This is a genomic window from Geomicrobium sediminis (assembly GCF_016908595.1).
Taxonomy (GTDB): Bacteria; Bacillota; Bacilli; order Bacillales; family Marinococcaceae; genus Geomicrobium_A; species Geomicrobium_A sediminis.
Genome location: NZ_JAFBEC010000003.1, coordinates 1 through 57,671, shown reverse-complemented (window position 1 = coordinate 57,671; position 57,671 = coordinate 1). Strand labels below are relative to the sequence as shown.

60 protein-coding genes and 1 riboswitch (1 of these 61 running past the window's edge) are annotated in these 57,671 nt (G+C 42.7%); of the genes, 17 read left to right on the top strand and 43 right to left on the bottom strand.

Annotated elements, in window-relative coordinates:
- The 3 genes from JOD17_RS05770 to JOD17_RS05760 all read left to right on the top strand — a co-directional run.
- A protein-coding gene (locus JOD17_RS05770) for a response regulator transcription factor (RefSeq protein WP_476702224.1) crosses the window boundary here: on the top strand, positions 1-283 show its 3' portion. Its footprint begins 395 nt before the window's first position; only the last 283 of its 678 coding nucleotides appear in the window; its start codon lies beyond the left edge, outside the window; the stop codon is at positions 281-283.
- Between the two features lie 83 nt (positions 284-366).
- Positions 367-1,698 carry an ATP-binding protein gene (locus JOD17_RS21270; protein WP_204696180.1) on the top strand — a complete coding sequence of 444 codons (1,332 nt, stop codon included), beginning with the start codon at positions 367-369 and terminating at the stop codon, positions 1,696-1,698.
- Positions 1,699-1,724: 26 nt separating this feature from the next.
- Positions 1,725-2,339: an SCO family protein gene (locus JOD17_RS05760; RefSeq protein WP_204696179.1), complete on the top strand. Its 615-nt coding sequence runs from the start codon at positions 1,725-1,727 to the stop codon at positions 2,337-2,339.
- Positions 2,340-2,425: 86 nt separating this feature from the next.
- On the opposite strand, the gene JOD17_RS05755 is transcribed toward JOD17_RS05760, so the two are convergent.
- Positions 2,426-2,638, bottom strand: coding sequence for a hypothetical protein (locus JOD17_RS05755; protein WP_204696177.1), 213 nt, complete (start codon positions 2,636-2,638; stop codon positions 2,426-2,428).
- A 185-nt stretch (positions 2,639-2,823) separates the two neighbouring features.
- On the opposite strand from JOD17_RS05755, the gene JOD17_RS05750 reads away from it, so the two are divergent.
- A complete protein-coding gene (locus tag JOD17_RS05750) occupies positions 2,824-3,003 on the top strand; it encodes a hypothetical protein (protein ID WP_204696175.1) in 180 nt (59 codons plus the stop codon).
- On the opposite strand, the gene JOD17_RS05745 is transcribed toward JOD17_RS05750, so the two are convergent.
- Positions 3,000-4,712 (bottom strand): adenine deaminase C-terminal domain-containing protein, encoded by a 1,713-nt coding sequence (locus JOD17_RS05745; protein ID WP_204696173.1) that lies wholly within the window; start codon positions 4,710-4,712, stop codon positions 3,000-3,002. The two genes, JOD17_RS05750 and JOD17_RS05745, sit on opposite strands and share 4 nt — an antisense overlap.
- 162 nt (positions 4,713-4,874) lie before the next feature.
- Between JOD17_RS05745 and JOD17_RS05740 the strand changes: the two genes are divergently transcribed.
- Positions 4,875-5,195: a YxeA family protein gene (locus JOD17_RS05740; protein WP_204696171.1), complete on the top strand. Its 321-nt coding sequence runs from the start codon at positions 4,875-4,877 to the stop codon at positions 5,193-5,195.
- 220 nt (positions 5,196-5,415) lie between these two features.
- Here the strand turns inward: JOD17_RS05740 and JOD17_RS05735 are convergent, their stop codons facing one another.
- The 6 genes from JOD17_RS05735 to JOD17_RS05710 form a co-directional block, all read right to left on the bottom strand.
- On the bottom strand, positions 5,416-5,589 hold the full coding sequence (locus tag JOD17_RS05735; protein ID WP_193745118.1) for a hypothetical protein: 174 nt from the start codon (positions 5,587-5,589) through the stop codon (positions 5,416-5,418).
- Between the two features lie 184 nt (positions 5,590-5,773).
- Positions 5,774-6,526 carry a VOC family protein gene (locus JOD17_RS05730; protein WP_204696168.1) on the bottom strand — a complete coding sequence of 251 codons (753 nt, stop codon included), beginning with the start codon at positions 6,524-6,526 and terminating at the stop codon, positions 5,774-5,776.
- Positions 6,527-6,670: 144 nt separating this feature from the next.
- Positions 6,671-6,946, bottom strand: a complete 276-nt coding sequence (locus tag JOD17_RS05725) for a hypothetical protein (protein WP_204696167.1) — start codon at positions 6,944-6,946, stop codon at positions 6,671-6,673.
- Positions 6,947-7,000: 54 nt separating this feature from the next.
- A complete protein-coding gene (locus tag JOD17_RS05720; RefSeq protein WP_204696165.1) occupies positions 7,001-7,552 on the bottom strand; it encodes a DUF1572 family protein in 552 nt (183 codons plus the stop codon).
- Complete coding sequence (locus JOD17_RS05715) at positions 7,552-8,070, bottom strand: GrpB family protein (RefSeq protein WP_204696163.1); 519 nt, start codon at positions 8,068-8,070, stop codon at positions 7,552-7,554. Before JOD17_RS05715 ends, JOD17_RS05720 begins: the two co-directional genes overlap by 1 nt.
- 11 nt (positions 8,071-8,081) lie before the next feature.
- A complete protein-coding gene (locus JOD17_RS05710; protein WP_204696162.1) occupies positions 8,082-8,690 on the bottom strand; it encodes an FMN-binding negative transcriptional regulator in 609 nt (202 codons plus the stop codon).
- 133 nt (positions 8,691-8,823) lie between these two features.
- Between JOD17_RS05710 and pdxR the strand changes: the two genes are divergently transcribed.
- The gene (gene pdxR / locus JOD17_RS05705) at positions 8,824-10,224 is read left to right on the top strand and encodes a MocR-like pyridoxine biosynthesis transcription factor PdxR (RefSeq protein WP_204696160.1); all 1,401 of its coding nucleotides are present in this window, start codon (positions 8,824-8,826) and stop codon (positions 10,222-10,224) included.
- A gap of 44 nt (positions 10,225-10,268) precedes the next feature.
- Here pdxR and JOD17_RS05700 read toward each other — a convergent pair whose 3' ends face one another.
- The 3 genes from JOD17_RS05700 to JOD17_RS05690 form a co-directional block, all read right to left on the bottom strand.
- Positions 10,269-11,783, bottom strand: a complete 1,515-nt coding sequence (locus JOD17_RS05700) for an acetyl-CoA hydrolase/transferase family protein (protein ID WP_204696155.1) — start codon at positions 11,781-11,783, stop codon at positions 10,269-10,271.
- 166 nt (positions 11,784-11,949) lie between these two features.
- A complete protein-coding gene (locus tag JOD17_RS05695; RefSeq protein ID WP_042418307.1) occupies positions 11,950-12,600 on the bottom strand; it encodes a LytTR family DNA-binding domain-containing protein in 651 nt (216 codons plus the stop codon).
- A gap of 74 nt (positions 12,601-12,674) precedes the next feature.
- A complete protein-coding gene (locus tag JOD17_RS05690) occupies positions 12,675-13,064 on the bottom strand; it encodes a hypothetical protein (RefSeq protein ID WP_204696154.1) in 390 nt (129 codons plus the stop codon).
- Positions 13,065-13,180: 116 nt separating this feature from the next.
- Here JOD17_RS05690 and JOD17_RS05685 point away from each other — a divergent pair, with 116 nt between their 5' ends.
- Positions 13,181-14,035, top strand: coding sequence for a LysR family transcriptional regulator (locus tag JOD17_RS05685; protein WP_204696153.1), 855 nt, complete (start codon positions 13,181-13,183; stop codon positions 14,033-14,035).
- An 86-nt stretch (positions 14,036-14,121) separates the two neighbouring features.
- Here JOD17_RS05685 and htpX read toward each other — a convergent pair whose 3' ends face one another.
- Together htpX and JOD17_RS05675 are read right to left on the bottom strand one after the other, a co-directional pair.
- Entirely contained in the window at positions 14,122-15,024 is a 903-nt protein-coding gene (gene htpX / locus JOD17_RS05680; RefSeq protein WP_204696152.1) for a protease HtpX, read from the bottom strand.
- A 69-nt stretch (positions 15,025-15,093) separates the two neighbouring features.
- Positions 15,094-16,224: an ArgE/DapE family deacylase gene (locus tag JOD17_RS05675; protein ID WP_204696150.1), complete on the bottom strand. Its 1,131-nt coding sequence runs from the start codon at positions 16,222-16,224 to the stop codon at positions 15,094-15,096.
- A gap of 174 nt (positions 16,225-16,398) precedes the next feature.
- On the opposite strand from JOD17_RS05675, the gene JOD17_RS05670 reads away from it, so the two are divergent.
- Entirely contained in the window at positions 16,399-17,661 is a 1,263-nt protein-coding gene (locus tag JOD17_RS05670) for an ATP-binding protein (protein ID WP_204696148.1), read from the top strand.
- Positions 17,662-17,970: 309 nt separating this feature from the next.
- Here the strand turns inward: JOD17_RS05670 and JOD17_RS05665 are convergent, their stop codons facing one another.
- The 6 genes from JOD17_RS05665 to JOD17_RS05640 form a co-directional block, all read right to left on the bottom strand.
- Positions 17,971-19,737, bottom strand: a complete 1,767-nt coding sequence (locus tag JOD17_RS05665) for a M4 family metallopeptidase (RefSeq protein ID WP_338028759.1) — start codon at positions 19,735-19,737, stop codon at positions 17,971-17,973.
- 137 nt (positions 19,738-19,874) lie between these two features.
- Positions 19,875-21,389 carry a BCCT family transporter gene (locus JOD17_RS05660; protein ID WP_338028758.1) on the bottom strand — a complete coding sequence of 505 codons (1,515 nt, stop codon included), beginning with the start codon at positions 21,387-21,389 and terminating at the stop codon, positions 19,875-19,877.
- 87 nt (positions 21,390-21,476) lie between these two features.
- Positions 21,477-22,115 carry an MOSC domain-containing protein gene (locus tag JOD17_RS05655; RefSeq protein ID WP_204696143.1) on the bottom strand — a complete coding sequence of 213 codons (639 nt, stop codon included), beginning with the start codon at positions 22,113-22,115 and terminating at the stop codon, positions 21,477-21,479.
- Between the two features lie 87 nt (positions 22,116-22,202).
- On the bottom strand, positions 22,203-23,651 hold the full coding sequence (gene abc-f / locus JOD17_RS05650) for a ribosomal protection-like ABC-F family protein (protein ID WP_204696142.1): 1,449 nt from the start codon (positions 23,649-23,651) through the stop codon (positions 22,203-22,205).
- Between the two features lie 256 nt (positions 23,652-23,907).
- On the bottom strand, positions 23,908-24,852 hold the full coding sequence (locus tag JOD17_RS05645; protein ID WP_204696138.1) for a pseudouridine-5'-phosphate glycosidase: 945 nt from the start codon (positions 24,850-24,852) through the stop codon (positions 23,908-23,910).
- Complete coding sequence (locus tag JOD17_RS05640) at positions 24,849-25,952, bottom strand: PfkB family carbohydrate kinase (protein ID WP_204696136.1); 1,104 nt, start codon at positions 25,950-25,952, stop codon at positions 24,849-24,851. Before JOD17_RS05640 ends, JOD17_RS05645 begins: the two co-directional genes overlap by 4 nt.
- A 131-nt stretch (positions 25,953-26,083) precedes the next feature.
- Here JOD17_RS05640 and JOD17_RS21505 point away from each other — a divergent pair, with 131 nt between their 5' ends.
- The gene (locus tag JOD17_RS21505) at positions 26,084-29,614 is read left to right on the top strand and encodes a beta strand repeat-containing protein (protein ID WP_204696135.1); all 3,531 of its coding nucleotides are present in this window, start codon (positions 26,084-26,086) and stop codon (positions 29,612-29,614) included.
- Positions 29,615-29,623: 9 nt separating this feature from the next.
- On the opposite strand, the gene JOD17_RS05630 is transcribed toward JOD17_RS21505, so the two are convergent.
- The 3 genes from JOD17_RS05630 to JOD17_RS05620 all read right to left on the bottom strand — a co-directional run bounded on the left by JOD17_RS05630 (position 29,624) and on the right by JOD17_RS05620 (position 32,545).
- Positions 29,624-30,850 (bottom strand): MFS transporter, encoded by a 1,227-nt coding sequence (locus tag JOD17_RS05630; protein WP_338028757.1) that lies wholly within the window; start codon positions 30,848-30,850, stop codon positions 29,624-29,626.
- Positions 30,851-30,978: 128 nt separating this feature from the next.
- The gene (locus JOD17_RS05625; protein ID WP_204696134.1) at positions 30,979-31,446 is read right to left on the bottom strand and encodes a GNAT family N-acetyltransferase; all 468 of its coding nucleotides are present in this window, start codon (positions 31,444-31,446) and stop codon (positions 30,979-30,981) included.
- Positions 31,447-31,456: 10 nt separating this feature from the next.
- On the bottom strand, positions 31,457-32,545 hold the full coding sequence (locus JOD17_RS05620; RefSeq protein ID WP_204696133.1) for an alanine racemase: 1,089 nt from the start codon (positions 32,543-32,545) through the stop codon (positions 31,457-31,459).
- A gap of 169 nt (positions 32,546-32,714) precedes the next feature.
- Between JOD17_RS05620 and JOD17_RS05615 the strand changes: the two genes are divergently transcribed.
- On the top strand, positions 32,715-33,404 hold the full coding sequence (locus tag JOD17_RS05615) for a GPP34 family phosphoprotein (protein ID WP_204696132.1): 690 nt from the start codon (positions 32,715-32,717) through the stop codon (positions 33,402-33,404).
- A gap of 43 nt (positions 33,405-33,447) precedes the next feature.
- Here JOD17_RS05615 and JOD17_RS05610 read toward each other — a convergent pair whose 3' ends face one another.
- Positions 33,448-33,873 (bottom strand): GlcG/HbpS family heme-binding protein, encoded by a 426-nt coding sequence (locus JOD17_RS05610; RefSeq protein ID WP_204696131.1) that lies wholly within the window; start codon positions 33,871-33,873, stop codon positions 33,448-33,450.
- A 280-nt stretch (positions 33,874-34,153) separates the two neighbouring features.
- Between JOD17_RS05610 and JOD17_RS05605 the strand changes: the two genes are divergently transcribed.
- Complete coding sequence (locus JOD17_RS05605) at positions 34,154-35,059, top strand: DMT family transporter (protein ID WP_204696129.1); 906 nt, start codon at positions 34,154-34,156, stop codon at positions 35,057-35,059.
- Between the two features lie 113 nt (positions 35,060-35,172).
- Here JOD17_RS05605 and hxlA read toward each other — a convergent pair whose 3' ends face one another.
- The 10 genes from hxlA to JOD17_RS05555 form a co-directional block, all read right to left on the bottom strand.
- Positions 35,173-35,793 (bottom strand): 3-hexulose-6-phosphate synthase, encoded by a 621-nt coding sequence (gene hxlA, locus JOD17_RS05600; RefSeq protein ID WP_204696127.1) that lies wholly within the window; start codon positions 35,791-35,793, stop codon positions 35,173-35,175.
- Positions 35,794-35,805: 12 nt separating this feature from the next.
- Positions 35,806-36,756 carry a sugar kinase gene (locus tag JOD17_RS05595; RefSeq protein ID WP_204696126.1) on the bottom strand — a complete coding sequence of 317 codons (951 nt, stop codon included), beginning with the start codon at positions 36,754-36,756 and terminating at the stop codon, positions 35,806-35,808.
- A gap of 10 nt (positions 36,757-36,766) precedes the next feature.
- Positions 36,767-37,312, bottom strand: a complete 546-nt coding sequence (gene hxlB, locus JOD17_RS05590; protein WP_204696125.1) for a 6-phospho-3-hexuloisomerase — start codon at positions 37,310-37,312, stop codon at positions 36,767-36,769.
- 14 nt (positions 37,313-37,326) lie between these two features.
- Positions 37,327-38,604, bottom strand: a complete 1,278-nt coding sequence (locus tag JOD17_RS05585) for a TRAP transporter large permease (protein ID WP_204696123.1) — start codon at positions 38,602-38,604, stop codon at positions 37,327-37,329.
- Positions 38,601-39,092, bottom strand: coding sequence for a TRAP transporter small permease (locus JOD17_RS05580; protein WP_204696121.1), 492 nt, complete (start codon positions 39,090-39,092; stop codon positions 38,601-38,603). Before JOD17_RS05580 ends, JOD17_RS05585 begins: the two co-directional genes overlap by 4 nt.
- Before the next feature lie 11 nt (positions 39,093-39,103).
- Positions 39,104-40,114, bottom strand: coding sequence for a TRAP transporter substrate-binding protein (locus JOD17_RS05575; protein WP_204696120.1), 1,011 nt, complete (start codon positions 40,112-40,114; stop codon positions 39,104-39,106).
- Positions 40,115-40,133: 19 nt separating this feature from the next.
- Complete coding sequence (locus tag JOD17_RS05570; protein ID WP_204696119.1) at positions 40,134-41,135, bottom strand: LacI family DNA-binding transcriptional regulator; 1,002 nt, start codon at positions 41,133-41,135, stop codon at positions 40,134-40,136.
- Positions 41,136-41,337: 202 nt separating this feature from the next.
- Positions 41,338-42,678: a TrkH family potassium uptake protein gene (locus JOD17_RS05565; protein ID WP_338028756.1), complete on the bottom strand. Its 1,341-nt coding sequence runs from the start codon at positions 42,676-42,678 to the stop codon at positions 41,338-41,340.
- Positions 42,679-42,711: 33 nt separating this feature from the next.
- Complete coding sequence (locus JOD17_RS05560) at positions 42,712-43,377, bottom strand: potassium channel family protein (protein WP_204696117.1); 666 nt, start codon at positions 43,375-43,377, stop codon at positions 42,712-42,714.
- Between the two features lie 131 nt (positions 43,378-43,508).
- Complete coding sequence (locus JOD17_RS05555) at positions 43,509-44,228, bottom strand: sulfite exporter TauE/SafE family protein (protein WP_204696115.1); 720 nt, start codon at positions 44,226-44,228, stop codon at positions 43,509-43,511.
- A 94-nt stretch (positions 44,229-44,322) separates the two neighbouring features.
- Here JOD17_RS05555 and JOD17_RS05550 point away from each other — a divergent pair, with 94 nt between their 5' ends.
- The gene (locus tag JOD17_RS05550) at positions 44,323-44,502 is read left to right on the top strand and encodes a YfhD family protein (protein WP_204696114.1); all 180 of its coding nucleotides are present in this window, start codon (positions 44,323-44,325) and stop codon (positions 44,500-44,502) included.
- A 97-nt stretch (positions 44,503-44,599) separates the two neighbouring features.
- Here JOD17_RS05550 and JOD17_RS05545 read toward each other — a convergent pair whose 3' ends face one another.
- The 6 genes from JOD17_RS05545 to groES form a co-directional block, all read right to left on the bottom strand.
- Positions 44,600-44,959, bottom strand: a complete 360-nt coding sequence (locus JOD17_RS05545; RefSeq protein WP_204696113.1) for a hypothetical protein — start codon at positions 44,957-44,959, stop codon at positions 44,600-44,602.
- A gap of 70 nt (positions 44,960-45,029) precedes the next feature.
- Positions 45,030-45,185: a hypothetical protein gene (locus tag JOD17_RS05540; RefSeq protein ID WP_169966713.1), complete on the bottom strand. Its 156-nt coding sequence runs from the start codon at positions 45,183-45,185 to the stop codon at positions 45,030-45,032.
- Positions 45,186-45,329: 144 nt separating this feature from the next.
- Positions 45,330-46,826 carry an LVIVD repeat-containing protein gene (locus tag JOD17_RS05535; RefSeq protein ID WP_204696112.1) on the bottom strand — a complete coding sequence of 499 codons (1,497 nt, stop codon included), beginning with the start codon at positions 46,824-46,826 and terminating at the stop codon, positions 45,330-45,332.
- 156 nt (positions 46,827-46,982) lie between these two features.
- Positions 46,983-47,588 (bottom strand): poly-gamma-glutamate hydrolase family protein, encoded by a 606-nt coding sequence (locus JOD17_RS05530; RefSeq protein ID WP_204696111.1) that lies wholly within the window; start codon positions 47,586-47,588, stop codon positions 46,983-46,985.
- A gap of 114 nt (positions 47,589-47,702) precedes the next feature.
- Positions 47,703-49,334, bottom strand: a complete 1,632-nt coding sequence (groL, locus tag JOD17_RS05525) for a chaperonin GroEL (RefSeq protein WP_042360912.1) — start codon at positions 49,332-49,334, stop codon at positions 47,703-47,705.
- A 57-nt stretch (positions 49,335-49,391) separates the two neighbouring features.
- Complete coding sequence (gene groES, locus JOD17_RS05520; protein WP_042360911.1) at positions 49,392-49,676, bottom strand: co-chaperone GroES; 285 nt, start codon at positions 49,674-49,676, stop codon at positions 49,392-49,394.
- Between the two features lie 267 nt (positions 49,677-49,943).
- Here groES and JOD17_RS05515 point away from each other — a divergent pair, with 267 nt between their 5' ends.
- Both JOD17_RS05515 and JOD17_RS05510 read left to right on the top strand, forming a co-directional pair.
- Positions 49,944-50,681, top strand: coding sequence for a CPBP family intramembrane glutamic endopeptidase (locus tag JOD17_RS05515; protein WP_042420781.1), 738 nt, complete (start codon positions 49,944-49,946; stop codon positions 50,679-50,681).
- The gene (locus tag JOD17_RS05510; protein ID WP_042360910.1) at positions 50,678-50,872 is read left to right on the top strand and encodes a DUF4305 domain-containing protein; all 195 of its coding nucleotides are present in this window, start codon (positions 50,678-50,680) and stop codon (positions 50,870-50,872) included. Before JOD17_RS05515 ends, JOD17_RS05510 begins: the two co-directional genes overlap by 4 nt.
- Before the next feature lie 149 nt (positions 50,873-51,021).
- Here the strand turns inward: JOD17_RS05510 and tatC are convergent, their stop codons facing one another.
- From tatC to JOD17_RS05495, 3 genes are read right to left on the bottom strand one after another with little or no spacing between them, the layout of a single operon-like run.
- On the bottom strand, positions 51,022-51,789 hold the full coding sequence (tatC, locus tag JOD17_RS05505; RefSeq protein ID WP_204696110.1) for a twin-arginine translocase subunit TatC: 768 nt from the start codon (positions 51,787-51,789) through the stop codon (positions 51,022-51,024).
- Between the two features lie 36 nt (positions 51,790-51,825).
- Positions 51,826-51,990, bottom strand: a complete 165-nt coding sequence (locus JOD17_RS05500; RefSeq protein ID WP_081831901.1) for a twin-arginine translocase TatA/TatE family subunit — start codon at positions 51,988-51,990, stop codon at positions 51,826-51,828.
- Positions 51,991-52,008: 18 nt separating this feature from the next.
- A complete protein-coding gene (locus JOD17_RS05495; RefSeq protein ID WP_204696710.1) occupies positions 52,009-52,644 on the bottom strand; it encodes a redox-sensing transcriptional repressor Rex in 636 nt (211 codons plus the stop codon).
- Between the two features lie 145 nt (positions 52,645-52,789).
- Here JOD17_RS05495 and JOD17_RS05490 point away from each other — a divergent pair, with 145 nt between their 5' ends.
- Positions 52,790-54,730 carry an ABC-F family ATP-binding cassette domain-containing protein gene (locus JOD17_RS05490; protein ID WP_204696108.1) on the top strand — a complete coding sequence of 647 codons (1,941 nt, stop codon included), beginning with the start codon at positions 52,790-52,792 and terminating at the stop codon, positions 54,728-54,730.
- A 6-nt stretch (positions 54,731-54,736) separates the two neighbouring features.
- Positions 54,737-54,836: riboswitch (purine riboswitch) on the top strand.
- A gap of 81 nt (positions 54,837-54,917) precedes the next feature.
- Positions 54,918-56,078 (top strand): MFS transporter, encoded by a 1,161-nt coding sequence (locus tag JOD17_RS05485; protein ID WP_204696107.1) that lies wholly within the window; start codon positions 54,918-54,920, stop codon positions 56,076-56,078.
- An 82-nt stretch (positions 56,079-56,160) separates the two neighbouring features.
- Here the strand turns inward: JOD17_RS05485 and JOD17_RS05480 are convergent, their stop codons facing one another.
- Positions 56,161-57,183 (bottom strand): serine hydrolase domain-containing protein, encoded by a 1,023-nt coding sequence (locus JOD17_RS05480; protein ID WP_204696105.1) that lies wholly within the window; start codon positions 57,181-57,183, stop codon positions 56,161-56,163.
- Positions 57,184-57,338: 155 nt separating this feature from the next.
- On the opposite strand from JOD17_RS05480, the gene JOD17_RS05475 reads away from it, so the two are divergent.
- Positions 57,339-57,533: an alpha/beta-type small acid-soluble spore protein gene (locus JOD17_RS05475; RefSeq protein WP_042360907.1), complete on the top strand. Its 195-nt coding sequence runs from the start codon at positions 57,339-57,341 to the stop codon at positions 57,531-57,533.
- Positions 57,534-57,671: the final 138 nt, after the last annotated feature.

The following is a 57,671-nucleotide window of genomic DNA, read 5'->3' as shown; positions in this document are numbered from 1 at the left end:
TTTTGAGAATTTGAAGATCCATGTTGATTCTAGAACTGTGACAGTCGATGAAGAGCGACTTTCTTTGTCAAAAAAAGAATTCGACTTATTGCTTTTTCTTTGTGAGCATTCTTCTCACGTTTTTTCTAGAGAGCATTTGCATGAGATTTTATGGGACAAGGATGGTTCACCATCGACACTAAGAACGGTCGATACACACGTTAAAACACTTCGGGTAAAACTGAAATCTGCGAAACATATGATTTCTACAGTTTGGGGAGTTGGCTATAAATTTCAAAGTTAATGGAACGATTTAAATCACTACATGTTCGCATTTGGTTGGCGTTAGGAATACTTTTTATAACCATTGTTTTTGTAGGTATGTATGTGATTTCGTTTTTATATGAACGACTGTATGTCGATGAACAAATTAACTCTTTGATGACTTCTGGTGAAGAGTTGCAAAGTGTCTATCATAATTATGACTCAGAGAGTGCGTTTTTATGGCGAGTACAATGGACCGACCAAAGCTTAGGTGCTGATGTTGCTTTTCTTACAGACGAGCACCCTCTTATTTCAGAAGGCAATTCGGACAACGGTGGCATTCACCTTGATTTCGTTGATGCAACGGAGAGACAAGCGCTTGAATCGGGTGAAACAGTCGTGATGTTACGTAATCACCCTAGTTACGATCAAGAGATTCTCGGTGTAGCGGTTCCGCTCATTGAAAGTCAAGAACTCACTGGTGTGATTCTTCTCTCTCAACCGTTAGCTAGTGTGTACGAACCGCTAGGTGAATTGCGTGCACTTGCGTTACTCTTACTCGCGATCATCATTGCACTGTTAATTGTGACAGGGAGAGTAATCTCCTTAGAAGCTATTAAGCCGATTCAACAAATGCAGCATACAGCTCTAAAGATGGCCGAAGGAAAATTCCAGGAACGTGTACATCATCAGCCGCGTTCAATTGAGTTGAAACGCTTAGGTGAATCATTAAATTATTTAGCACAAACATTGGAAGAAGAAGAGAAAACTCGTAGAACCTTTATCGGTAACGTGTCTCACGAGCTTCGAACGCCTCTTAGCTATATTAAAGGCTATGCAGAAGCTATTGAGAAAAATGTCGTTGATCAAAAGACGGGAATTACGATTATCCAATCAGAAGCTGAGTCAATGTTACACCTCACTAATGATCTTCTTGATTTAACGAAGCTTCAAAGTGTTACGTATACGATTGAGCAAGAACCTGTCGTTTTTGCTGAGATCGTTCATGACCTTATTACACGTATGGAAATCACAGCAAACCATCATAACATTCAAATTCAGCGGAGCTTAGATGATGCAGCAATCATTACTGGTGATGCCAAGCGTCTGGAACAAGTCGTTCGTAACTTACTGGATAATGCCATTCACTATTCTAACCCTGCTACGACGATTCACGTATCATTGATCCCCTGGAAAGACCAACACTATCGCCTCACGATTCACGACGAAGGCATAGGCATTCCAAAAGATCAATTGGCGTATATTAAAGATCGTTTTTATCGGGTGAACGACGCAAGAACACGGACTGATGGGGGCACGGGATTAGGACTTGCCATTGTCGAAGAAATTATCAAGAAACATCACGGAGTATTGACCATTGAATCTACTCTACAGGTCGGTACGACCGTTCATATTGACTTACCTGAGTATATTTTTGATGAGGTAAGTTCTTAACTCCCCTCACGAAAGGCATGAGTTTAATGATTAAACGACTCGTATACATGCTAAGTGTATGTACACTATTTGCGATGATCAGTGGTTGTAACTGGTTGTATCAATCGTCAGATGAATCGGATCTAATTGGTCGTGATTTAACGAATCAGAACTTAACCGTTGAACCATTTTCTTATATCAATCAATCTGAAGATGTTATTTCTAGCGAGAATTATGAAGGTTCCTACTGGATCGCCAATGTCATCTTTACGAGTTGCCCTACCATTTGCAATCTCATGACCCCACATTTAGTGGAAATTCAAGAGAAAGCTGAATCTCGTAATCTTGATCTCCAGTTCGTCTCTTTTACCGTTGATCCCAATCACGATACTCCTGACGTACTCACTGATTATATGAATCGTTACGGTGTTGATGAAACGAATTGGCAATTCTTGACCGGATATTCCGAGAAAGAAATTGAAAACTTGATGCTAGACTCTTTTCAATCTACGGTCTTAAATGATCCAGAAGATCCTGATATTCTCCACACGACGAATTTTTTTCTAATTGATGAGCAAGGCCAAGTCGTTCGCAGTTATGATGGCCTTGGCAACGAAGACATGGAATTACTAATGGACGATATCGAGCAGAGTATCACGTAAATAGACCCCCAGCCTCTTAAAACGGTTGGGGGTTTAAAAGATCATAAAAAAAGAACTGCACTTATTGATAAGAACAGTTCCTACTATTAAAAAAATGTGATGACGAGTCCCACGACCGACAACACGACGATCGGAATCCATAAAAATACTTTCTTTGTATTACGAACTGAGAGTGCTGAAGCCCCTGAAAAAACAAAGATGGATAGTGCCCAGGTGGAGTAAAATGCATCGCTATCATAGACCATTGCCATCACTGCAGATAAAGCCATAATGAGCATCATATAATTTGGATACTTCATTACCCTTACCTCCGTTCCCGTTCATACATTACTATGCGTGTCTTAATTATAGCATATGAAGTGATCGGGACTGCTCTTTTACTTTTAGAAATCGACAAATAGCGACAAATCTCTCAATCTTTCCAACAAAGAGCCTTACATTTGTTATACTATACCTTTATTTGTTTTAGGAGGTTCGATAGCCCATGCTAGTGCTCATTTTTCTAGCCTTTTGCATTATATTCTATGTACAAAATTATCGTATTCAGAATCAAAACAAACGAATTATTGAGCAAAATGATAAGATTATTATTGAACAGAATAAGGACTTAATGATGCAAAATGACGAATTAAAACAGCAAATCCAGCAATTACATCATCGCTAGAATCCTTTTCTTTTTACAGGGGAAATCATGATTTCTTGATTCTTCACGTCGATTAACCCTTTTTGTGTAAGGCGCACGAAAGGTAAATGGGTTGCTGTTAAGAAAAGCAACGTAAACGCAGGGTCTTCAAATGCATATCCTGCGTTTTTCAGCGTTTGAATGATTTCTCGTTCCTCTGCAATGACTTGTTCAAAAGGTTTTTGACTCATGCTGCCGAAGATTGGCAACTGAATCTCTGCACGAATCTCCCCTTCTTGAACGAGAACAATCCCACCCGCTAGTTCTTTCACCCGATTAAACGCTCGAATCATACTTTTTCGACATTTACCAATGAGAAGTACATCTCCAGTTCCAGAATAGGAACTAGCAAGTCCATCAACCTGTGCAAATCCTTTTACGACCGTATTTAAACGCCAACTCCCATCTCTTGCAACCATCATGAGAAAGCATTCATCTTGTTCTTGTAATAGTTGATCTACTGATAAATCTTGCTCTGATCGATAAGGCTTCGCGATGACGTTGTTCACGAGATGCATTCCCATTTGACTCGCAAATTGAAAGTCGTCTTCTGATAGTTGCCAATCTAATTTAAGACTTGGCAACTGCGGTAGATTGCTGTCTTCTTCGTTGTTACTGACGACTGTTCCTTTTGCGATTACATGCATAGGAGTCGGTTCTGTTTTGCTAGATAATAGATTGATGTTCGCAACGCGGCCGGTTGCGATGTTCCCATACGAATGATCCATACCATAATAACGAGCAATATTGTCACTCGCCATGTGGTACGCATCAATGATTGGGACTCCTAAATCAATGGCTTTTTTGATGAGGACGTTTGAAATTCCACGTTCATAATAGAATGGATGTGAACCATCCGTCGTCATGAATAACCGATCGAATCGAGTGATCCCTTTCTTTACTAATTGTTCAAGAATCGTTTCAAGATCTGGACGAATCGAGGAATCTCGTATCGTCACATAGTAACCTTGAGAAAGCCGAGTGATTACTTCGTCGGCTGTCATCGCCTCGTGATCACTTTCAGCGCCTAACAACATCAGTTTCGCCAATGTTTTTTCTGATGCACCAGGAAAGTGTCCTTCCATTCGCTTTTTGTTTTCTTTTGCATAACGTACCCACGCATGCATGTTTTCATCACCTTGAAGCAGTCTAGGCCAGCCTGTTAATTCTCCGCCTTGTACGACAAGAGGATGATCAAGCCAGGCTTTCACGGACTCACCCGTAAACATTGAAGCTTCATCGTTTAACAACGATTGTGCATCGAATCGACTCCACCAAAATAACGTGCTCGGCAAGGAACGAAGTTCGTCTAACAGACGATGAGCTTCTTCAGTCGATAATCCGAGTAAAAATGAAAGATTATCACAAATTAGCGTCGTCGTCCCAAATCGAGCGGCATGATGAGCAAGAGAAACAGGATTATACAATTGGAATGGATGAACATGAGGTTCAATGTAACCAGGAACAGCAACCATGTCTGAGCAATCCATAACATTCGGAGCATCCTCTGGCATTTCTTTACCTACGTACACAATGCGCTCCCCGTAAATCCAGATGTTGCCTTTCATCCATGTATGTAAATAAGAATGCAAATACGTAACATTTTTTAATAATAGTGTTGGTGGTTCTTTTAAATCCACCACATTTACTTGTTGTTGCAAGACTTCTTTGGAGTATGTTTGGTTTGCCATAAAATCACCTTTCACTAACACTTCGTCTATGTAAAAACTTCGATAGTTTGTCGAATTTCCCTGCTAACGATATGGATTCGTACAACTTTGTAAGAGTCATGAAAGGAAAAGCAATGGTTCCATTATCGCCCGCGCATTAGACTGATCACAGAGGTGATAAAGATGCGTAAAGTACTGATCATAATCTTAACGACCGTAACATCAGCCGTAGGACTTATCTTCTTATTTACGATGCTCGTTCAACATGAATTTGCCGATCAACTCAATCCTTTTGTACCAGAAGAAGATGTGTACGTGATCGTGGAAGGTGAAGGTGAAGAACTTGGAAGCGGCCGAGTGGAATACACGTTGACAGGGATCACCGAAGACGGAGAAGAGCGTGAAGTCACGTTCACAGCCAGTGCACCATTACGAGAAGGTGCCACTCTTCGCTTAGAAACAAAACGCACGTATGTAAAGAGCTGGGAAGAAGTTGATCTCTAAATGCTCAACCTAAGTAGAGCTTTGAGGCAAAATAAAAAGGCAATGCCAAAGCATTGCCTACATAGCACTGGCCCCACCTACGCCAAGTGCCGAAACAACCACGATTGTTGTTCTACCCAACTCCATTGTAAATGATAGCGCTTTCATAAGTCTAGCATTTTTTGGAATTTAAATTGTTTCTCTAATTTCTCGACATCTTTCTACCCTAAACACAGTAGACCTAGCGGCTTTTAGACGCTTTAGATTGTTGCTTCCGATAATCGAAAAAATGAAAAAGCTGCAATCCAGCTAAAAATAGAAAACCAACCGCTACAAACCACGGGGCACCAAATGCAACTAATAAGATAACGATGAGCAAGTATACGAAAAACGAACTAAGATAAAAACGTACCATATGAATCCTCCCATTATTCCTCTCCACACTATATCTCTTTTTCGATAGGGAGACAATGCAAGGTCATACTACATACTAAATGCACTTTTCATTTACAAAAGAATTAGTGATCCGCGTAAATAAAAAATACATTTTTGTGTACGTATCCAGAAGAAAAGACACCTGAACCTAGATGTCTTCTTGCCTATTCTTGTTGCTCCAACTCTCTCAATCGCTCATACGTTGCTTGAAGCGCAACCTGTTCTTGTTCTGACACAACGATCGCTTTTGCCAATGTAGCGGCTTCTTTCGCTCGACCGTGTTGATTCAGAGAATCAAAAACTTCTGCTTGCAACACTCTCGCTTTTACGACATACTCGTTCGACGCATCCGTCACAAACTTATTAAACGCAACTTCTAACGTATTGCGGGCGGCCAGATAATCTTCTTTGGAGTATGCAAAACGGTACGCAGAAGCGTAGAGCTTCTCGAACTTCGACTGTAAGGCTTTTACACGGGCCTCTTCTCGTTGCATTAATGTTGTTGAATCGCCTAAGCTCTCACCGATGATGATCGTATTCTCATTAAGATCTGTAATGTTTACACGCCAATCTTCGGCTGTTTTGTTCAGTCGAGAAATTCGAGGCGTTCCTTTAACTGGAATTCGTCTGTAATAGGCTTTTAGATTGGCGCGTAATTGATTATAGACTTCCCGCACATTCGATACTTCAACATAACACCCACCACGGTTAATGCCTTCACGATCGTTCCGCGCACCATAGAAACCGATCTCCGTAAGACCATCCATCTTCACTGACGCATACCGATACGGAGCCTTTTGATAATACACAATATCAAAACCAAGTGCGGTATAAAATTCTAAGTGCTCATCAAACTTATGATAATCACAATCAAACAGCGCGATTGTACGACTCGTAGTGCTACTTGAATCACTCATTCACTCACCCTCCTTATCTCGACTACCCTTTCATTTTATAAGATGAATGCAAATGAGAAGGTTATGAACTAAGAAGTCTTTAAAAGAAGCAATACATCCGTCATATGCTTTAAATATTTACTTGAAAGTCTTGTATCCAGTTCCCTACGTTCTTACACGATCCATGATTTCTAAAACTACGCCTCCCAACATACAGACACTACCAAATGCAAATAACACGATTGATCCAGTCATCAAATTCCCAAATTGATTCCATGTCGAATCGATGATTTGCTGTGCTCCGACTGCATCAACAGAATTACTAATGAAAATTGCATTAATTAAAATAAGACCAATGTGTAAAACAATTGAAGCGAGCAATACAATTGATCCGCCAATAAAGAAATGATTGGCTAACCACCTCGTTTTAAAGACATACATTCATACCTTTCTTTACCCAATTTTTGCTAATTTAAAAAAGATAGCTACTATGAGCTATCTTTTACTTTCTAATCCATGCTTATTTTGCATTTCTTCTAAGTAATTGATGGACTGACCCTTCGGTATACTTAAACTGTTCCATTGTTCACGTTTGATCATTTTTCCTATGTAAACGATTTGTCCGACATGGTAAGAATAGTGGGCCACTTGGCGTTCAATCGCTTCCATTACGAGGTGTTCTTCACTTCGAATTGTTACGCTTTGCTCGACATTCTCTGGTTGAAGCTCCTCAAGTGTTTGAAATAACACGCGCCAGCCTCTTTCCCACCGCTGTTGCAATGCTGCTTTCGTCTCGCGCTTCCTTTCGAATTCCTCGTCCCGGTTTCGCGTTTGTTTTTCACCATCGGTCGTTAGAAAATCCGTCCATCTCGACAACATGTTCCCGCTCATATGTTGTACGATCGTTGCCATACTATTTGAGTTTTTATCCATTGACCAATGTAAATCTTCCTCTGTACATTGGTTAAACGTTCTATCACCGAGCTCCTTCACACTTAGGAACCTCTCTTTAACTATGCGTAAATAGATCGTTGCAACATCTGCCATTACAAACTCTCCTCATAAGCTATTTTAGCCATAATCTCTTGAATAAATGGTTCCTTGGCATTTGTATAAGAAACAACATCATCACGATAACGCTCAGCTAATGAACGTTTTATCGTTTCGTAGGCCCTTCTCCCTTCTTTATGAGCGATCAGGTAGTCTCTGAATTGTTGTCTTTCAATCCATTCAGTACCGTTGTATGTGTAAACATGAAGATGGTGTGTGCCTTTACGCCATTCCCCTTTTCTAAAGAAACGACGGTTTGGAAACTCTTGATGATAAACGTGTGTATAGCCGATTGCAGCAAGCGGCTCATTCATTTTATGAACTTCCTCTAAATCGTCGACACCAATCATCATATCAATGATTGGCTTAGCTCCAAGACCTGGAATTGCTGTACTGCCGATATGTTCAATCGCTTTAAAATGTCCTTTTATGTTTTGTTCAATTTTTATTTTTTCAACGATATACTCATGTGCCCAAGCTTTATGGTTCTTCTCAATTGTTATCGCTCTTCCCATAAATGACTCCTTTAAAGATCGTTATGCTGACGCATGTACGTGGCAATTTGTCGTTCATCATCACTCGGTTGTTTTTCTAACTGATCAATAACAAGGCGCTTTCGTTCTTCAGGATGATTTTGAGATAGCTTTGCCTTACCAACAAGCTGATCAATCTTTATTTGAAAACCTACAACGCCTTTGGACATGTTATTCAAAAACTCAGGATCTTGTTTTTCATACAAATAAGGACTCTCTTTGTCTTCATAATTCGCAACAAGTTCTGTGAGTGATTGATGCAACATTTCGTCTGAAACAAATTCAACCGTACCTGTCACATGTGCCGCCATATAATTCCACGTTGGAACGGCTTGGCTAGTTTCATACCATGTGGGAGAAATGTAACAGTGGGGACCTTGAAAAATTGCTAATACTCGCTGTCCTTCTAACCCTTGCCACTGCGGATTTTTTCGTGCAAAATGACCGAGTAAATACTGTTGATCATCTGACAAAGATAGCGGTAAATGTGTCGCAAACGGTACTTCATCATTTGTTGAAACGAGCGTTGCAAAGCTATGTTTAGTGATGAGTTCATACACGTCTTCTTGGTCGACCATTTGAAAATGTTTCGGTACGTACATAACAACGTTCTCCCTTCACACTGTTCTCAATTGATCGTTTTTTCTGTAAGCTTAGTGTACAAAAGGTTTTCACCTGTTTAAAGACCCAACCTTCATCTTTTTAAAGGTGCCACATTAGAAATGGGGAACAATCATGATCGAATTTACACCGAATGTCCAAAAGGGAAGTGATCCCCTCTACATCCAGCTGTACAAAAGCATTCGCTTAGAAATCCAAAAAGGTCACTTACCTGCCCATACGAAATTACCATCACAACGACAACTCGCAAAGCATTTAAATGTGAGTCGCAATACCGTCGACATTGCCTATCAACAATTAAGTGCTGAAGGTTATGTCAAAGGCGTTGAAAGAAAAGGATTATTTGTCGTTCCATTAAACCAAGATTTGTTTTTTCCAGAACAAAAGCAAGGCCACTTCCCAACCGAGGAAACATCGGCTAACGTAACTCCGACTCGTTTTAACTTTCGATACGGAGAAGTTGACCTTGAACATTTCCCTTATAAACAGTGGCGCAAGTACACACTAGAGAGCATTCATCGTGAAAATCGAGATCTTTTTCTATATGGTTATCACCAAGGAGAACTTGGCTTACGTAAAGAAATTGCTCATTACATTTATCAATCTCGAGGGGTGAGGTGTCTCCCCGAACAGATTGTTGTGGGCGCAGGCACCCAATATTTGGTTGATTTGCTATGTAAACTAATTGGCACCAAAGATTCTTATGCGATGGAGGAACCCGGCTATAATCGAATTCGTGAAACGTTTCAACATTCAGGGGTCTCCTTATCTCCCATTCCCCTTGACGACCAAGGGATTCGGGTGGACAAGTTGTATGAATCCAATGCAAACGTCGTCTATGTGACACCATCCCATCAATTTCCCACTGGCGTGTTAATGCCATTATCTCGAAGGAATGAATTGTTAGAGTGGGCGAAGAATGTAGACGGATATATCATTGAAGATGATTATGATGGTGAGTTCCGCTATGTCGGACTGCCGATCCCTGCGCTGCAAGGCATTGATCACCATGAACACGTCATCTACCTTGGAACGTTTGCTAAATCATTGACACCTGCTGCTCGAATTTCGTATGCTGTCTTGCCACAAAGATTGCTCAACCATTATTCAGAGAACTTTACTCATTTACAACAAACCGTCTCTAGGTTCCATCAATACACGCTCGAGCGCTTTATGGAAAGTGGCGATTGGTGGCGCCATCTAAATCGTACGAAAACACGCTACAAATCAAGGCAACAGACATTACTTCGCGCACTTAAAACGCACATGCCAGATCTTAACGTTTCCGGTAATGACTCGGGTCTTCATGTGATCGTGGAGCCAAACCTCCCGCTAAGTGAAGAAGAACTGATTCGTCGAGCAGAGACACTCGGGGTAGCGGTGTACCCAACTTCAATTTATTATGCGAATGAAAAACCAGTTACCTCACAAGTATTGCTCGGGTTTGCTGGCTTATCGGAAGAAACGATTGAAGAAGGCATTCAAACGTTAAAAAAAGCTTGGTATCATTCGTAAATTAGAAAAAGCTCGAAGGCTAGACTGCCTATCGAGCTTTTTTATTAATTCATAACAAGTTCACGTTCACGCATCGTTCCGTGCTCGTCAAAGTTCTTATACCAAGCAAACGCTTCTTGAAGGAGATGTGGGGTATGCCCACCAACTTGTTCAACCGCTCGGTCAAAGTAACTGAGCAACTGCTCTTTATACAATGGATCGGCACAGTTTGTAATAATCTCTTTTGCACGTTCTTTCGGCGCGAGTCCACGAAGATCTGCTAGTCCATGTTCAGTGATCAGTACATCCACATCATGTTCCGTATGGTCTACATGGGAAACAAACGGTACGATGCTAGAGATGTCACCGTTTTTCGCAATCGATTTTGTGACAAAGATTCCGAGTCTAGCGTTTCGAGCGAAATCACCTGATCCACCAATACCGTTCATCATTTTCGTACCTTGAACGTGTGTGGAATTCACGTTGCCGTAAATATCAGCTTCCACTGCCGTATTAATTGAGATCAACCCTAAACGACGGATCACTTCTGGGTGATTCGATAGCTCTTGCGCTCTTAGAACGAGACGATCTTTGTAATCGTCAAGACGTGGGAACACGTCGTTCATTTTATCTTCGGATAGTGTAATTGAACAGCCCGAAGCCATTTTTACTTTTCCTGCATCTAAAAGATCAAACACGGAATCTTGAAGAACCTCTGAGTAAACCTCAAGGTCCGTAAAACGTGAATTCTTCAAACCGCTAAATACAGCGTTCGCAACAGTCCCGATTCCAGATTGAAGGGGAGCTAGCGTCTTCGGTAATCTGCCTTCATCGTTTTCTTTTTCAAGGAAGGCGATGAGATGGTTGGCAATCTTCTCTGTATCATCATCCGGTGGTGTAACCGTTGACGGTGAGTCTTCTTGGTTTGTGAAGACGATCCCTCGGATCTTGTCTGGGTCTACAGCAATTCCTGTCTCACCAATGCGATCAGAAGAATCCGTTAGTGGGATTGGCACACGGGACCCTTGCTCACCGAGTTCATAAATGTCATGCATCCCTTCCAAAGCAGCTGGTTGAGCCGTATTAATTTCAACAATCACTTCTTTGGCATGGTTCACAAACGCTGCAGAGTTACCGACGGATGTTGTTGGGATAATCCGATTATCTTCTGTAATCGCAATCGCTTCGATGATCGCAAAGTCAATCTCCCCAAATACCTCTTGTCTTAACGCTTCAGCAGTATGCGATAGATGTTGATCAATAAACCACATTTGACCTGTGTTAATCTTGTTTCGCATCGTTTTATCGACTTGGAATGGTAGTCGCTTGTTTACGAGATCAACTTCTGCCATTTTCTTATCAATGTCAGAACCGAGTGATGCACCTGTGAAAACATTCACTTTCATCGGTTCAGCTTTCGCACGTTCTACAAGTGCGGTTGGTACGGCTTTTGCGTCTCCTGCACGAGTAAAACCACTAAGACCAAGTGTCATACCATCTTTAATCCAACTTGCTGCGATTTGATCTGTGACGATTTTCTCCGATAAATGGGGGTTTCGCAGTTTGTCTTGTGTGTTCATAATAAGACCCTCATTTCTTTTTCTATTTAGTGTATCAATGCCTGTTATGCTGAACATTCAATTCTGTATGAAAGGGCTTAGATGTTGGATGAGCCAGTATAATTACGACATGAATCAGCGTTCAGGGCAGCCTAAAAAACACAAGCGAGAGCTTGCTTTCATTTTTTTAGAAGGCAAGCATCTCTCGAAAGTGACTTGCGTACGACTGACTGACAGGAACGACAGTATCGTCATTCATGATTAATGTAAATGTTGAATGTGACTCGGGTTGAATTTCTTTGATTTGAAGGATATTAATGAGGTAGGACCGATGACAACGGTAAAACGTATCGTGCGGGAGTATTGCTTCTAATTGTGATAAATTGAACTTATTCGTACCAACACGTGACCTTGTGTGTACCCAAGTTCTACGACTGTTTGCTTCAATGACAGTAATGTCATCGTGCGGAACTGGATACCAACAATTTTGATTCATCACGGTTAGAAAATTTGACTGATAATGTGACTGGACCGACTCTGAAATAAGAGTGATGCATCCAATGAGGCGATGATCGGAGAATAGAGGCGTTGAGATTCCGTAATACGGAACACCTAATACTTGTGCTGAAACATATTCAGCCGTTTTCTTTTTGATCGTTAACGCTTTATGGGTAACGGTGTCTTCTTTAATAAGATCACCGGGCTCAATCTTTAAATCAATCGTCTTGCTCGGTCGGTAATACATATATTTATCGCCATCGGTTATGGCTATTGATAAGTGATCTGGGAGTATTGCTTGAAATCCTTCAATCATATCAGTAACAGACATGACATTCATCATAAGCCTCCTAGTATATTGATAAAATATATACTAGGTTTATTCTAACAAAAGTGTATCATTAATGCTAAGGATTAGACGAGGTGTAATTTGCGTAGAGATGTGATGGTTTGTTGAAGTTCTTCAAGGGCATCAATTGTTTTTTGATCTTCGTTCATTTTTTTAAGGTTCTCTCGATCATTTTCAATTAGCTGAAGAAGTTCTTTCAAACTTTTGCTCTGCGTTGTTTCATTCAGATAGCTTTTCAGAAGTTCAATTCTGTCTTCCACACCATCCATAAGTTTAATTTGTTGCTTTATTTCAGACCAACGATCCAACAAATTGGACGTATCATCGCTAATGTCATTTACGTTCATCATAAGCATCGGTTCGTTGTTTTCATACCGTCTTAAATTGTCTTCAATGAACTGATAGTATTTAGCGTTATGGCTTTCTCTCATACCTAACTCTTGAATTAACCACATGGGTTTATCATAGCTCCTTTTGTTTTTGCTCTACTTATAGTATAGATGAGGACAGCCATCATTAAAAATAATTAAAAGTGAATAACATCGATCATTTTAAATGATAGGAGACTATTATGGAGCTAAAGGACTTGCGGATTTTTGTGACGCTTGCGTACGAAGAAAACACAACAAAAACAGCAGAAGTGCTAAATTACGTCCAATCCAACATTACCGCTCGAATTAAAAAGCTTGAAGAAGAATTCCAGACACCATTGTTTTACCGACATTCAAAAGGAATGACATTAACACCTAAAGGAAGGCAGTTACTTGATTATGCCGAACAGATTTTTTATCTCATCGATGAGACTCGTCATGCACTGATGGACGATGAATTGCCGTTCGGTCATTTACGAATTGGCACGAATGAAACGACAGCATCGAGTAAATTGCCACAATTACTTGCTTCCTATAGCAAAAAATACCCGGATGTTGAACTTTCCCTTCGTGTTGAGCGAACGGCGTTCTTATTAGAAGACTTGTTCAATTATCAACTAGATGGTGCATTCATGGTCGGTCCAATCGAACACCCCGACCTCGTCAGTACGCCAGTGTTTACTGAAAAGCTTGTCTTGTTCTCAAGTGAGCCGATTCAAGTACACGATGTTCGTGATAAAACCTTGTTAACCCGCCCGAACGACCTGTATCGCGAACGTCTCGAGAGTTGGTTAGAAGACGAAGGAATCTATCCAAAGCGCATCATGGAGTTTAACACGATGGAATCCATATTGAACTGTGTAAACGCGGGGCTTGGCTTTTCCATTGCTCCGATCTCTCTTGTTGATTCCCACAAATTCGATCGCCCTGTCTCCATCTATGGCATTCCAGAATCACATGCCAACGTCCAAATGATCTTTGTACATCGTAAAGAACAACATTTGGATAGCGCCTTACAAAAGTTCGTAACTCTCACTAAGCGTGAATTGGATTAAGGTTCAGAAGATAATCCCAATCATTTTTCCTTACACAAACAAAAAGCGCCCTTTAAGGTCAAGAAAACCTTAAAGGGCGTCGTTCATTATTTACGTTCTAAGCTTTCGATACGGTCACTTAAATCAGGGTGTGTTGAGAAGAGGCGCATCATACCGCCACCACCGCTGATTTTCATCGTTTGAACTGCTGAGTCGTCACGATGATCATTGACTGTTGCGCGATCTACGTAATTCTGTAAAGAACGTAGCGCGTGAATCATCTTGTCTTTGCCTGCAAGGTCGGCTCCACCGTTGTCCGCATGATACTCACGGTGTCTTGAGTAGGCATTGACGACAAGGCTTCCTAAGATCGAGAAGAGAATCTGTAAGACAAAGATCAGAATAAAGTTCACAATGCCTGCCATTTCTTCACGAACAAAGCGTGATACAACAAATGCTACTACTCGCGCAGCAAAAATAACAATTGCGTTCACAATTCCTTGCAAGAGCGTCATCGTTACCATATCACCATTATCAATGTGAGCAACTTCATGAGCAATTACGCCTTCAACCGCGTCATCATCCATGGCTTCAAGAAGTCCTGACGATACTGCTACGAGTGAGCGCTTTTTGGATGGTCCTGTTGCAAAAGCATTCACTTCTTTTGAATGATAAATTCCGACTTCTGGCATGTGCGCAAGTCCAGCAGCACGTGATAGTCGGTGCACTTTCTCAACAATATGGCGTTCATATTGATTTAGGTTGTCATTTGGATCAAGTACACGTACTTTCATCATTTTCTTTGCGACCCAACGTGACATGGCTAGTGAAATAAAGGATCCACCAAACCCAAAAAGTAAACTAAATACGAGTAAACTTGATAACACGAGTTGGCCGTCTGCATACATACCGCCCACTGGTGTAAATGTTGTGATTAACGTCCAAACGATAAAGATTGTCGTCATCACGAGAATATTCGTTAATATAAATAGAAACGCTCGTTTCCCCATTCCCCCACCTCCAAGAACATATACGCTTTAAATTCTACCACGTTCTACGTTGCGAATGGTACCTTCGTTTCATGTTTTCATGAACTCTTCTAGTACGTTCACACAATCTTCAATTTGTTGAACCTCAACATATTCATCGATGCGATGTGCTTGTTCTAAGTTTGCAGGACCAAAAACGAATAAATCCCGATTACCTGTTTTCAAAGCGATCATCGAGGCATCTGTGTACGCAGGAAAACCCGTTTGCGGAGCCGCTTCTTTCAATGTCGTTTCATAAGTACTTTCCAGTCGCTTGAGCAGATCTGACTCTAAGTTCGAATCGATTGGTGGTCTCGGATATCCGTAATGATTCACGTGATAGCTTGCTCCCTTAAATTTACGGCAAGCGGTTTGTAGTGATCGATCAACGAGTTCATCTGCTTCTTCTTGTGTCATTGGTGCGACTAAGCGAAAATCAAGTTCCATTCGCACTGATCCCGCCACCATATTCGTTTTCTCACCACCATGAATCGTCCCCACAGAAAGCGTCGGTTTTCCAAAACGTTCATGATCATATGGAAGATCAGTGACATTTGCCTTTAACTGCATAATGCTTTCTGCAGCCACATGTCCAGCATCAATGCCAACAACAGCATGACCTCCGTGGGCGCTTTTCCCAGTAATGACAATTTCATACCAGATCGTTCCCTTATGAGCGACAGCAATGGTATTGCTTGTCGGTTCGGTCACGAGTAGCTCTGCATTCTCTGGAATGAGCTTTTCTTCCACTAACGCTACTGCGCCTTTCATAAATGGTCCCTCTTCATCAACCGTGATCGCTAAATACAAATCTCGTTTCGGTTGCGATTGTTCGACGACGTTTTTAAAAGCAACGAGTGCGGAAGCTAGTCCACTCTTCATATCACACGCACCACGTCCGTACAATCTGCCATCACGTATTTCTGCTCCAAATGGTTGTTGTGACCATGTACCTTCTACTGGCACGGTATCCATATGAGCGAGAATGACGAGTGGACGTAAAGAAGCATCAGAGCCTTTACACGTTGCAATAACGTTCCACCGTTGATCCTCTACAGGTTGTACTTGTACCGTTATCCCCTTTAAATCTTTTAAGTAGCGTTCAACATATTGTGCGCATTCGCACTCACTACCGGTAGGATTCTCAGACGGAATTCTAACGAGTGATTGGGTTACTTTCACCGCTTCATGGATAGACCTACTCCCCCTCTATGTCGCAGATTTATTTACCTTTACATTATATCAAATATTCTGTTTTATTACCTTTCTATTAAGGACCTAGACTTTTTTGACTTTTCTATATAAAATAAATAAGCTTTATAACCATGGTTTACGGAAGGAAAATAAAGAAAAAAGATGAAAACCATTTATCCCTATGTGAATGAACATAATACAGAAGTGAGTGGTTATGCTCCTCTTGCTAAATTATTGTCGACCATTACAAGAACGTTAGAAGAAACGTTTGGTACGAGCTACTCAGCGTTTCAAGTTGATGAACATATTTTTGATTTATGGACAATCTTTGAAGAAGATGTCAAAAGTGAAAGCGATGAACTAACGCATGTTGCGCAAATCTTTGAACATCTTGGTGAATATACATTTGAGTATGAAGAAGGTGCGCAAATCCCTAAGTACCGGGTACACCGCGCCTATGCGAATCAAGTGTTTGCCTATCATCATGACGATGTAGCGTTTGCTCAAATCCCGATTTTCAGTGAAGCTTCGGTTTTTTATATGCATGCGGTTTTTGCCAGTAACCAAGAAGCCATGTCTGCATTTTTGACTACTGTCCGCGAAAGAATGTGGAACAAAAGTAAAAATGAAATCCTCTTACTAAAAGATAGCGATGAAGGTCTATCACAAGAATATCAAGCCATCTCAAAAGATGTAACACGAGATGAAGTAATTTTGGAAGACTTCATTAAACGAGAAATCTATCGTTCTCTAGATCAGTTCTTCCAAGCAGATCGATCATTTTTTGAGACATACAACGTTCCTTATAAACGAGGCATTTTGCTTTATGGACCACCAGGAAACGGAAAAACCACACTCGTGAAGTCAATTGCCAATAGTGTTGATGCGCCTGTTGCCTACTGGCAGATTACCGAGTTCACTTCAAGTGATTCGATCCAAGAAGTTTTTGAAACTGCACAGAAATTGGCTCCGATGATTCTCGTTATTGAAGACATTGACTCCCTACCAGACCATACACGTTCTTACTTTCTCAATACACTAGACGGGGCTACTTCAAAGGAAGGGATCTTCCTGATCGGGACGACCAACTATCCTGAGAAAATCGATCCTGGTCTCGTAAACCGTGCTGGTCGTTTTGATCGCGGTTATGAGATTACTGCTCCTCCAACTGCGTTACGTAAGCAATACATTCAACAGCTTGGGTTCCCGATGTTAGACAAAAGCATCGACGTCGATCACATTACTTTATTAACCGACGGTTTCTCATTTGCACAGATCAAAGAACTGTTCATGAGTTCCGCCATTGAATGGCACAACGAAGGAACACTAAACATTACGCAAACGATCGACACGATCAAAAAAGAGAAACGAAAAAGCGAACGTGGCGAATGGTGGGATGATTCCGAACGCACGCTAGGTTTTTAACCTAATTTGCTATCCAAAGGTGATTAAGAAAGCCCTGGTTCTAAGAGCCAGGGCTTTTCTTCTATAGTGTATGTTGGGATTTTAATTACTTTAGTCACTCCATAGGAGCAAAATCCCGTCATAAAACATTTATGTGTCGATGTCAAAGTTTTATGTTGAGATTTTAACTATTTTGCTTCAATTCAGGACTGAAATCCAACATACAACGCAACAGCAACTCTTTCTTCATTGTTTAGCACGCATCAAGACGTTTAGAAGACCTTCAACAGTCCAACAGCTCCCTCATATCAAGGGAGCTGTTGATCATTTTTATTCATAAATTCCTACGCCATCAAATGCATCCAACGTGGCTTCGACCTCATCGCTGTCTTCACCGTAAATATCAATGGCTGATTGGATAAATGCAAAGCGAGTATCTGAGAAGTTCGAGATTGGAGTTAAGTATACTGTTAACGCTCGATAGACGACATTCCCAAGTGCCTCTCTCCCCACTTCATCCCCAATTAAATATGCCGCATGGTTAATGATCGATGAGTTTACATGAACCCCTCCGTTATCAACATTCAAAGGCATATCATAAAACTCATCCATATGGGCTGGGAATACACCACTGCCATCCCCGTATTCAACGTAGTTTGCATTCACTGGGAACTTCCCTGGCTCTTCAAGACTACGAAGTGCCGTTCTTCCTTCATTTAGCCAAGCTTCACCAATAATGTTATCCCCGATATCCCAACTAGATGTATCAACAAGCACCCCAAAGATGTCAGCAATTGATTCATTCACCGCACCAGACTCAAAGCGGTAAAGCAGACCTGCTGTGTTCGTAATCACACCGTGTGTAATTTCATGAGCAGCAACGTCCAACCCAGCTGATAATGGAATAAATTGTTGGCCATCACCATTTCCATAAGCCATTTGACGACCGTTCCAAAACGCATTGTTATAATTGTCTCCATAGTTTGCTGATGAAATCAGAGCAGCTCCTTCATCATCTAGAGAATTACGGTCGTGCTCTTCAAGGAAGTACTCATAGACTTTTGTAGAGTTGTAATGAGCATCAACGCCTGGTGCATCATATGTCGAGTTAAATCCTGCTGTGTTATTTGTGAACGGATCTCCTGGTAGTCTAAACGTCGAGGATTGATATTGATTTTTCATATCATACGTATAAATTCCATCAAAGTCAGGTCTTGTCCAATCAAATAACTTAAATGTCCCTTGAGGAATATCTGAAATTTTATAGACCAAATTCAAGATTCGGTAGTCCCCGTGAACCCCAAACCCAGAACCGTGCATCGGTCCGAAATCAGATCGGTCAATATCTTCTGGCAAAGCTTGTGCGTTTACTGCTGTTTCAAGCAATGTTGGTGATGGTTGAGCAACCACATCTACTTGTTCCTCATCTAAGCCTGCATCTTCTGCCACATGCCCAATTGTGTTGTAAGCATCTACAACATCACCACTTGCGACATCAACAAAAACGAACCAGTTTCCTGGGTCTTCACCCATAAAGTTGACGTTTACTTTTTGAACTGTGACAGCTTCATCACCCATCGGATAGATGACGAGCTCTGCGCTCGGTTCATACTCCAGATCACTCGGAGCACCGACGTGTTCCTTCGCGATTTCTATAGCTTCACGATCATCAACCGAAATACTCTGAACCGTTTTTACATTGCCATCATGATAGTTTCCATTCACGCTACTAATCGTTCCATTCGCATCGAAATGGACGATCAATTTGTGACCTTCAACAGGGAATCCGTTCATCGTCTGTTGATAAGTAATGTGCATCATACCATATTCATCCGTCGTTTTATCTACGACCGTTAACTCATCTTTTGGATTTTCGATGCCGAACGTTTCGACATGATCGATGATAAAGCGCTCGGCTAATCGTTCATGATCCGCTCGCGAAGTTCGTGCATGTTGTTGCAATGATTCTTCAGAATCAATATAAAGAATTCGTGACTCTTCATCATTTGCTTCTGGTACTTGCTCCGTTTGTGCATCTGTAAGTGACGGCGCGCTTAAAAATGCAGCTGCTCCAAATAACATATAAAACTTTTTCACTAGACAACCCTCCTATTTTCTTTATCATCTCATTATTCAGTTAATTACGGATGTGCATATGTTCTTGTTTGCCACTGCTACTTTCCTCCTGATCATACAAAAGGATGAAAGTACAAAGTATGTACTTTCATCCTTGACTACATTCGTCGATGTTTCTCTTTTAGTAACTTCTTCGCCGTCTGGGGTGCCGTCCAAAGAGTCGTTAGCATTAGAAGTGATACGGGCACTGCTGTAACGACAATAAATGATTGTAACGCATCAACCGTCCCTTGACCAATCCACAATAATACAGCCGCTACCGCACCGAAGATAATTGCCCAAAACATGCGTACGCTTCTTGGTGGCGTATGTTGTCCCGTAATAATCATGGAAATGGTATACGCAATCGTATCTGCAGTTGTGGCAACAAACACACACGTTACGATAATAAAAGCAATAGCGAACCAAAACGCAAATGGTAGTTGCTGTACAATCGCAAAAATAGAAGCAGGAAGTCCACCTTCATTTAATACATCACTTACAGAACCAGGATTCTGCGTTTCAAAGTAAAGGCCTGTCCCTCCAACAACGGTAAACCAAAAGTTGGTCACAATCGGCGCCAAAAATGCCACGCTTAGAAAAAGCTCACGAATTGAGCGCCCATCAGAAATTCGACTAATGAATACTGCCATAATCGGACCGTATCCTATAAACCATCCCCAAAAGAAAATCGTCCAGCCTGATAACCAGGCTTCGTCTCCCCGATATAAACTCATTGAGAAGAAATTCTGCAAATAAGACCCGTATGCACTAATAAAATGATCGAAGATAAATCCCGTAGGTCCGAGCAATAGAATAAAGATCGCCAATACAATCGTAAATACAATATTAAAACGACTTAACCATTGAATCCCTTTGTAAATTCCAGTTGCTGCGGATATCGTCGCAATCCCAACGAGCACAAAAATCATACTAACTTGCACAGCAAACGTATCCGGCAGCCCAAAGATCGAACTCAATCCATAGCCTGCTTGAAGACCTAAAAAACCGATTGGACCAATTGTGCCAGCACACGCCGCAATGATTGAAGTAATGTCGGCAATTGCTCCGATGATACTATTCGATTGCATGACTTTTTCACCCATGATTGGATAAAGTAACGTTCGTGGCTTTAGCGGTAAACCTTTTTCTTTTGCGTACATTAAAACGACGACACCTAATGTCCCAATCATTGACCAAGCAAGAAAACCCCAATGTAAAAACCCTTGAGCGAGACCTGCATGTAACGCCGATGCTGAAGCATCATCCGTATCAAATAACGGTGGTGTATCGAGGTAATGATACATCGGTTCTGCAGCTGCCCAAAACACACCGCCACCCGCTAATAATGTCGTCATGACCATTGCAAGCCATTTAAACGTTGAAATTTCAGGGAGGTCACGATCACCAAGACGAACTTTCCCTAAATCCATAACACTCATAAAAATTGCAATCAGAAACGTTAGCAACATGAGAATCTGCCAATACGCGCCGAAAAACTCTGAAGACCATGCAAATGTAACGTCAACAAACTGGCTAACCGCCTCTGCATTAATGAGTGCAGCGATCACAAATGCTAAGAGTACGCCCCCACTAATTAAAAAGACAGGCCAGTCTAGCCGTAAATGCTTCACATTATTCACCTCTTTAGCTTAGCGTGCGCAAAAAAAGCTAAACTAACCAAGATGGTAAACATTGCAAGCTGTTCTAATTGACGTCGATTACGACTTCTTAAGCAACTTTTTTTCGAAGCGATTCTTCCATTCTTCAGAAAGACTCGGTATAGACTGAATTCTCTCCATTTCTGAGACATCTTCTCCAAGAAATAGCGTTTGGATCGCGTGTAACACACTTACTTCAGTTCGGTCCCTTTGAAGTAATGTAATCAAAGACTGATCGGTCACCGTCCCTCGTTGTAACACCCTTCCAAAATAACCTGTATAACCCGTTTCTACAAAACGAGTGAGTAACTGTGAAGATGACGTATAAAGATTGATCGTCGCGCACGGAACCCTGCCTTGACTAATTTCAACAATTGCCTCACCAATTTGATAAACATCACCGATGCAAACGTCTGCTTCAAGCATCGTAGAAACCGTAAGGTTCTCACCAAAGGCTGGGAACGGTAATCTCTGACCGTGTTCACGTTCCCACATCGCATAATGTTCATATGGGTAAAAACATACTGCGCGATCTACTCCCCCGTGATTCTTCTTATTTCCGACATCGTCATGTTGAAAGCCAGCGTACTCTAATTCCACTTCTTTAATCGGTGTCTTCTTAATTCCCGTTGTTATCGATTGATCTTGCTTTGACGATAACACTTGCGGTCGTCCAACAGCTAAAGATTGAATGGTCATCCGTCATTCTCCCTTATACAGATTTCCTATAGGGTACCATGCCTAAACAGAAACTGAGCCGCAATCTTCGGTTGCGGCTCAGTTTACTTATTGTTCTTGTAGCGTTTGATTTACGATCTTATACTCAACATCACTAACTCTTTGAAGAAATTCCCGATCATGAGACACGAGAAGGATTGTCCCTTCATATGCGTGAATCACTCTCTCTAATGCTTCCACACTTTGGATGTCCAAAAAGTTCGTAGGTTCATCAAGAATTAACACATTATAATTCCCAAGAAATAATTGGCTTAACACAAGCCGTATCGCTTCACCACCGCTTAAATCTAGGACAGATTTCTTTAGATCATTTCCTGAAAATTGCATAGAGGCTAGCACAGCACGAATCGTCGTCTCTGATTGATCACTTCGTTCTTCCATCCAGTCATATACGGACACGTCTTCAGTAAACCGAAAGTCCTTTTGCTTAAACACCCCAAACTGTACTTTTGGTGAGCGTGTCATTCCTTCCTGACCGTTTACGATATAGTCAAGTAGCGTCGACTTACCACTGCCATTATGACCTGTAAAAGCAATCGTCTTACCTAATGGCAATTGCAAACTAACATTCTCGATGAGCAAACGATCGGCAACTTTAATTGTCGCTCGATCCATCATAATCGGAATACGATTATGAAGCTCTAACGCTTTTGGTTTATGAAAAACAATGGATTGAACAGCGTCTGGAGCGTGGACCGTCTCCATCTGTTCGAGACGTTGCTCCATCGCTTTCGCTGATTTCATGATGCCTTTTTGTGAAGTGCCTTTGTCTTTTGTCATGAACATTCGATTGGCGTTCGGTTGACCTTTACTACCTTTGCTTATCTTTTGTGCTTGTTTCTTTTTTACTTCAACCGCTCTGTGAAGTTGATCTCGTTCTTTGACATAATGATCATGTTCTTCTCGCTGCTTTTGTCGTTCTTCTTCTTTCGTCTCAACATATTGACTGTAATTCCCAACGTATTCCGTGACCTTACCATCATCAATTTCCCAAATCTTTGTGACGAGTTCGTCTAAAACACGTCGGTCATGACTAATGAGTAGGAGTGTACCATAGTAATAAGAAAGTTCCTCCATGACAAAATCGATCCCTGCTTGGTCTAGATGAGTCGTCGGTTCATCTAGAAGCAAGCCCTCATAATACGTTGATAACAGTGTTGCAAGTTTCGTGCGCGTTTCTTCTCCTCCGCTCATTTGCTCACCGGTATGAGTAGGCACTGCTAGACGACTTCTTACTTCTCCGTCTAGATGTTGTATATCTAATGTTGGCGCCGATAATTGTTCATAATACCCAAATTCGACATGCTTTTTTACGTGGCCGGTTGAAGGTTTTAAACTGCCTTCAAGTAATTTCAATAATGAACTTTTCCCACTACCATTTTTACCGACAATACCGATCCGGTCCCACTGATGAACTCGTAAACTTTCAATGTCTAACACTTGGCGATCACCGAATGCGAGTGTAACTTGATTTATTTCAAATTGAACTTGTTCCATTTTAAAACTTCCTCTCTTAATCTTTGCACCGCTCAGGCAAAGTAAGAGGAGAGTCTGTAGTTTTTTAACCATAACAAAAAGAAGGGCAGAAAAATCCGCCCTTCTTGTACGTAGAAGATGTTATAAAATGACAGACTTATCCCGTGTACTCTGCCATAAGCAGAGCCTTTGAACGTATGCAATTACTAGTTCAAAGTTGGGAAACGTAGTCTAGGTAAAAACATTCTATAACCATCCTCCTTTTTCATAATTAGGCTTAGTATACGTTGGTGACTGTTTTTTTGTCAATCGATTCTGCCTGGTAATGAACGGCAAGCCTCGCTGCCACCTTCGCATTATGTTTCACAAGTTCTATGTTGGCTTCTAAACTCTTCCCATCCGTTAACGTCTTTAATCGATCTAAAAGATACGGCGTCACGTCTTTTCCTTGAATCTGGTGCACTTTTGCTTCCTCTAACGCCTGTTCGATAATCTGACTAATATAGGCTTCTGATAATGCTGCATGCTCTGGTATTGGATTTGCAACAACAACTCCACCGTTTAAGCCAAGATTCCACTTGGTTTGCATGAACCGAGCAATCTCTTCTGTATGGTCCATGCGGTAATCAACCGTGTGTGGACTTGCTCTCGTATAGAATGCTGGCAATTCAGACGTTTCAAAGCCGATGACCGGCACTCCGTTTGTTTCTAAATATTCACGTGTTAAGCCGATATCTAGAATGGACTTTGCGCCAGAACAGACAACAGCGACATTCGTTTTGGCTAGTTCTTCAAGGTCAGCTGAAACATCCATCGTGACTTCCGCCCCGCGATGAACACCGCCAATTCCTCCAGTTGCAAACACAGAAATCCCAGCTAAATTCGCACAAATCATCGTTCCTGCCACAGTTGTTGCCCCGTGTTTTTTCTTTGCGACGACGTAAGGAAGATCGCGTCTAGTTACTTTCTCAATCTCTTTGCTTTTACCTAAAAATTCAATATCTTCTTTTGATAACCCAACTCGAATTTCTCCAGAAATAATTGCAATGGTTGCTGGAACTGCTCCTTTGGCGCGAATAAGTTCTTCTACTTCCAATGCCGTTTCAACATTTTTAGGGTAAGGCATTCCGTGTGAAATAATTGTTGATTCAAGTGCAACAACCGGCTTATGCTGTTCCAATGCTTTCTTTACTTCGGCTGATATAACAATGGCTGATTTCATAATGTACCCAACTCCTCAACTAGATCTAATTGTTCTTTTTTAAGATTCGCAACATTCAACCGAGAAGAAACGGTTTCATACGTTGATAACGTTAGCGCTGAACAATTCATACCAACTACACAAGCCTCTTCAAGCGTTTTATCTTCATTTAGTGCATAAAGAAATCCTGCTACAAACGCATCCCCTGCGCCTGTTGCATCTGTAACAGGAACCTCGACTACTTCCAAATGGTTCGTGGTTCCTTGCTTTTGTTTATAAAAGATTCCATTTTTCCCATCAGTAATGACGACATTCCCCACACCTTTGTTTAAAATACCATCTGCTAATTGTTCGTAACAATCACCCTTGTGCCCTACCCATTCAACCGCTTCACCATAATTGCATATAAGATACGTCACTCCGTTTAAATCTTCAGGTAATTGTTTGATCTTTGGTGCGGATACTGGGGCAATACATAACGCTATTTGATCTTCTTTGCAGCTTCGTATAACTTCCGCAATGACTTCAGTAGAAAAATTCGTATCCAACAACACGTGCTTTGATGAACGGATGACACTCCACTTGTCTCGAACAAAGTTCACTTCAACGTCTTCACAGATGTCCATGTCAGCAAATGCAACGATCATATCACCACTGTCGTCCAACACTGCCGTATAGCTTCCTGTGTTCTTACCAGGCAACCTGAGAACGTGACTCATATCAACATAAGGCGTTGTTTTGTCTAAGAGCCAAGTGGCTTCTTGGTCATCACCTACAACCGTTAATAATGTAACTGGAACGCTTAGACGCCCTAATGATTCTGCAATATTTCTTGCCACACCTCCTAAAGCCTGGGTTGTTGACACCGGATTCGATGTATTTTTCTGAAAATTACTCTTAAGAGATGCTTTTCGATCGACATTGGCACCACCAATACAAGTGATTGAACCTTCTTCTGGGAACATGTACGCTCTTCCAACGATGGTACCTTTTTTCATCAATGCAGAAATATAACCTGCAACTGCAGATCGAGAAAGATGCAATTCATTTGCAAGTTCATTTTGGGTAATATACGGATTTCTTTTTATTCTTTCCATAACCATTCGTTCCTTGTCTTTCACTAAGAATCCTCCCCTCATTAAACATTTGTCTATAGAATAAACTTTTGTTTGAAAATTAACAAGAAAACATTTTCTCTACTCGTTGCATACACCATCTATAACGTTATAAAAAAGAAGGTGCTGACTTGTTTATGAGAAGACATTCCAACCATCATCATTTATATAACCGGTATCGAAGTCACCGAACAAGTGGCATTCCTTTTATTGAAATAAACAACTATATTATCGGATTTCCAACGGCTGGGTCCCTTCCTCCGTGGGACAGCATTACTGGGATTACAAGTATCATAGATCTACTTCCAACTGGGCCTACGGGTGCGACGGGCGTTACTGGTACTACAGGTAGTACTGGAACGACTGGCGCCACTGGCAGTACTGGAGTAATTGGACCAACGGGTTCTTCAGGAAATACGGGGGCTACCGGACCAACGGGGGCTTCTGGGAGTGCCGGAGTCACTGGAACTACGGGCAGTACCGGAATCACCGGACCGACTGGCGCCACAGGCAGTACCGGGAGCACTGGGCCTACCGGGGTGACGGGCAATATCGGAATCACTGGACCGACTGGCGCTATTGGCGCTACTGGCGGTACAGGTGCAACCGGATCGACTGGCGTCACGGGCAGTACCGGTACAACAGGAACTACAGGCAATACCGGAAGTACTGGAACTACTGGTGCCACGGGCGGTACGGGAATCACCGGATCGACGGGCACCACGGGCAGTACCGGGAGCACTGGACCTACTGGTGTCACAGGCGGTACGGGTAGCACCGGTGCCACTGGCATTTCTGGAATCACCGGATCGACAGGCGCCACGGGCAGTACCGGAATCACTGGACTTACTGGAGCCACAGGCAGTACCGGAATCACTGGGCCTACCGGGGTGACGGGCAATATCGGAATCACTGGACCGACTGGCGCTATTGGCGCTACTGGCGGTACAGGTGCAACCGGATCGACTGGCGTCACGGGCAGTACCGGAAGCACTGGGCCTACCGGGGCCTCGGGCAGTACTGGATCGACTGGCGCTACTGGTGTCACAGGCAGTACGGGTAGCACCGGTACAACTGGCGCTACTGGCAATACCGGGAGCACTGGACCTACTGGTGCCACGGGCAGTACCGGAATCGCTGGACCTACTGGTGCCACGGGCAGTACCGGAATCGCTGGACCTACTGGGGCCACGGGCAGTACCGGGAGCACCGGACCGACTGGAACTACGGGCAGTACTGGACCTACCGGGGCCTCGGGCAGTACCGGAATCGCTGGACCTACTGGGGCCACGGGCAGTACCGGAAGCACCGGACCAACTGGAACTACGGGCAGTACCGGAAGCACCGGATTAACTGGGGCTACTGGCAATACCGGAAGCACTGGACCGACCGGCACCACGGGCGCTACGGGCAGTACCGGTGCTACAGGAACGACTGGCGCCACGGGCAGTACCGGGAGCACCGGACCGACTGGAACTACGGGCAGTACTGGGAGCACTGGACCTACCGGGGCCTCGGGCAGTACCGGAATCGCTGGACCTACTGGGGCCACGGGCAGTACCGGGAGCACCGGACCGACTGGACCTACTGGTGCCACGGGCAGTACCGGAAGCACCGGACCATCTGGAACTACGGGCAGTACCGGAAGCACCGGATTAACTGGGGCTACTGGCAATACCGGAAGCACTGGACCGACCGGCACCACGGGCGGTACGGGAACCACCGGACCGACTGGAACTACGGGCAGTACTGGGAGCACCGGATTAACTGGGGCTACTGGCAATACCGGAAGCACGGGCGCTACGGGCAGTACCGGTGCTACAGGAACGACTGGCGCCACGGGCAGTACCGGGATCACTGGGCCTACCGGGGCCACGGGCAGTACGGGAACCACCGGACCGACTGGAACTACGGGCAGTACTGGGAGCACCGGATTAACTGGGGCTACTGGCAATACCGGAAGCACGGGCGCTACGGGCAGTACCGGTGCTACAGGAACGACTGGCGCCACGGGCAGTACTGGAAGCACTGGACCGACCGGCACCACGGGCGGTACGGGAACCACCGGACCGACTGGAACTACGGGCAGTACTGGGAGCACCGGATTAACTGGGGCTACTGGCAATACCGGAAGCACGGGCGCTACGGGCAGTACCGGGATCACCGGACCTACTGGCGCCACAGGCAGTACCGGAATCACTGGAACTACTGGCGATACAGGCAATACCGGAAGCACTGGACCGACCGGCACCACGGGCGGTACGGGAATAATCGGACCTACTGGCGCTACTGGCAGTATTGGAAGCACTGGACCAACGGGGGCTACTGGCAGTACCGGAATCACTGGATCGACTGGCGCTACTGGCAGTACCGGAATCACTGGACCTACCGGCGCCTCGGGCGGTACCGGAACCATCGGACCAACTGGAACTACGGGCAGTACCGGAGCCACTGGTGCTACGGGCAGTACTGGTGCTACAGGAACGACTGGTGTCACAGGCAGTACCGGAAGCACCGGACCAACAGGGGCTACTGGCAGTACCGGAATCACCGGACCTACTGGAGCCACAGGCAGTACCGGAATCACTGGACCTACTGGCGCTACGGGCAGTACCGGAATCACTGGACCAACGGGGGCTACTGGCAATACCGGAAGCACTGGACCTACCGGGGCCACTGGCAGTATCGGAATCACTGGACCTACCGGGGCCACTGGCAGTAACGGAATCACTGGACCTACTGGGGTTACAGGCAGCACTGGTGCCACCGGAACTATCGGTGCCACGGGCAGTACGGGAAACACCGGTACAACTGGCGCTACGGGCAGTACCGGTGCAACCGGATCGACTGGTGTCACGGGCAGTACCGGGAGCATAGGGCCTACCGGGGCCACGGGTAGTAACGGGAGCACTGGACCTACTGGTAATACGGTCAATACCGGAATCACCGGATCGACTGGTGTCACAGGCAGTACCGGAATCACCGGACCAACAGGGGCTACTGGCAATACCGGAATCACTGGACCTACTGGGGCCACGGGCAGTACCGGAGTCACCGGACCTACCGGAGCCACGGGCAATACCGGAATCACTGGACCTACTGGGGCCACGGGCAGTACCGGAGTCACCGGACCTACCGGCGTCACGGGAACTACTGGAACAACCGGAATTACTGGACCGATTATCTCTTCAATGGGGTTCTCGGCACAACGGGCACCAGCAACGATTAATGCTGCAACTCAATTGGATAGCTGGCTTACGGCAAGCCCTTTCTTTACTGGAACTGGTTTTAATGCAACGACAGGAACGTATACGGTTCCGGTTAGTGGTCGCTACTCCATTAAAGCGATTATTAACTATCGCTCTACTGCTACGATTACGGCACAACTTGGAACGGGCGTGAACCCTGCGTTTACCGTTCAACGAATTAGTCCTAACCCGACGACACTTGTTACAGGTTTATTGCCCATTCTAGACGTAAATATCTTATTGCTGTTAACGTTACGAGTCATTCTTGGAAGCGGGGAAGTAACGTTACTTGCGGATGCTGAACTTTCTGCTGGAGACACTCTAGGACTCTTTTATGTTTCTAATGGCTTGACGATTGGATTAAATCTTGGCTCAGGAGCTCCTTCTGGAGTCATTTGGTCCATTCATCGTATTTCATAATAAAACGACTCATGCTGCATTGGCATGAGTCGTTTTCCGTTTGCTTTTATAATAATAGGAGCCCCAAATTACTGCGTAACCGAGCATTAATAGTCCTGATCCGACATAAAGAATTGACAGAGACCCTTCCAACCATGTTAAGAGTAAAAATGAACTTAACGGGCCCACTGCGGCACCTAGGTCGTCTAAGATCGTATGCCACATCGTCATCTTGACTTCATCTGTATTCGCTGCAGCTGATGCAGCAAGCGTATCCACCGTCGTTGTGAGCATTGTCGACGTGAGCTGGAAAAGAAGCAACAATCCAATTAACAGTAGTGTCGACTCTGTAAAGCCAACAACCACTAGCAACACTCCACCAGCAATCAACGGTACAAATAACAGCGTATACCGCTTTTCAAGTCGGTCACTCCACCTCCCGATCAACGGTGCAAAAAACGGATCCCAACACCACCGGATCGCCTGAACAATCCCTGCAATCGTTGCTGCCCCAATCATTAATGAAGCAATTGTCATCGGTTCTTGCATGCGTGATTCAATTAATGGGCTTAATGTTGATGCGAACAATCCCATTATGAGAAAGCCTTTGAAGAGGCTCGTAACTAGAATTAACGAAATGTAAGGCGTGAACTGAAAGGTTGGCGAAATTGCTTTTGCGGTTGTACGATGATCAACATTTGAATGCGGTACAGTAAATGCAATAAGTGGTATACAAATCAACGCGAGTAGAGCGAAGAGTGATGTCATCATAACAATCGGAATTTGATCGGCTAAAAATCCACCGGCAAGCATGCCAACTAATCCGCCCATCCCCCATAACCCATTGTACAAGCCAATGTGATTGCCTCGATTTTCATTCGTACTCACTTTAATAATTGTTAAAAATCCACCCATCCTCAAAAACGACCATGCAACGCCCCAAAGCATCCGCGCAATGACTAATACGATAAAACTTGTCGCCACCCCATAAGAGAACGTCGTTAACGCAGCAAGAGTGGTCGCAATAAATAGACCAGTGCGTAATGAGTACCGACGATAAAACCATGCAACAAATGGGTTTATCGGTAGTCGAATAAGCCGGTTGATCGACAAAAGAAGGCCGATTTGCCAAAGAGCAGTCAATCCAAACTGCTCATAATAGATCGGCAATACAATAAACAGCATCGCATCACCTAATAAAGCGACGGCGGTTATAATGGCAACTTGTATGACTCTGCCTTTCTCCCCTTGCACCACTCGTCATCACACCTTCACTAGAAGGATTGAACATGTACGTCCACAAGACTTTCTCTTATCACCACATTTCACTAAATCTCTACCTATTATTCTTAGTGCTAATCAGCCATCCATTATGCCATCAAAAATCAATCACATTTCTTCAAGACCATCGTCATAAAGACACTATTCGGGTCGTCCCAATAATCAGCATATGGTGGGCAAACAGAAAATCCGTACCTTGAATACAAAGAACGAGCAGGCTCGAAAAACGGCTCTGCACCAGTTTCAAGACTTAATTCTCGGTAGCCTCGCTTTCTAGCCTCTTCAATACTATAAGTGAGCAACTTACTAGCGACTCCATGCCTTAAGAAACCATCGGCCGTACGCATGGATTTAATTTCTCCGTGTTCACTCGTTAATTCTTTTAATGCGATGACACCAGCCAACTTATGATCAATCCAACCACTGAACATCGTTAATCCTTCTTCTTTTAACTGTGCAACATCTAATGCATGGACACTTTCAGGTGGGGATGTCTCCCTCATTTCATGTACATGTTGGAGAAGTAATTGAATTACTGATGGATCAGTGATGTCGTCTTTTCGAATAATCATCATTTACCCCTTATTGAAGACAGCCTCTTGCTGCTACACGTATTTTCGTTGTTTCCCCTTGCTCATCTTCTACATAAAAATGATTGTGTAAGTTCACGGTACTACAAATATGATTAGGAATAATTTCGACTGTGTCTCCAATGTTCAATCCATGATTTTCTCCTAACTGGACGATTCCATGCTCCTCATTCATGCGCAAAAATACAGCATCAGGATGACCGATGACGATACCTAAGCCGTTTAATCGCAACGGTTCTTGGTCTGGTTGAATGTCTGTTGCAAACGTCTTGCTTCCACCATCAATAACCGCTAAGCGGTGATCATGCAGACTTACAATCGTTACTACGACAGAAGCTGCACATTGACGTAATTCACAAACCCCTAATTTATATTGCATCGCATCATTAAATACATAGGTACCAGGTCGAATTTCTTCAACATTTCTAGTTTTGGAAACGGCTTGTGCTGTAGGAGTAGAGCCCGCACTAATGACTGGTACAGAGATTCCTTCCTCAGCTAATCGTGCTTTGTATTGTTGCAATCGGCGAACTTCTTCCTCACCCGCTGCTGACGTATCTAACGTAGATTTCTCTTCAACAACGGCACCTTTAAAGGTGAAAATACCATCAAGGCGTAAGTGAGAATCGTTATGAATACTCCGGGCAACTTCTATGACTTTCTCACTTCTTGCCCCTGCACGATTCAATCCTGTATCCACTTCTAAGCGAACGTTAAGTACCATTCCTTCACGCTTTGCGGCTTCTGCTAACTTGTTCGCCCCGAAGACACTATCGACCGCGAGCGTTATGCTCGCTTTTTTACATAGTGCAACGACGTTTGCAATTTTGTCGTCCGTGACAATTGGGTAAGCAATAAAGATATCTGTAATTCCTGCCTCAAACATGACATTTGCTTCAGAGATTTTGGCAACTGTAATTCCTTTTGCGCCTGCTTCAAGTTGCCATAACGCGATTTCTGGGGTTTTATGTGTTTTACAATGCGGACGTAATGCGATTCCTTGGTTGTTCGCGTCATCTTGCATTCTTTGAATGTTCTCTTTAACAATTTGTTTTTGTACACGGATGTATGGTGTCTCCATAGTTACCCCCTTCAAAGTATGTTCTTCTTCTATTTTCTGTGAAGCTCGTACAAATTGCTAGCCTAATATCATCATTTTTTAGTAAATAAAAATAGCATTGTATACGAAGATTTTGAAACGTCGCCGCTCTGTATTTCGTAGAAAGAGTATGGAAAGAAGGTGAGAATTGATGTTAACACTAGCTGATCATTTATTTTACATAGCAGTAAACGAGAAACATGAAACGATTCACAAGCAAACGTCGAATACATTTACGACGAGTCTCGTAGCATGCATTCTCGCCGAATTATTGCTATTAGGGAAACTTGTGGAACAAAATGGAAAACTCGTCGTCATTCACCATGAAGTTCACCATCCATTGTTGCAAAAATCGTTAAACCTACTTACGGTTACGAACCCGAAGCCTGCAAGTTATTGGATTCGTGTTCTTCCAATAAAAATACCGAACCTTAAACGATTGATCGCTTTTCAACTAGAAGAAAAAGATATTCTACATTTACGGGATAAAGGCTTACGTACGTTCTTTTCAACGGACTCTTATCTTTTGAATGCCCCTAAAGATTTAACACCTTATCTTGAACAATCACGCCGCTTACTAGAAAAAACAAATCATCAAGTTGCCTTATCTGAAAAAGATGAACGCATGGTCATCTTGCTTTCTTTGCTATATGCTTCTCACTTATTATCAATTCTTTATCCAACCAAGCAAGAAGCAAAACGTGTAGAACATTATTTGCACTCCTCAACTAGAAACTTGCCAGTAAGTAAAAATGTACAACTCACTATCGAAACCATTGAAACTAGCGTGATTACCGCTGCTTCTTCAACCATTAATGCGAGTGCTTCTGAGCATTCCTAGTTAAATAGAGCCAAGACGCGTACACGTCTTGGCTCTTTGTTCGTTATACCGTTTCTAATGCTAGTTTTTCAAAGGCTTTTACACCGGCTTCTGCTATTTGCACGTCGTGCGGGACAGTACTTCCACTCACTCCGATTGCGCCTACGACTCTTCCGTTTCGTTCAAGAGGAATTCCTCCACCAAATACAACGAGCTTTCCTTGATTTGTCGTGTTTAGACCAAATAATTCAGCTTTTGGGACCGTCGCTTCTTCAAGGTTTGATGTAGGCATTTTTAATGCGACAGATGTCCACGCTTTGTTTTGAGCAATATCAATGCTTGCGAGCCATGCATCATCCATTCGGTGCGTTGCAATTAAGTGTCCGCCTTCATCGACGACTGAAATAACCATCTGCACACTTAGTTTTTGCGCTTCAGCTTGTGCTCCTTTTACGATCTTCTCTGCAACGTCTAACGTTAACTTTTCCATACAATCGACCACCTTTACTTAATTATGATGATTTGTGTATGTTCTACGATGAGATGCATGTTACTTCATAGTTTACGTGATTGCGTGTGCGTTTGGAAATCATCATGATCCATTATGCCAATCTCTACTTGAGATAAGTAAGATCGAACTGCGTCGTACTTCTCGTGTTTTGTTCAAAATAAAGGGATCGTTTCTCAAACTGAAGGAATTCATCGTTCCTTTCGTAAATGTTCGCAATGTATGGTTTACTTGAACAAGGACATCAATAAGGGGAGAAATTATGTCACGAGCGAGGGCTTACCTTTTTACGATCGCCGGGGCAACGGCGTGGGGATTAATTGGTCTATTTGTTGCCCCTTTATATGAACATGGTTTTACAGCTTGGGAAGTTGTTGCGATACGAGGGGTCTTTACCTTTATAATGTTGATCATCTTTATGAGCTTGTTTTTTAGAAAACAATTAAAAACGAGGTGGCAAGATCATTTGATCTTTGCAGCTGCTGGTATCATAAGTATTGCATTTTTTAATTATTTTTACTTTGAAGTGTTTTCCCAAGCAGGCATTTCACTTGCAGTTACGCTCCTGTATACGGGACCGATTTTTGTTACGTTGCTTTCGCGAATCTTTTTCAAAGAACCGCTCACGAAGCGAAAAGTAGCTGCATTGATTTTAGCGTTACTCGGCTGTGCATTCGTTGTCGAATTGCTTCCATTTGGATCTTCTAATTTATCTTTTTCACTAATTATGATGGGAATTCTGTCTGGTTTCTTTTATGCACTTTATAGTATTTTTACAAAGCCAATCACACATCGTTACTCACCTTTGACGATTACGACGTATACGTTTTTGTATACGAGTTTATTCATGCTGCTAACGAGTGATCTTCGTTCAAAACTATACTTATTCCGTGAGCCCGACGTCTTGACGAGTAGTTTATTGCTGGCGTTCGTCTCAACCGTTTGTGGGTATATCTTTTATACGACAGGGTTAAAACATCTAGAAGCAAGCCGGGCCTCAATTCTTGCAACAATTGAGCCCATCGTTGCCGTCATTACCGGCGTCTTGTTCCTTAATGACGTCTTAAACCTTTTTCAAACCGTAGGCATCATCGCCGTTTTGTACTCAGCGGTTTTAGTAACAGAGAAACGAACAAAAACAACTCAGAAAAGGCCGGTGCGCTCCTAAGAGGACACCGGCCTTTTAACGATTATCGACATAGAGTTGTACCATTCGAGATTAGGGCATTACTCGAATACACTTCATGCTCGTACTACTTGTATAACCAACATCCCTTTACGTTATACGTGAAGAAGTGCTTTCATTGACTTCGCGATATGAGCGGGATTCGCTGCGGCTGTAATGCTACTACCGACGATGATTACATCAGGCTTATGCTTCTTGATTGTTTGAAGAGACTCCAAAGTGACTCCACCTGCAACGGCAGTTTGAACGTCAACATCTTTGACAATGTCAAACTGACTCGCTGAAAATGCCTGTTGTTTTTGTTGATCTTTGCCTAAATGCACACCAACAAAGGTAGCCCCTAACGAATGGAGTTGATGAACTTTTTGAGAGGATTCAACCCCTAATAAATCAATCATCATCGTTTTGTTTTGCTCTTTTGCCACACGTAGTGTTTCTTCTATTGTTGCTTCAGGTGCAAAAGCCATCACTGTTGCAACATCTGCACCGGCTTGGAACGCTTGATTTGCTTCATGTCGACCGGCATCACAGATCTTCATATCAGCAAGCAAGGCATGATTAGGAAATTGCACATTCATTTCTCGAACAATCGCCATCCCGTATTCTTTAATGACACCCGTACCGACTTCAATAATATCGATATTATCACGAACTTCATTTGCAATGGCAAAGCATTCGTCCCATGTTAATCGATCTAGCGCTAATTGCAACTTCATACTAGAGCCCTCCTATCGCTCAATCACGGTTGTGTGACCGAGCTTGGCAAGTACGTCATCAAGATGGGGTAATCCTTCATTATCACCAATAACTTCAACGACCATTGCACCGATTGTTGTTGCAAACGTGAGCATTTCCTTAAGGGAATACCCATTCAAGTAACCATAGATAAGTCCAGCATCAAAACCATCACCTGCACCTACTGTATCAACGACTGCCGTTGCTTTTACTGCTGGTAAAGTTAGCGTCTCACCCTTGTACCAAGCGACAGCGCCTTCGTCTCCCTTTTTAATCGCAACAAGTTCAATCTCGTACTCTTGGGCGATGGTAAAAACCTCATTCTCGTCACTCGTTCCAAATAGAAGCTCTAACTCTTCAACACCTGCTAAGAGAAGATCAACATGGTGCATCAGTGGCAGCAAAGCCGCTCTTGCTTGTTCAGCACTCCACAATTTCAACCGAATGTTTGGATCAAATGAAACTTTCAAACCAGCTTCCTTCGCCAATGTGACCGCTCGTGTTAATACATCCACATTAGACGGTGTAACCGCAGGGAATACACCCGTCATATGAAAGAGCTTCGCACCTTGAAAATACTCGAGTGAAAGTGAGCTCGGTGTCATCGCTTCAGTCGGTGAAGGGTGGCGATAATAAAACGTTCTCCCACTTCCATTCGCTTGAATCTCTTTGAAATTCAATGATGTTGAATAGCCTTCTAACAAGTGCACTTCGCTCGTATCAATTCCTTCACCTCGAGCGAACTTCTTAATATATTTCCCAAATTCATCAGCACCAAGACGAGAAATCCATCCTGTCTCAAGACCAAGTCTCGCACAGCCAATCGCAAAATTAAACTCAGCGCCTCCTGCTCGGCGCTCAAAGCCATTCACAAATTGCATTGGCCCCGTTGAATTTGGATTTAAGGTAATCATCGCGTCTCCAATTGTAATGACGTCTTTCATCTGGCTCCCCCTACTCTAAGTTCGCATGTCTTTCTTTCATTTCTTCTTGTTGGTCTGTCGTCAGCGCAACAATTACTGCATCTAGCACGATGTGTACAGATTGGTCAAATTGATTACCAAGTGGCTGAATTGTTTTCGGCTCATGTGGCAGACGTTGTTTTGTTGCTGCTGGAATAAAGAGCCTTAAATCTGACGGATGATCATCACCAACACTCCTATTCGCAGTGACAAGCACAACATTGGCGTTGGATGCTTTTGCTTTTTGTGAAAAGTTCTCAGTACCCGATGCTGAGCCCGAAATGATGAGTAATAAATCGCCGTTAGAGATGCTCGGCGTAATCGTTTCTCCTGTCACATACACTTCATAGTTCGCATGCATCAGTCGCATCGCAATGGCTTTTCCCATTAGACCAGAGCGCCCTTCTCCGTGTATAAATATGCGTTTAGCGTGCTGGATTTCATTAGCTAAAGCATTCATTTCGTTTTCGTTTAACTGCTCAACAACTTGTTGAATTTCGTTAAGACAACGTTTAGCTGTATCTACAAAATGACTCATTTACATCGTCCTTTCTATTCTAAGAAACTTGGTAACCAAAGTGCAATCTCAGGGAAGAACGCTACAATAAGAATGGTAATGATAATGACACCCACGTAAGGAAGCAACGCTACAATTGATTTGCTGACGGATAGTTTTGCAATTGAACTTGCAAGTAACATACACAGTCCGTAAGGCGGTGTGATCATTCCAACAGCCAAACACATGACAATAACAATACCAAAGTGAACCGGATCAACACCAAGCGTCTCAGAAGCTGGAAGGACGATTGGAACGAATAAAATCATGGCTGGTATGGCATCAAGAAACATTCCGACAAACAAGAATAGTAGAATGACCGCTAATAAGAAAAAGCCTGTGCTCGCAAAATTGTCTTGAAAAAACCCTGCAATCATCTCTGGGACACGGTAATAACTAAACAAGTGACCGAGTGCTGTTGCAGTTGCTAGCGCAAACAACGTTAATGAACTTAGACGAATCGTATCAAATAGAATTTCTGGTAAATGTTTGATCGTAATCGAACGATAGACGAACATTGCGAGAATTAACGCATACACACAAGCAAGAATGGCCGCTTCTGTCGGTGTAACAAAGCCACCAATGATCCCACCAAGAATAATGACAGGTGTCAGTAATGGCGGTATACAATTAAGAAATTGCTTTCCAATATTCTTCAGACTCACCCGTTCAGAACGAGGGAAGTTTTGTCGTACAGAAATAAATCCAACGAGTGCCATCATCGCAGCACCCATAAGTAATCCAGGAATAACGCCACCCAAAAACATTTGACCGACCGACACACTCGTCACACTTCCGTATATTACCATCGGTATGCTTGGTGGAATCAGCATACCCATCGTAGAAGATGCAGCAGTTGTGCCGACCGCTGTACTTTTGCTGTAACCCTCACGAATCATGCTCGGAATTAAAATTTTCCCAACGCCTGCAGTATCCGCTTGGGCAGAGCCTGAAATACCACCAAAGAACATGGAGACGACGATGTTTGCTTGTGCAAGTCCACCACGAATATGTCCGACCATCGAAACGGCCAATTTAATGAGTCGTTCAGATATTTGTCCTTGGTTCATAATGTTCGCTGCTAAAATAAAGAGAGGAACTGCAAGTAGAATAAATGATTCTAAACCTGAGAACATGCTTTGCAAAACGACTTGCAATGGAATTGAATCGAGCATCCAAATTCCTACAAAAGCGACAATTCCAAGTGTAAAGGCAATTGGAATTCCTAAGAACAATAATAAAATAAATAACGCTACGAGAATAACGCCTGTCATCCTACTTGCTCCCCTTTCTCTTTAAAGTCTTTAACATCTTCCAGCGCATTACCGATCGAAAACAACACCATCCCAAGACCTGAGATCGGTAACGCTAGCCACAAGTATCCTTGTTGAAGTTGTGGTAACGTATTGACTGTCCATTCCCAGAACAATTGAACGAGTGAAAAGCCGTAAATGATCATGAGCAATCCAAACAATCCAATAATGAGATGACTAAACAGTTTTACATATAGTAAAGCTTGCCCTTTGAACTTCTCAAAAACATAGTCAATTTTAAAATGTTCTTGATGATACACCATCACAGAAGCCCCAAGAAATACCGTCCAGATAAATGCATACGTTGCAATTTCAGCTGGCCATAGGAGGGATATAGTCGGTACGTACCGTGAAAGTAGCTGCAAGAAGATACAAACGACAAAGACGACGAAAAATAACGCTGCCGCACGCATAAACACATATTCAATTCCATTCAATAATGATTTCATCACCACTCACCTCACAACTCTTCATCTGCTAAGTCTCGAATTGCGTGAAACAACTCCATCGCATCAAGCTCTTCAGCAATTCTTGCTCGAACCGGTTCCGTTTGTTCAATAAATGGTTCGATATCGACTTCATTAATAATGGCTCCTTCTTCAACGAGCCGCTCCAATGATGATTCAGCAAGATCAAGATCTGCTTCCCGTGCAGAAATCGTCGCTTGTTCTGCTGCCCGTTCAATCATTTCCTGTTCTTCTTCAGTGAAACGTTCCATCACAACGTCCGATGTTAAGAAGAATCGTGTAGTAAAGTCATGGTCGGTTAACGAAATGTAGGGCGTAACTTCGTGATGACTCGATTGATAGACATTTGTAAAGTCATTTTCTGATGCATCGACCACTCGATTTTGTAACGCCTGATACATCTCACCCCAAGCTACCCCTACAGGCAATGCACCAAGTGCAGACCAGCTATCTTGAATTCCAGGTGAATCTTGTGTACGAATCGATACATTTCGTAAATCTTCAACTTCATTTACCGGTTCAAACCCATAATACTGACGAACACCTGCAGACCAATACCCGAGCACTTGCAAATTTGTTTCTTCTTCAACAAGATTGCTCATCTCATCGCCGACTTCTCCGTCCACGACACGCAACCAATGTTCATAACTTGTGAACAAATACGGCATTGAAAATAAATCCACTTCTCGCTGGACTTGCGTCATAAACCCAGGAGAAACAACGGTAATATCAACACCACCTGTAGCGATGCTTTGGAGTAACGTATCTTCATTGCTTCCGAGTGTACCGTTCGTATGAAGCTCTGCAGTAATTGCTCCGTCACTTTCTTCTTCAATCGCTTCTTTAAATGTTCGGAAACCGACTGCATACGGACTGTTCTCATCAAGTTGAGTAGCCAGAATTAAGTTCTTCGGGTCATCTGCACCAACGACATCTTGCTCTCCTCCACACCCTGCAAGGAAAAGGACCGATGCTAGACTACCTATTGCAATTTTTTTGATCATCTTGTTTCCCCTCATTCCGTTAGCACGAGTGTCGCAATTGTAAACTCGGCTCAAATCGGTACGTTTGTTTTTTAGATCCTTTCGTGCCATCGATTTCTTCAAGTAACAACTCCGCTGCTTTTCTGCCCATCTCATATGTTGGCTGAGCAATCGCAGTAATCGCTGGATTATAAAACTCTGCAAACGTCACATCGTCAATCGTCAGAAGCCCAATCTCCTTAGGAACATCAATATCGTTCTGCTTCATCGTTTTTAACACTTCTTGAAGAACCCGATCGTTACCAGCAATGATTGCTTCAGGACGTTCGGTCGACTGAAGCATGTCGGCAAGCACATCTTTAATTTGATCGATGTTACTGCTTTGAATATACTCATCGTGAATCGGCAGCCCTTGCTCTTCCATCGCAGCCATAAACCCATCTCTTCGCTCTTGCCTTGGTGTAATCGCACCTTCAAGTGAAGCAGTGACCAATCCTATTCGTTCATAGCCTTTGCCTCTCAACGTCTGCACGGCTAATGACATCGCTTTCTTATTATCAAAAAGAACATTGTTCACACGTACTCCTTCAATAAAACGGTCAATAAATACGAGTGGATAATTCTCTTTTACTAACCCTTGGAACAACTCACTGTTAGCGTTCGTCGGAAATACAATTAATCCATCGACTTGCTTTGCTCTTAACATGTCAATATAATGACGTTCTTTGTCAGGTTGGTCGTCGGCATTGCAAATAATGACGGTAAACCCACATGCGTGGCAGTAATCTTCAATTGCCCTGACCACTTGTGTTGAGAAGTCATGCAAAATGTTGGCTACAATAACACCAATCGTTTTCGTTTTCTTTTGTCTCAAACTACGCGCTACACTATTCGGGCTATATCCAAGCTCTTCAATTGAGCGTTGAATACGGTCTTTCGTTTCACTACTCATATAATTAAATCGACCGTTTAAATATTGCGATACGGTACTCTTCGATACACCTGCTTGACGCGACACGTCAGCCATCGTCACTTTCTTCATGAAACACCTCACTAAAACGATTTACTAAACCGATTTATTTCACGGGTTTATTGTAACGCGATGAAAGCGGTTTTACAACGCCTAATTCTAAAAAACTGTTTAAAAGGTTATCTTAGATGGAGTAGTAGTAGGTCATAATGGAGATGAATCAACGAAAAAGACCTCAAACCAACTACGATCGGTTTGAGGTCTTTAACGTACTTTATCCAACTAATATTTGTTCTTCGGCATAATGCACACGACTTTGATGTTGCTGATACGTTAATGCAAACGCCAAAGCTAATGGTCCTAACCGTCCAACAAACATCGTAATCATCATCAGTAATTTACCGAATTCAGTTAGCTCAGCAGTCAGTCCCATTGATAGCCCGGTCGTGCTAAACGCGGAGACTACTTCAAATAACACGTTCATAAATTGGACGTCTTGAATTCCTTCAGTCATCGTTAATATTAGTGTCATCAGCACAATGAAAAGTAAGGAACTTACAACAACAGCAAGGGCCCGCATCACCGTTTCTAGTGCAATTCCTCGCCTAAATGCATGCACTTGATGACCACTTCTAAACGTATTTAACGTTGCCAAAATAATAACAACAAACGTATTGGTTTTAATCCCCCCACCGGTCCCACCTGAAGAGGCACCGATGAACATGAGGATCACAATAAAAAACTGAGATGCGACTAACATACTCGATATTTCAAACGTGTTAAAGCCAGCACTTCTCGGGGTTGCACTTTGAAAGTAAGCTGACCAAAGACGTTCAGATAACGACATTGCTCGCGTCTCAGGATTGAACAGTTCAATAGCTAAAATAACAATAAATCCTACAACTAAGAGAGCTAACGACGTGGTGAGCACTACTTTAGAATGTAGGCTAAGCTTTTTAAAGCGCCGGTTTTTATAAAGGTCAACGAGCACCATAAATCCTAGTCCGCCTATAATAAACAATGCTGAGATTGTGATGTTTACAACAGGATCCCCAATGAACCCTTCTAGACTTTGATCGTTTAAAGAAAATCCTGCATTATTAAACGCAGCGATGGAATGAAACAATGCAGTATATAATGCATCGGAAAACCCTAATTCCCCAACTAAACGAATGGTTAAGATTACTGTACTGATTGCCTCTAATGAAAGAGCCACACATAAGATAATGCCAGCTAATCGTAACAATCCTCTCCCAGACAATGATCGGGTCGTCGGTTGCATAAACTCTCGGTATTTTAATCCAGTTATTTTGCCGAGTATAATTGCAACGGAGACACCAAACACCATGAATCCAAGCCCACCAAGTTGAACGAGCACAAGAAGTACCCCTTGCCCAAAGGTAGTCAAATCGTGCCCAACACTAACAATTGCAAGGCCAACGACACAAACTGCTGACACAGACATAAACATCGCATCCATAATTCCAATGCTTTCTCCACTCGTAGAAGCTTGAGGCAACGAGAGTAGCATTGTACCAATGAGAATCAGCACTAAAAAACCGATAATAATCCACTGCGGAGGATTAATGTGAATGTCTTTTCCATATACCTTCACCAAACGCACCTTCTTACTACAGAATCAACTTATTTAATGCTTTGTATAGTCTTTGTGTAACTTCTGGATCGCTTGATGCTTGCCTACAATCATAAGGATATCCCCTTCACGAATAAGGTCGTTCGCATTTGGTGATATGTTTACTTTTTCGAATTCATCTTTGATCGCAATAATAATACAGCCGTATTTCCGATTTAGATCCAATTCGAGAATTGTTTTTCCTCCCATCCCTCGTGGAGCGCGAATCTCTTCCATATTATAATCAACAGACAGTTCGAGGTAATCAATTAGATTGTTAGAGCTTAATAAGTTTCCTAACCGTTTCCCCATGTCTCGTTCTGGAAAGATAACATGGTCGGCGCCGATTTTAGATAATACTTTTCCGTGATGCTCGTCTTTAGCCTTAGCCGTTATTCTTCCAACTTCCATTTCTTTTAACAATAACGTCGTTAAAATACTTGCTTGTAAATCTTCTCCAATTCCGACAATGGCATGTGCGTATTTATGAATCCCTAATTGTTCTAAAGCCATCTCGTCGGTGGAGTCAATTTGTACTGCATACGTTGCATCACTACTGATTTCTTGTACGGTATGTTCGTCTTTATCAATTGCTAAAACTTCATGACCATTTTGAATTAATGTTTTAGCAACGCTCATTCCAAATCGTCCTAATCCGATGACAACATATTCACTTTTCATCTGGTTCTCTCCTTCACCCCATATTTATGTAGTAAAACAACAAAACCTGTCAAAAGGACATAAATATCCTAAACTGACAGGCTCCACCAAATTTGCTTACGTATAGTTTTACTGAGTATAACGGAACATTTCTATAAAAACAATACTTCAATTAATAAATAAGATGCCGTAAACAACAGCAATCCATATACAATCATTTGAAATACCTTTGCATTTAACTTCGGGTACAAATTCTTCCCGATGAACAACCCTAAAAGCACGACCGGCAACGCATACAAACTATATTCCCAAACGACGAATTCCGTACCGATTGTCATCATCTGAGCAACAATTGTCACTAAGTACACACCAAGGAAGAACGTTAGTGTTGTCGCTCTCGTATACGCTTTTGAAGCACCTGTTCCGCTTAAATAAATGAGAAGGGGCGGCCCCGGCATCCCAATACTGGAAGTGAGCAGCCCTGATACCCCTCCAACAACATACTCCCGACCTTTCGTCGCAGCAAACGATATCTGATTAAGTAAAAGAATCGTTAAAATGATCATAAGAACTGCAATCATCGCCTTTAGAGCATCCACATGCATGATTTGTAAAATAAAGATCCCTACGGGTAACCCAATTACTGCACTAGCCCATAGCCGCAACAATACGTTTTTATTTGATCCACTCTTCACCGCTGGATACAAACAAAATGAAATGATTAACGAAAGTACTAAATTTATTTGGATTGCTACGACAGGTTCAAACAACAACAACAAAAACGGCGTAGCTAAAATCGAAAATCCAAACCCCGTACTCGTCTGTAAAATCGCTGCCACAAATACAATACTAAAAAACGCCAATAACTCCATACCTTCACCTTCTTACTTACATTAATTTTACCATAACCAACCAGCATAAAATCGTCCTAAAAACACAATCCTACTCGTTGAGGGGGCGTTCTTTATGACACGTGGTCAAACGAGAAACAACAAAAGAAAAGACAAACGAAAGTTATCACAAACTCCTGCTTATCTAAAAGAAGCTGACGGCGAGTACGTCGAATATTCTGAGGAACTAGCAGACTTGGATGACTTAGTTGCACAGCGTAGAGCCCAAGAAGTAGAAGAACGTGACTCTCATTAATAAAAGTAAGACCAACTCCGCATAAACGGAGTTGGTCTTACTTTATTACTTGATGCCAAAGTAAAAACTCACAAACGTTAAGATCGTCTGCGAGTTTTTACTTTGGCGTCAAGCAGATCGCTTCTGATTGATGATGAGTCAGTTCAACTTCACCATTCGAAATCTCAAACGTTAGCGTATCAATGACGTGAGAAATAGGCTGTTCATTTGTATTAGACAGAAGCTTAATCGTAATTTCAGCATCTTCTTCATGCCACTTAACATCAACAACATCAGCGTCTTCAGTCCGATACTCTTTTTCTTCTTCAACCATAACGTGAGCAATTTCATCTGATAAAAGAGAGATAATCAATTGATGAATCGGTTCATCACCTTGAAATTCGTGGTGATCGGGGAACTCAATGAGTGGTTGTGAAAGTAAAATAACCAGTGATGCAACCATTCCGATAGCCCTCACAAAAGCACCTCCTTTTTTTGTAAGCTACCCTAATTTGTATCATCTTACTTAAGACAATTGCTGGCAATATCTACAGGCCATTCGACCAAAACTTCTTCTGTACTTGGTTGTACCTTTGATTTAATTCTTCTATACGCTTTTCATTTTCATACATTTTTTGTAAATCTTCTTGCGAATGGACTCGCTTTTGGATCAACAATGTCCAAAGAAATATGTGTATTCTCATCAGTATCCACTCCTATACTTTAAAGATACACAATCCGCAAAAACTAAACGTCAGCTCCTAGGTTGAATTGCTTTCAGACATTGGTCGTAGTAAAACAAAAAGTAAGCCTTAGTCCTTTTGACTAAGGCTTACTTTACAATTCATTTATCGCGAGAACGTAAGTGCACTAAATATCATCGGTTGAATACCAGTTAGACTCGTCGTCATACGATCTCGTGGCGTCGTATACGTTGGTGGTCCTCCAGGAGCTGTCCCCCAGTTCACATCAAGTACTTTCAAACCGCTCCCCATGTCTGAACCGAGAATATAATCACCATAAATGAAGACACCCCACACGTTTGCTGCACTCGGTACGTAAGACGCTACTTCTCTAGGTTTATGAGGATTGGAAATATCAACGAGACGAATGCCATCGCTATAGTGAGATAAATAAAGTTTATCTCCTTCTACTTTTGGATCATGCACGGTATACGTTCCTCGTTCACGTTCACCTTCTTTAATTTGTTCCATCGAATTATCTGAGCGAATATCACTAATTAACTCTGGATTACTCTTATCTGAAATATCATAAATGCGCGTATATCCCCATCCCCGTTCGAATTCTGGGTCATCTGGATCTGGCTCGAATACCTCTCTCGTCTCAATGAGAATTGTATCGTCGTGGGCAAGTGCGGCACTATGTGCAGCCCCTTGAACATCACGCTCAAACGTCGTATGACCAACAACTTCTGGTTGATCTGGATTTCGAATATCCATAATAATCGTGCCTAAATCCCAATAAGAAATGTAGGCATATTCACCTTTTTTGTCCGTGATTACACTGTGAGCAAAGGCAGTACGCTCTGCACCGTCTTCATCTGTATAATTCATCCCATCGAAATCTTCTGCTTCTACCAATTCACGAGGATCCCAATTGTATAAGTGCTCTGGATTTGCTGGGTCACTTACATCAACAACAGTAAAATCATGATAGTCACCTTCTGTGTAATAATCCGCATAGATGTTTGCTAAAAGTAGAATTGCCCGGTCTTCCTGAGTTGTTAAATACAATTCATGAGTCCCGGTCAACACGTCGACAGGCAATTCATAGTAACCCAGTTGCATCGGTCGTTCTGGGTTTGTTACATCATAAATGGCTGTACCTGATTGTTCCGTTTCATCTTGGTTATACTTCTGCAAACTAACCACTGCCAAATCACCCGTGAAGTGTGGCGTATCCACAGATTTCACAATCACCTTTTCCTGCCAAGTTCCAGGAATATCATTAGCGAAAACTGCCACTTCTTCAGGGTTATGTGGGTCACTCATATCAAAAACACGAACACCTTCATTTGACCTTGCACCACGATGTGTTCCTAAGTAGGCATGATCTTTGTGGGCATACACGTCTGCTGTCGTAACACTAACGCCGTCGATCTCCTCTAGTTCAACTGCCGCAATTTCTGTTACCTCTGTAAACTGACCACTATGCATCACAATTTCTGCTTCACCTGATGTGTGTTCAGGACCTGGTTCAACGGGTTTAACAATTCCTTGGCCATGTTCTTCAGGACCTAAGTTACACGCTTGTGCAATTGGAGCCCCAAAGGCAAGTGCTGCTGCAACACCAACAATCGTCGTATTTTTGACAAATCGATACAAAGAATCACTCCTTTTTTATTTAATCATGTTAATTTTACAAAATATTATGTTTAATTTTAATAGTATGATTATATGAACTTTGGTCTTAGTGAATCTTACGTCTCACTTATCGTATAGACCATTGTTACAGAGATCAGCAATATTGCTTTCGTCTTATTACTGATCTTTGATGGCTTTTTGAATGGCAGCTACGTATCGAAGAAAACGAGGAGTGATTGAACGTCCTCTCCCTCTTAATGTAAAGTCTGTGAAAAATGACCGACGCTCCCCCAAACTGACTTCCAGTTGTACACCTTGCCCTTGTTGATTTCGATTCACAATGTTTAACGGTGACGTGCCTTTAAGGCGATCCCGTGCCCATTTAACAGAAAATCCTTGGTGTTTAAGTTCAGATGCAATTTTTTTTGCTAGTGCAGTATCTTTTCCCCCAACCCAAGTCACTCGTTCATTCCCTTCTAATCCATGAAAAGCGACCGTTATCGTAGAACGCTTCACTACGTTCACAGCAATTGGTTCATCAAAATTTGTCGAAGTAAGATGCAACGTTTCATTGTTTTTACGCTTCAAACCTTCAAATACGTAATAGCCCCCACCAGTTACATTGGCTGTGTACATCGCAAGTTCACTCGTACCTGGTTCAATTCCTCCCCCGTGTGGAGCAATAAACATCGTGGGTCTAGCAATATATTGAATGCGATAGTTTCCTTTTTCATTTTGGCTTAGTTGTTTGTAATTTTGATAGAGATCCAGATTGTTCACCACCTATATTAAAAACCCCCTCACGCGGTGTGAGGAGGTCTGGAATGTGACATATAAAAGTAGATCGCACAAGGCTTGTGGGCAAGCAAACCGTTGCTAGATCAGGGTGTGCAGGAATTACATCATTCCTGGCATTCCACCCATTCCGCCCATATCAGGCATACCAGCGCCGCCATCTTCGTCTGGAAGATCAGCAACGACTGCTTCAGTTGTTAGGAATAATGCAGATACAGAAGCTGCATTTTGTAGTGCTGAACGCGTAACTTTTGTTGGGTCAACAATTCCTGCTTCGAACATGTTTACCCACTCATCAGTTGCTGCGTTGTAACCAACACCAATTTCTTCGCCTTTAAGGCGCTCAACGATTACGGATCCTTCAAGACCTGCGTTATGAGCGATTTGACGAACTGGTGCTTGTAGTGCGTGAAGAACGATGTTCACACCTGTTGCTTCATCACCTGTTGCTTCAACTGCTTTTACTGAGTTGTAAACGTTAACGAACGCTGTTCCACCACCAGAAACCATACCTTCTTCAACCGCTGCACGTGTTGAGTTCAAGGCATCTTCAATGCGGAGTTTACGCTCTTTCATTTCAGTTTCAGAAGCAGCACCAACTTTAAGAACTGCTACACCACCTGAAAGCTTCGCAAGACGCTCTTGAAGTTTCTCACGATCAAATTCAGATGTTGTTTCTTCAACTTGTGATTTGATTTGGTTTACACGGCCAGTAATTTGGTCTGGTTGTCCAGCACCTTCAACCACTGTCGTGTTGTCTTTTGTAACGACGATCTTCGATGCGCGACCGAGTTGATCAATCGTTGCAGACTTAAGATCATGTCCAAGATCTTCTGTAAGAACCGTACCACCAGTAAGGATTGCAATGTCTTCAAGCATTGCTTTACGGCGGTCACCAAAGCCAGGAGCTTTAACAGCAACAGCGTTGAATGTTCCACGAAGTTTGTTCAACACGAGTGTTGCAAGTGCTTCACCTTCAACATCTTCAGCGATGATGAGGATCGGACGATTTTGTTGAACAACTTGCTCAAGAACTGGAAGGACTTCTTGGATGTTTGAGATCTTCTTATCAGTAATAAGAACGTAAGGGTTCTCAAGTTCCGCTTCCATTTTCTCGTTGTCTGTTACCATGTAAGGAGATGCGTATCCACGATCGAATTGCATACCTTCAACGACTTCAAGTTCAGTTGTAAATCCTTTAGATTCTTCAACTGTGATAACGCCGTCGTTACCAACGCGGCTCATTGCTTCAGCAATGAATTCGCCGACTTCTTCGTCGTTTGCTGATACAGAAGCAACTTGCTTAATGGAATCGCGACCTTCAATCTCGCGAGAGATCTTTTGAAGTTCTTCAACAGCTACTGCTGTTGCTTTCTCAATTCCACGACGAACGCCCATCGGATTTGCACCAGACGTTACGTTTTTAAGTCCTTCTTGAATCATCGCTTGTGCAAGAACTGTCGCTGTCGTAGTACCGTCACCAGCGATATCGTTTGTCTTGCTTGCAACTTCAGAAACGAGTTGAGCACCCATGTTCTCAAAGTTGTCTTCAAGTTCGATTTCTTTTGCGATCGTTACACCGTCATTTGTAATGAGTGGCGAACCGAATTTCTTCTCAAGAACGACGTTACGACCTTTAGGTCCTAGCGTTACTTTTACCGTGTTAGCAAGCTTGTCAACACCGCTTAGCATTGCGCGACGTGCATCTTCACTATAACGAATATCTTTAGCCATAATAGCAACCTCCTAAGAATTAAAATGAGTAGGTGTTACACCTACGATAATCTGTATTTAGCCAATAATGGCAAGAATATCACTTTCACGTAAGATCAAGTATTCACTGTCTCCGTGCTTCACTTCAGTACCTGCGTATTTAGAAAAGATAATAGAGTCGCCTGCGCTTACTTCTGGCGCTACTTTCTCACCATTTTCAGTTACTCGGCCAGTACCGACAGCAACTACTTTACCTTCTTGCGGCTTTTCCTTTGCAGAATCCGGAAGAACGATTCCGCTCGCTGTTTGTTCTTCTTGCTCAATTAGTTCAATAACAATACGATCACCTAATGGTTTTAACAAGGAAAACAACCTCCTTTGGGTTATGTGGTAAGTAACTTGTTCTGACAACAGCTACTATCATTACGTTATTAGCACTCACATTAGCCGAGTGCTAATTCCAGTTTCTATGATAAAAGTTTCGCCTAAATTTTGCAAGCCCCTTAATGATTATTTTTTATGATTTTTGGAATCGGACAACATCTTCTTCACCATGCTACAATATGATTGATAGAAGTTCATGAACTTTCACATACTGATCTAAAGAATGACATCAAAGGGGTTTTGACCTTGAGCTACACCTTACGATATTGGTTAATCGGTGTGACATTTTTAGTTGCACAGTTTGGTAGTGTTGGCTTCGCGATTATTTTTGCCTTAATGGGGATGGAACCAGGCGAATCATTCGTGTATTCGATCGTTCTCGCATTCGCTCTAGGGGCCATTGTTATGCTGTTCTTAATCCGCAATGCCAATCCACTTATGCGCGCAGATCGTCCGCGTTCCGGTGTAGGCGTTACAATCGGATTGATCTTTCTCGGTGTTCTCCTCGCCATTGTCGGTCAACAAGTCGCGTTCCTTATTCAGTCGGCGTTATTCGGCGTCCCTGCCGGATCAGAAAACACAGCCATGTTATTAGACATGATGAATTCATTCCCGATTATGCTACTTGCGGTCGTCGTCTTCGGACCGATTATGGAAGAAATTCTCTTCCGACAAGTTATCTTCGGTAAGCTGTACAAGCATATGAACTTTTTCTTTGCAGCTGCGCTTAGTTCACTAGCATTTTCTGTCGTCCATATGGAATTCTCGAACATCCTCGTCTACGCAGGTGCTGGTTTTGCATTTGCATACGTGTACGTAAAGTCCAACCGCATTATCGTTCCGATTATTGCACACTGCTTAATGAACGCCTGGGCAGCTGTTCCGATTCTCTTAGAATACCTCGGATATGACGTCCTTGACATGATGGAGCAAATGGAGCAGACGACACAACTCATTACAGGCTGGCTAGGATTGTTCCTATGAGAGTTTCGCCAGCAATCTTAAGCTTCCTTTATTTTTTCGCAGCAAATTTGTTTGTCTTGTTCGCCATTTTACACGTACAAGTGGAAGGTTGGGATTTCATCGCGTTCATGTTCATTGCGATCGCTGCAGTGGATTACATGCTCACGTGGCATCACGTCAAACGAATGCGTTCCAAGACTTCATCGCACTAATAAAAGCCCCCGCACAAAAGACGTGTTCTTTTGTGCGGGGGTTTTTGTCTAGGTGATGTGATCGAGCAACACGTAGTTATGAATTTTGGCGACGATCGTTCCCTCCTAAATCCAAAAAAACCCCAAGGCGTCAACTGACGCTTCGGGGGTTACTCTGTATAATTGTCTGCCATTTCTCGTTGTGCTTCTGCCTCTTCCTTCAAACGTTTGCGATAGACAGCTCGTGAGATGACTAAGCTCAGTTCGTAGAGAAGAAGTAATGGTACAGTGACCATGATGTGCGAAACGAGTTCTGGCGGCGTAATAAAGGCTGCAATGACGAGCAAACCAAAGTACGCGTACTTTCGGATTTTATGGAGAAACATCGGTGTGATCAGTCCGAGTCTCGTTAAGAACATAATTAGAACAGGAAGTTGGAACAAAAACCCGAATGGGATCGTTAATCGGAATAAAAATGAGAAATATTCCTTAATCCCGTACTGCTCTGTAATATTCAACGTTTCCCCAATATTCGCTAGAAACTCTAACAAATAAGGAACAAGAATATAATAAGCAAATGCAATTCCACCGAGGAACAAAATAATCGCAAATGGAATATACGATAACGTAACTTTCCGTTCCTTCTCACCGAGTCCCGGGGCGATAAAGGCCCACGTTTGGTAAAGAATGACTGGAACGATAATAATGAGACCGATGACAAATGCGAAGTTAATATACACTTGTAACGGGTCAGTTAGTTGAAATGCGTTCATCGGGAAATCTTGTGCTTGTGGAATGTTTTGTAAGTATTCGATGACGGTCGGAGCCATTAAGAATCCACCGATCATACCGATCACTAAAAAGATCGCGGTAGTAATCACGCGTTTTCTTAATTCTTCAAAATGGGCGAGAAAAGGCATGTCTCGTTGGTTCTTCATCTACACCCGTCCTTCTTTATGTGAAAAGCGTTTGCTTTACTTTTCGTTGTTATTCTTCTCATTTAAGATGTTTTGTGTTGCTTTCTTAAATTCTCGAACTGCACTTCCTGTTGCCCGGCCGACTTCTGGTAGCTTATTCGGTCCAAAGACGAGGAATGCGGCGATGAGAATGACGATAATACTTCCAAATCCAATATTCATGGTGACTTCACTCCTTATTTACGAAAGTGGATAATGCTTAAGGAAATATACGAGTGATTGTAACTCGATTGACAAATCAATATGATGAACACGAATGTGTTCTGGCACACTAAGGCGTGTTGGAGTAAAGTTCAATATCCCTTGGATCCCAGTTTGTGCTAGTCGGTCTGCTACGACTTGAGCAGTCGTTGACGGAACTGTAATAATTGCTGCACGAACACGGTCATCAATCTCACGTTCTAGCTCATCCATATGATCGATCTTCACACCGCCAATACTCTGTCCAACGAGCTGACGGTCTACATCAAAGGCACGCACAATTTGCGTGCTATTATTTTTTGCAAAATTGTAATTGAGTAATGCTTTGCCTAAATTCCCGACCCCAATTAATATAACATGAGTTGTCTCATCTTGATCGAGTGTTTTGCGAAAAAATGACAACAAATATTGAACATCGTAGCCATATCCTTTACGACCGAGTGCTCCAAAATAGGAAAAATCACGTCGAATCGTTGCAGAATCAATTTTCACGGCCTCACTTAGCTCAGTTGAGGACACTCGAAGCTTTCCAGCTGCATGCAAATTCTCGAGGTATCGAAAATAAAGTGGCAAGCGTTTCGCAGTAGCTTGTGGTATTTTCTGTTGATCGTCCATAGGCATGCCCTTTCCTTTCATACTCTCATGCTTCATTATAGCACGATTCAAAAGGGACCGCTTCCATTGGTATCATTCAGGCTTGACCAGACTAGGAATGTCTTATACCTTTAACTTAGCAACTTCTGTCTAAGGAATGAGACAATTGATTCTATTACAATGTGATCGCGTGACCAAATCCTTTGGTGTGGACACCATCCTACAAGATATAAAGTTAGAAATCAAAAGTGGAGAACGTGTCGCACTCGTTGGAAGAAATGGTAGCGGAAAAACAACTCTATTAAAGATTATTACGGGTGAACTTTCCTATGATCACGGAGACGTGATCATTCCAAAAGCAGTCTCACTCGGCTTTCTCGCACAAGATACAGGGATGAACTCTTCAAAAAGCATTTGGGACGAAATGCTTTCGGTGTTTGAAGGGACCATTCAGCTTGAGAAAGAGCTGCGTTCTCTTGAAGAACAAATCGCTGATCCTGCAGTCTATTCAGACCAGACCAAATACGACGACATTATGAAACTTTATGATGCGAAACAAGAAGAATTTCAATCTTCAGGTGGCTTTCGCTATGAAGCTGATATTCGTAGTATTTTAGCAGGTCTTAACTTTGATTCTTTTAGCTATGATGAGCCGATTCAAAGTCTTAGTGGTGGTCAGAAAACGAGACTCGCACTTGCGAAATTACTTCTCACTAAGCCTGATTTGCTCATTCTTGATGAGCCGACCAACCACTTGGATATTAAGACGCTGACGTGGCTTGAGAACTTCTTAAATGGTTATGACGGAGCTGTACTCGTTGTATCCCATGACCGTTACTTTCTCGATCGTATCGTGACGAAAGTTTACGAAGTCGTGCATACGAAAGCAAACGTGTACCACGGGAACTATACAGATTTTCTCATAGAACGCGATAAACAAGCGGATCTTCAACAAAAAGCCTATGAAAAGCAACAAGGTGAAATTGAAAAACTGGAGACATTCGTTCAAAAGAACCTCGCTCGAGCATCAACGACGAAACGTGCACAAAGTCGACGGCGTAAACTAGAAACGATGGACCGTATTCACGCACCTCAATCTGATCAAAAAAGTGCAACGATCGCCTTTTCGATTAAGGAGAAGAGCGGAAACGATGTCATTCGTGCGAAAGATCTTTCTTTCTCATACGGTGATAAGCCAATTCTTAACCAACTGCAACTCGCTGTCAGTCGTGGTGAGAGTGTCGCGTTTATCGGTCCAAACGGAACAGGAAAATCAACACTACTCAAACTGTTGGGTGGTCGCTTTCTACCGACTGAAGGCGAGATTATGCTCGGCAGTAAAGTAACCGTCGGGTATTATGACCAAGAACAGTCCGACCTGAACTCTAAGAAAACCGTTTTACAAGAGTTGTGGGATGAATACCCTCATGTCTATGAACGGGATATCCGTACGGTGCTCGGGCGTTTTCTTTTTACAGGTGATGAGGTATTAAAGCCTGTAAAAAGCTTAAGTGGTGGTGAAAAAGCTCGACTCGTTCTTTCCAAGCTCATGATGAAAGAAGCGAACTTACTGCTGTTCGATGAGCCAACAAACCATCTTGATTTAGATAGTAAAGAAGTTCTTGAGGAAGCCTTGCTTGATTATCCTGGAACGATGATCTTCGTCTCGCACGACCGTTATTTCTTAAACCGACTCTCAACACGCACACTCGAATTTCAAGACGGTCAGCTCGATGAATACCTTGGCAATTACGATTATTATATTGAGAAAAAGACGGAAGAAGAAGAACGAGTACGTCTATTAGAACTAGAACAAGAAGAACATACACCTACAACGACCGAAAGTAATTCTTCTCAAATCGCCAAACAAGACTTTATTCAAGGAAAAGAAGACAAAAAAGAAGCACGTAAGCGCCAGCGTCGCATTGATGCCCTTGAAGCGGAAGTTGAAACACTCGAAGAGCAGAATGAAGCGTTGCAAGCACAATTGCTACAACCTGATGTTTATGAAGACTACGCAAAAGCGACTGACGTTCAAAGCGAGCTCGAACGTAATGAGAAAATGATCGAGCAACTTCTAGATGAATGGCAAGAGTTGCAGACCTAATCGTTTCATGCTACAATTCATCACTGTTGTATAACCTCAATAATATGGTTTGAGGGTCTCTACCAGGAACCGATAATTCCTGATTACAAAAATGTTACGCATTTCATTTTTGTAATCAGGATTTTTTTATGCCCAAAATCCGTTTACAAAATGACAGGCGAATTTCTTTTGTAAAGGATGGATCTAGATGAATTGGAGAGTTTACATTCTCGCCGCTGCTGCATTTTCTGTCGGTCTCGTCGAACTGATCGTTGGTGGTATTTTACCTGTCATCGCTGACGACCTTGGGATTACAATTGCATCAGCAGGTCAACTCATTACTGTTTTCGCACTCGTTTATGCGATTAGCGCACCTGTGCTCATCTCAATGACCGCGAAAGTGGAGCGTAAGAAACTGTATTTATGGGCGCTTGTCATTTTCACGCTTGGAAATATTATGACATTCTTTAGTACTTCATTTGCGCTCGTCATGATCGCTCGAGTGATCACAGCGATGAGTACAGCACTCGTTGTTGTCTTATCACTGACGATTACAGCTAAAATTGTCAAACCTGAACACCGCGCCAAAGCGATTGGGCTTGTCTTTATGGGTATTAGCTCATCCCTTGTCCTCGGTGTACCTGTCGGAATCTTTCTGACTGAAGCATTCGGGTGGAGAACGGTCTTCCTCGGAATTGCATTGTTATCGTTTTTATCTTTTCTTCTTATTAGTTTATTACTTGAGAAGATGCCAGTGGAGAAGGTGGTTCCTTTACGTGACCAAGTAAAATCACTCGCATCTGTAAAGATTAGTACGGCACATTTAGTGACGCTCTTTATGCTAGCTGGTCACTATGTCGTTTACGCGTACTTTACACCGTTTTTAGAAGAAGCCTTCGGTCTAGAACCTTTATGGGTCAGTGTGGCGTACTTTATAATCGGTGTTGCATCCATTGGCGGGAACGCATTTGGAGGAATTATGAGCGATAAGTTAGGCTCTAAACGTTCCATTTTAACCGTCGTTTCTGCGTTTGCGATCGTGTTATTGTTACTCCCTGCACTAACTGGGTATCTTGTCGTCTTCTTACTCTTTGCAGCACTTTGGGGAGGACTAAGCTGGGCGTTAACACCAGCAATGCAAAACTACCTCATCCAATCTGCACCTGAGACATCTGATATTCAACAGAGTTTAAATACGTCTGCGCTTCAACTTGGAATTGCAATGGGTTCTTTTATCGGTGGTCTCGTGTTAACATTCACCGGTTCAATCTATACGCTACCGATGTTTGGCGCTATGCTCGTTCTCGTTGCGTTAGCGTTTGCCTTTATTTCACTCAGACAACCGTCGACTGAAGTAGCTAGCCAATAACGGAATATAAAAGGAAGCGACCGCTTTAGGTCGCTTCCTTTTTATTGAGAAAAACCAGCGCGTATTGTTGGGAAACTGCTAGCTACCTCTTCCCAATCGCATCCTCAATGGCTTCCATAATCTCATACGCCCCTTCCGACTGATTCGAACAGACAACAACTACAGTCTCATTTTCTGGGTAATATGCTGTATGAAAACTCACACCTGGGTCGTACCCCATTAAATGATAGCGAACGATTTCCTTCTCACCTTGATGAATCCACACGCCATATCCGTAATCGTCTTCGTCACCTTGTACATGAATCTTGAGTAACTTCTCAGTCATTGATTTACTTAACAATTCCTCTTGCATTACTTTGAACCAAATTTTCGCTACATCATCAACAGTGACATAAGCCCCTCCATCTGCGCCTCCTTTAACTGGAACAGAATAGATGTTTGTTTTATAGCCCCCATCAGGCAAATCAATGTATCCACTAGCTGTCGATGGCGGCAAACGATCGAGCTCAAAGTAACCCGAATTGTTCATGCCTACCTTAGCGAAAATTTCCTCTTGGACAAATTCAGCAAACGGTTTTTTACTAATCTGCTCAATCAGCCACCCAAGAAGAATATAACCAGCATTGTTATAGTGAAACCGCTCCCCGACAGGGTGTTTCATTGGCTGGTCAATAAAGAGAGGTAAAAAGCTCTCGATGGTCCTTAACCGATACATCGGGTTTGTCACCCATAATTCCTCAAAATCATCCATCTCATCTTCATCAAAATAATCAGCAATACCTGATGTATGTGTTAATAGATGATGCACGGTAATGTCATCACTTACATGGGGTACATCTTTGTCTAAGTATTTTTTGATCTTCGTCTCAAACGTTAACTCCCCCCGCTCAACGAGCATACAAATCGCAATTGCTGTGAACCATTTACATCCCGATGCAATCCCATACTTCGTTTCTCGATGATTGGGGATGCATTCAGCACGGTTTGCATACCCGTGATCAGCGTAAAAGAGTGTTTTTTCATGTTGCTGAACTAGAATAGATCCAGAGAAGTTCGTATCCTGTTTCAACGCATTTACCGTCTGAAAATCATGATGAGTCACCATTGCTTCCTCCTTCTTAAAGATCGTTACAGTTACAATTCTTTAGCGAAAGAAGAATTCCTTTTCTTAACCTTCATAAAGTCGAGTTGATCTTACCATAAATTGGTGCGGTGATTTTTGCTATTTCACCACACACTACGACCATGGAGGTGATACATATGGCAAACAACAACCAACTCGTTGCTCAAGGTGCTCAACAAGCCATTGACCAAATGAAAGCGGAAATCGCATCTGAATTCAACGTTCAACTTGGACCAGACACAACTTCTCGTTCTAACGGTTCAGTTGGAGGAGAAATCACAAAACGTCTCGTTCAAATGGCTGAACAGCAATTAGGCGGACGCAGCTACTAATACATCTATACGTAAAAAACACAAACGGTACAAACCCGTTTGTCAGGCTGTTGAGAAAGTCATTTCTCAACAGCTTTTTCTTATTTATAGACGCCGAATCATAACCACGCTTTGTTATAATAGAGAAAAGAACGGAAA

Bases quoted from the DNA above. Each gene is read 5' to 3' on its own strand.
- JOD17_RS05760 (WP_204696179.1), top strand. From the start codon at position 1,725: ATGATTAAACGACTCGTATACATGCTAAGTGTATGTACACTATTTGCG.
- JOD17_RS05755 (WP_204696177.1), bottom strand. From the start codon at position 2,638: ATGAAGTATCCAAATTATATGATGCTCATTATGGCTTTATCTGCAGTG.
- JOD17_RS05750 (WP_204696175.1), top strand. From the start codon at position 2,824: ATGCTAGTGCTCATTTTTCTAGCCTTTTGCATTATATTCTATGTACAA.
- JOD17_RS05745 (WP_204696173.1), bottom strand. From the start codon at position 4,712: ATGGCAAACCAAACATACTCCAAAGAAGTCTTGCAACAACAAGTAAAT.
- JOD17_RS05740 (WP_204696171.1), top strand. From the start codon at position 4,875: ATGCGTAAAGTACTGATCATAATCTTAACGACCGTAACATCAGCCGTA.
- JOD17_RS05735 (WP_193745118.1), bottom strand. From the start codon at position 5,589: ATGGTACGTTTTTATCTTAGTTCGTTTTTCGTATACTTGCTCATCGTT.
- JOD17_RS05730 (WP_204696168.1), bottom strand. From the start codon at position 6,526: ATGAGTGATTCAAGTAGCACTACGAGTCGTACAATCGCGCTGTTTGAT.
- JOD17_RS05725 (WP_204696167.1), bottom strand. From the start codon at position 6,946: ATGTATGTCTTTAAAACGAGGTGGTTAGCCAATCATTTCTTTATTGGC.
- JOD17_RS05720 (WP_204696165.1), bottom strand. From the start codon at position 7,552: ATGGCAGATGTTGCAACGATCTATTTACGCATAGTTAAAGAGAGGTTC.
- JOD17_RS05715 (WP_204696163.1), bottom strand. From the start codon at position 8,070: ATGGGAAGAGCGATAACAATTGAGAAGAACCATAAAGCTTGGGCACAT.
- JOD17_RS05710 (WP_204696162.1), bottom strand. From the start codon at position 8,690: ATGTACGTACCGAAACATTTTCAAATGGTCGACCAAGAAGACGTGTAT.
- pdxR (WP_204696160.1), top strand. From the start codon at position 8,824: ATGATCGAATTTACACCGAATGTCCAAAAGGGAAGTGATCCCCTCTAC.
- JOD17_RS05700 (WP_204696155.1), bottom strand. From the start codon at position 11,783: ATGAACACACAAGACAAACTGCGAAACCCCCATTTATCGGAGAAAATC.
- JOD17_RS05695 (WP_042418307.1), bottom strand. From the start codon at position 12,600: ATGAATGTCATGTCTGTTACTGATATGATTGAAGGATTTCAAGCAATA.
- JOD17_RS05690 (WP_204696154.1), bottom strand. From the start codon at position 13,064: ATGTGGTTAATTCAAGAGTTAGGTATGAGAGAAAGCCATAACGCTAAA.
- JOD17_RS05685 (WP_204696153.1), top strand. From the start codon at position 13,181: ATGGAGCTAAAGGACTTGCGGATTTTTGTGACGCTTGCGTACGAAGAA.
- htpX (WP_204696152.1), bottom strand. From the start codon at position 15,024: ATGGGGAAACGAGCGTTTCTATTTATATTAACGAATATTCTCGTGATG.
- JOD17_RS05670 (WP_204696148.1), top strand. From the start codon at position 16,399: ATGAAAACCATTTATCCCTATGTGAATGAACATAATACAGAAGTGAGT.
- JOD17_RS05655 (WP_204696143.1), bottom strand. From the start codon at position 22,115: ATGACCATTCAATCTTTAGCTGTTGGACGACCGCAAGTGTTATCGTCA.
- abc-f (WP_204696142.1), bottom strand. From the start codon at position 23,651: ATGGAACAAGTTCAATTTGAAATAAATCAAGTTACACTCGCATTCGGT.
- JOD17_RS05645 (WP_204696138.1), bottom strand. From the start codon at position 24,852: ATGAAATCAGCCATTGTTATATCAGCCGAAGTAAAGAAAGCATTGGAA.
- JOD17_RS21505 (WP_204696135.1), top strand. From the start codon at position 26,084: ATGAGAAGACATTCCAACCATCATCATTTATATAACCGGTATCGAAGT.
- JOD17_RS05625 (WP_204696134.1), bottom strand. From the start codon at position 31,446: ATGATTATTCGAAAAGACGACATCACTGATCCATCAGTAATTCAATTA.
- JOD17_RS05620 (WP_204696133.1), bottom strand. From the start codon at position 32,545: ATGGAGACACCATACATCCGTGTACAAAAACAAATTGTTAAAGAGAAC.
- JOD17_RS05615 (WP_204696132.1), top strand. From the start codon at position 32,715: ATGTTAACACTAGCTGATCATTTATTTTACATAGCAGTAAACGAGAAA.
- JOD17_RS05610 (WP_204696131.1), bottom strand. From the start codon at position 33,873: ATGGAAAAGTTAACGTTAGACGTTGCAGAGAAGATCGTAAAAGGAGCA.
- JOD17_RS05605 (WP_204696129.1), top strand. From the start codon at position 34,154: ATGTCACGAGCGAGGGCTTACCTTTTTACGATCGCCGGGGCAACGGCG.
- hxlA (WP_204696127.1), bottom strand. From the start codon at position 35,793: ATGAAGTTGCAATTAGCGCTAGATCGATTAACATGGGACGAATGCTTT.
- JOD17_RS05595 (WP_204696126.1), bottom strand. From the start codon at position 36,756: ATGAAAGACGTCATTACAATTGGAGACGCGATGATTACCTTAAATCCA.
- hxlB (WP_204696125.1), bottom strand. From the start codon at position 37,312: ATGAGTCATTTTGTAGATACAGCTAAACGTTGTCTTAACGAAATTCAA.
- JOD17_RS05585 (WP_204696123.1), bottom strand. From the start codon at position 38,604: ATGACAGGCGTTATTCTCGTAGCGTTATTTATTTTATTATTGTTCTTA.
- JOD17_RS05580 (WP_204696121.1), bottom strand. From the start codon at position 39,092: ATGAAATCATTATTGAATGGAATTGAATATGTGTTTATGCGTGCGGCA.
- JOD17_RS05575 (WP_204696120.1), bottom strand. From the start codon at position 40,114: ATGATCAAAAAAATTGCAATAGGTAGTCTAGCATCGGTCCTTTTCCTT.
- JOD17_RS05570 (WP_204696119.1), bottom strand. From the start codon at position 41,135: ATGAAGAAAGTGACGATGGCTGACGTGTCGCGTCAAGCAGGTGTATCG.
- JOD17_RS05560 (WP_204696117.1), bottom strand. From the start codon at position 43,377: ATGAAAAGTGAATATGTTGTCATCGGATTAGGACGATTTGGAATGAGC.
- JOD17_RS05555 (WP_204696115.1), bottom strand. From the start codon at position 44,228: ATGGAGTTATTGGCGTTTTTTAGTATTGTATTTGTGGCAGCGATTTTA.
- JOD17_RS05550 (WP_204696114.1), top strand. From the start codon at position 44,323: ATGACACGTGGTCAAACGAGAAACAACAAAAGAAAAGACAAACGAAAG.
- JOD17_RS05540 (WP_169966713.1), bottom strand. From the start codon at position 45,185: ATGAGAATACACATATTTCTTTGGACATTGTTGATCCAAAAGCGAGTC.
- groL (WP_042360912.1), bottom strand. From the start codon at position 49,334: ATGGCTAAAGATATTCGTTATAGTGAAGATGCACGTCGCGCAATGCTA.
- JOD17_RS05510 (WP_042360910.1), top strand. From the start codon at position 50,678: ATGAGAGTTTCGCCAGCAATCTTAAGCTTCCTTTATTTTTTCGCAGCA.
- tatC (WP_204696110.1), bottom strand. From the start codon at position 51,789: ATGAAGAACCAACGAGACATGCCTTTTCTCGCCCATTTTGAAGAATTA.
- JOD17_RS05500 (WP_081831901.1), bottom strand. From the start codon at position 51,990: ATGAATATTGGATTTGGAAGTATTATCGTCATTCTCATCGCCGCATTC.
- JOD17_RS05495 (WP_204696710.1), bottom strand. From the start codon at position 52,644: ATGGACGATCAACAGAAAATACCACAAGCTACTGCGAAACGCTTGCCA.
- JOD17_RS05485 (WP_204696107.1), top strand. From the start codon at position 54,918: ATGAATTGGAGAGTTTACATTCTCGCCGCTGCTGCATTTTCTGTCGGT.
- JOD17_RS05480 (WP_204696105.1), bottom strand. From the start codon at position 57,183: ATGGTGACTCATCATGATTTTCAGACGGTAAATGCGTTGAAACAGGAT.
- JOD17_RS05475 (WP_042360907.1), top strand. From the start codon at position 57,339: ATGGCAAACAACAACCAACTCGTTGCTCAAGGTGCTCAACAAGCCATT.